The organism is Streptomyces sp. NPDC002787, from assembly GCF_053592095.1.
Genome location: NZ_JBSFVC010000005.1, coordinates 113,805 through 169,615 on the forward strand (window position 1 = coordinate 113,805; position 55,811 = coordinate 169,615).

Annotated in this window: 60 protein-coding genes, 1 tRNA gene and 1 pseudogene (2 of these 62 cut by a window edge); 55 read left to right on the plus strand and 7 right to left on the minus strand. The window is 67.9% G+C overall.

The genetic code is table 11. The features are described 5' to 3' along the window. Together ACWD26_RS08525 and ACWD26_RS08530 are read left to right on the plus strand one after the other, a co-directional pair. Positions 1-117, plus strand: the end of a protein-coding gene (locus ACWD26_RS08525; RefSeq protein ID WP_451267604.1) for an FAS1-like dehydratase domain-containing protein. The gene continues 336 nt to the left of window position 1, outside the view; only the last 117 of its 453 coding nucleotides appear in the window; its start codon lies beyond the left edge, outside the window; it ends in the stop codon at positions 115-117. Positions 118-124: 7 nt separating this feature from the next. Next, complete coding sequence (locus tag ACWD26_RS08530) at positions 125-553, plus strand: MaoC family dehydratase (protein ID WP_451267606.1); 429 nt, start codon at positions 125-127, stop codon at positions 551-553. Positions 554-688: 135 nt separating this feature from the next. Here ACWD26_RS08530 and ACWD26_RS08535 read toward each other — a convergent pair whose 3' ends face one another. Further along, the gene (locus ACWD26_RS08535) at positions 689-1,522 is read right to left on the minus strand and encodes an NAD(P)H-binding protein (RefSeq protein WP_451267608.1); all 834 of its coding nucleotides are present in this window, start codon (positions 1,520-1,522) and stop codon (positions 689-691) included. Between the two features lie 207 nt (positions 1,523-1,729). Here ACWD26_RS08535 and ACWD26_RS08540 point away from each other — a divergent pair, with 207 nt between their 5' ends. Further along, a complete protein-coding gene (locus tag ACWD26_RS08540) occupies positions 1,730-2,785 on the plus strand; it encodes a UDP-N-acetylmuramate dehydrogenase (protein WP_451267610.1) in 1,056 nt (351 codons plus the stop codon). Between the two features lie 54 nt (positions 2,786-2,839). Here the strand turns inward: ACWD26_RS08540 and ACWD26_RS08545 are convergent, their stop codons facing one another. Together ACWD26_RS08545 and ACWD26_RS08550 are read right to left on the minus strand one after the other, a co-directional pair. Then, positions 2,840-3,871: an adenosine deaminase gene (locus ACWD26_RS08545; RefSeq protein WP_451267612.1), complete on the minus strand. Its 1,032-nt coding sequence runs from the start codon at positions 3,869-3,871 to the stop codon at positions 2,840-2,842. A 135-nt stretch (positions 3,872-4,006) separates the two neighbouring features. Further along, positions 4,007-5,233 carry a pyridoxal phosphate-dependent aminotransferase gene (locus ACWD26_RS08550; protein WP_451267614.1) on the minus strand — a complete coding sequence of 409 codons (1,227 nt, stop codon included), beginning with the start codon at positions 5,231-5,233 and terminating at the stop codon, positions 4,007-4,009. 252 nt (positions 5,234-5,485) lie between these two features. Here ACWD26_RS08550 and ACWD26_RS08555 point away from each other — a divergent pair. The 12 genes from ACWD26_RS08555 (at position 5,486) to ACWD26_RS08610 (ending at position 20,978) form a co-directional block, all read left to right on the plus strand. Then, positions 5,486-5,558, plus strand: a tRNA-Trp gene (locus tag ACWD26_RS08555). A 114-nt stretch (positions 5,559-5,672) separates the two neighbouring features. Then, positions 5,673-5,960, plus strand: a complete 288-nt coding sequence (secE, locus tag ACWD26_RS08560; protein ID WP_033528314.1) for a preprotein translocase subunit SecE — start codon at positions 5,673-5,675, stop codon at positions 5,958-5,960. Positions 5,961-6,037: 77 nt separating this feature from the next. After that, entirely contained in the window at positions 6,038-6,880 is an 843-nt protein-coding gene (nusG, locus tag ACWD26_RS08565) for a transcription termination/antitermination protein NusG (protein ID WP_451267616.1), read from the plus strand. Between the two features lie 168 nt (positions 6,881-7,048). Beyond that, entirely contained in the window at positions 7,049-7,483 is a 435-nt protein-coding gene (rplK, locus tag ACWD26_RS08570) for a 50S ribosomal protein L11 (RefSeq protein ID WP_033528316.1), read from the plus strand. An 81-nt stretch (positions 7,484-7,564) separates the two neighbouring features. Beyond that, the gene (gene rplA, locus ACWD26_RS08575) at positions 7,565-8,290 is read left to right on the plus strand and encodes a 50S ribosomal protein L1 (protein ID WP_451267619.1); all 726 of its coding nucleotides are present in this window, start codon (positions 7,565-7,567) and stop codon (positions 8,288-8,290) included. 195 nt (positions 8,291-8,485) lie between these two features. Then, on the plus strand, positions 8,486-9,355 hold the full coding sequence (locus ACWD26_RS08580) for a hypothetical protein (protein WP_451267621.1): 870 nt from the start codon (positions 8,486-8,488) through the stop codon (positions 9,353-9,355). Between the two features lie 81 nt (positions 9,356-9,436). Further along, positions 9,437-10,330 (plus strand): hypothetical protein, encoded by an 894-nt coding sequence (locus ACWD26_RS08585; protein ID WP_451267623.1) that lies wholly within the window; start codon positions 9,437-9,439, stop codon positions 10,328-10,330. 307 nt (positions 10,331-10,637) lie between these two features. Continuing rightward, positions 10,638-11,168: a 50S ribosomal protein L10 gene (gene rplJ, locus ACWD26_RS08590; RefSeq protein ID WP_451267625.1), complete on the plus strand. Its 531-nt coding sequence runs from the start codon at positions 10,638-10,640 to the stop codon at positions 11,166-11,168. A gap of 120 nt (positions 11,169-11,288) precedes the next feature. After that, positions 11,289-11,672 carry a 50S ribosomal protein L7/L12 gene (gene rplL / locus ACWD26_RS08595; protein ID WP_451268024.1) on the plus strand — a complete coding sequence of 128 codons (384 nt, stop codon included), beginning with the start codon at positions 11,289-11,291 and terminating at the stop codon, positions 11,670-11,672. A gap of 657 nt (positions 11,673-12,329) precedes the next feature. Then, positions 12,330-15,815, plus strand: a complete 3,486-nt coding sequence (gene rpoB, locus ACWD26_RS08600) for a DNA-directed RNA polymerase subunit beta (protein WP_451267627.1) — start codon at positions 12,330-12,332, stop codon at positions 15,813-15,815. 94 nt (positions 15,816-15,909) lie between these two features. Further along, a complete protein-coding gene (locus ACWD26_RS08605; RefSeq protein ID WP_451267629.1) occupies positions 15,910-19,809 on the plus strand; it encodes a DNA-directed RNA polymerase subunit beta' in 3,900 nt (1,299 codons plus the stop codon). A 362-nt stretch (positions 19,810-20,171) separates the two neighbouring features. Further along, the gene (locus tag ACWD26_RS08610; protein WP_451267631.1) at positions 20,172-20,978 is read left to right on the plus strand and encodes an SGNH/GDSL hydrolase family protein; all 807 of its coding nucleotides are present in this window, start codon (positions 20,172-20,174) and stop codon (positions 20,976-20,978) included. Positions 20,979-21,217: 239 nt separating this feature from the next. Here the strand turns inward: ACWD26_RS08610 and ACWD26_RS08615 are convergent, their stop codons facing one another. Continuing rightward, positions 21,218-21,793: a PadR family transcriptional regulator gene (locus ACWD26_RS08615; RefSeq protein WP_451267633.1), complete on the minus strand. Its 576-nt coding sequence runs from the start codon at positions 21,791-21,793 to the stop codon at positions 21,218-21,220. A 124-nt stretch (positions 21,794-21,917) separates the two neighbouring features. On the opposite strand from ACWD26_RS08615, the gene ACWD26_RS08620 reads away from it, so the two are divergent. After that, positions 21,918-22,310 (plus strand): nuclear transport factor 2 family protein, encoded by a 393-nt coding sequence (locus ACWD26_RS08620; protein WP_451267635.1) that lies wholly within the window; start codon positions 21,918-21,920, stop codon positions 22,308-22,310. Between the two features lie 43 nt (positions 22,311-22,353). On the opposite strand, the pseudogene ACWD26_RS08625 reads toward ACWD26_RS08620, so the two are convergent. After that, positions 22,354-22,498: pseudogene (locus ACWD26_RS08625) on the minus strand (Crp/Fnr family transcriptional regulator); the annotation flags it as partial. Positions 22,499-22,880: 382 nt separating this feature from the next. Here ACWD26_RS08625 and ACWD26_RS08630 point away from each other — a divergent pair. The 8 genes from ACWD26_RS08630 to ACWD26_RS08665 all read left to right on the plus strand — a co-directional run bounded on the left by ACWD26_RS08630 (position 22,881) and on the right by ACWD26_RS08665 (position 33,503). Continuing rightward, on the plus strand, positions 22,881-23,351 hold the full coding sequence (locus tag ACWD26_RS08630) for a DUF1707 and DUF4190 domain-containing protein (RefSeq protein WP_451268026.1): 471 nt from the start codon (positions 22,881-22,883) through the stop codon (positions 23,349-23,351). Positions 23,352-23,651: 300 nt separating this feature from the next. Further along, positions 23,652-24,023, plus strand: coding sequence for a 30S ribosomal protein S12 (rpsL, locus tag ACWD26_RS08635; protein ID WP_003948652.1), 372 nt, complete (start codon positions 23,652-23,654; stop codon positions 24,021-24,023). A gap of 2 nt (positions 24,024-24,025) precedes the next feature. Next, complete coding sequence (rpsG, locus tag ACWD26_RS08640; RefSeq protein ID WP_003992340.1) at positions 24,026-24,496, plus strand: 30S ribosomal protein S7; 471 nt, start codon at positions 24,026-24,028, stop codon at positions 24,494-24,496. A 39-nt stretch (positions 24,497-24,535) separates the two neighbouring features. Further along, positions 24,536-26,662 carry an elongation factor G gene (gene fusA, locus ACWD26_RS08645; RefSeq protein ID WP_451267637.1) on the plus strand — a complete coding sequence of 709 codons (2,127 nt, stop codon included), beginning with the start codon at positions 24,536-24,538 and terminating at the stop codon, positions 26,660-26,662. Between the two features lie 156 nt (positions 26,663-26,818). Next, positions 26,819-28,012, plus strand: a complete 1,194-nt coding sequence (gene tuf, locus ACWD26_RS08650) for an elongation factor Tu (protein ID WP_033528329.1) — start codon at positions 26,819-26,821, stop codon at positions 28,010-28,012. 207 nt (positions 28,013-28,219) lie between these two features. Beyond that, positions 28,220-31,393: a glycosyl hydrolase 115 family protein gene (locus ACWD26_RS08655; RefSeq protein WP_451267640.1), complete on the plus strand. Its 3,174-nt coding sequence runs from the start codon at positions 28,220-28,222 to the stop codon at positions 31,391-31,393. Between the two features lie 14 nt (positions 31,394-31,407). Continuing rightward, complete coding sequence (locus ACWD26_RS08660) at positions 31,408-32,484, plus strand: endo-1,4-beta-xylanase (RefSeq protein WP_451267642.1); 1,077 nt, start codon at positions 31,408-31,410, stop codon at positions 32,482-32,484. A 191-nt stretch (positions 32,485-32,675) separates the two neighbouring features. Further along, positions 32,676-33,503: a hypothetical protein gene (locus tag ACWD26_RS08665; protein WP_451267644.1), complete on the plus strand. Its 828-nt coding sequence runs from the start codon at positions 32,676-32,678 to the stop codon at positions 33,501-33,503. Between the two features lie 5 nt (positions 33,504-33,508). On the opposite strand, the gene ACWD26_RS08670 is transcribed toward ACWD26_RS08665, so the two are convergent. Both ACWD26_RS08670 and ACWD26_RS08675 read right to left on the minus strand, forming a co-directional pair. Then, complete coding sequence (locus ACWD26_RS08670; RefSeq protein WP_451267646.1) at positions 33,509-36,292, minus strand: poly(A) polymerase; 2,784 nt, start codon at positions 36,290-36,292, stop codon at positions 33,509-33,511. A gap of 6 nt (positions 36,293-36,298) precedes the next feature. Continuing rightward, positions 36,299-37,972, minus strand: a complete 1,674-nt coding sequence (locus ACWD26_RS08675) for an RNA ligase family protein (RefSeq protein ID WP_451267648.1) — start codon at positions 37,970-37,972, stop codon at positions 36,299-36,301. 545 nt (positions 37,973-38,517) lie between these two features. Here ACWD26_RS08675 and rpsJ point away from each other — a divergent pair. From rpsJ to truA, 31 genes are all read left to right on the plus strand, one after another. Then, positions 38,518-38,826 (plus strand): 30S ribosomal protein S10, encoded by a 309-nt coding sequence (gene rpsJ / locus ACWD26_RS08680; RefSeq protein ID WP_003948644.1) that lies wholly within the window; start codon positions 38,518-38,520, stop codon positions 38,824-38,826. Positions 38,827-38,843: 17 nt separating this feature from the next. Continuing rightward, the gene (gene rplC, locus ACWD26_RS08685) at positions 38,844-39,488 is read left to right on the plus strand and encodes a 50S ribosomal protein L3 (protein ID WP_005481233.1); all 645 of its coding nucleotides are present in this window, start codon (positions 38,844-38,846) and stop codon (positions 39,486-39,488) included. 7 nt (positions 39,489-39,495) lie between these two features. Then, the gene (gene rplD, locus ACWD26_RS08690; RefSeq protein ID WP_184904643.1) at positions 39,496-40,152 is read left to right on the plus strand and encodes a 50S ribosomal protein L4; all 657 of its coding nucleotides are present in this window, start codon (positions 39,496-39,498) and stop codon (positions 40,150-40,152) included. Further along, positions 40,152-40,571 carry a 50S ribosomal protein L23 gene (gene rplW, locus ACWD26_RS08695; protein ID WP_451267650.1) on the plus strand — a complete coding sequence of 140 codons (420 nt, stop codon included), beginning with the start codon at positions 40,152-40,154 and terminating at the stop codon, positions 40,569-40,571. The genes rplD and rplW overlap by 1 nt, the downstream gene beginning before the upstream one ends. Positions 40,572-40,609: 38 nt before the next feature. Then, entirely contained in the window at positions 40,610-41,446 is an 837-nt protein-coding gene (rplB, locus tag ACWD26_RS08700; protein ID WP_451267652.1) for a 50S ribosomal protein L2, read from the plus strand. A 12-nt stretch (positions 41,447-41,458) separates the two neighbouring features. Then, entirely contained in the window at positions 41,459-41,740 is a 282-nt protein-coding gene (rpsS, locus tag ACWD26_RS08705; RefSeq protein WP_033528345.1) for a 30S ribosomal protein S19, read from the plus strand. Between the two features lie 41 nt (positions 41,741-41,781). Further along, on the plus strand, positions 41,782-42,129 hold the full coding sequence (rplV, locus tag ACWD26_RS08710; protein ID WP_184904641.1) for a 50S ribosomal protein L22: 348 nt from the start codon (positions 41,782-41,784) through the stop codon (positions 42,127-42,129). After that, complete coding sequence (gene rpsC / locus ACWD26_RS08715) at positions 42,129-42,953, plus strand: 30S ribosomal protein S3 (protein ID WP_094215512.1); 825 nt, start codon at positions 42,129-42,131, stop codon at positions 42,951-42,953. The genes rplV and rpsC overlap by 1 nt, the downstream gene beginning before the upstream one ends. A gap of 5 nt (positions 42,954-42,958) precedes the next feature. Next, positions 42,959-43,378, plus strand: coding sequence for a 50S ribosomal protein L16 (rplP, locus tag ACWD26_RS08720; RefSeq protein ID WP_004927269.1), 420 nt, complete (start codon positions 42,959-42,961; stop codon positions 43,376-43,378). Then, positions 43,378-43,602 (plus strand): 50S ribosomal protein L29, encoded by a 225-nt coding sequence (gene rpmC, locus ACWD26_RS08725; protein WP_003998824.1) that lies wholly within the window; start codon positions 43,378-43,380, stop codon positions 43,600-43,602. Before rplP ends, rpmC begins: the two co-directional genes overlap by 1 nt. Continuing rightward, positions 43,602-43,889 carry a 30S ribosomal protein S17 gene (rpsQ, locus tag ACWD26_RS08730; protein WP_037694127.1) on the plus strand — a complete coding sequence of 96 codons (288 nt, stop codon included), beginning with the start codon at positions 43,602-43,604 and terminating at the stop codon, positions 43,887-43,889. The genes rpmC and rpsQ overlap by 1 nt, the downstream gene beginning before the upstream one ends. A 95-nt stretch (positions 43,890-43,984) precedes the next feature. Beyond that, positions 43,985-44,353, plus strand: coding sequence for a 50S ribosomal protein L14 (rplN, locus tag ACWD26_RS08735; RefSeq protein ID WP_003998823.1), 369 nt, complete (start codon positions 43,985-43,987; stop codon positions 44,351-44,353). A gap of 2 nt (positions 44,354-44,355) precedes the next feature. Beyond that, complete coding sequence (gene rplX, locus ACWD26_RS08740) at positions 44,356-44,679, plus strand: 50S ribosomal protein L24 (protein ID WP_045559456.1); 324 nt, start codon at positions 44,356-44,358, stop codon at positions 44,677-44,679. Next, complete coding sequence (gene rplE, locus ACWD26_RS08745; RefSeq protein ID WP_020135807.1) at positions 44,679-45,236, plus strand: 50S ribosomal protein L5; 558 nt, start codon at positions 44,679-44,681, stop codon at positions 45,234-45,236. Before rplX ends, rplE begins: the two co-directional genes overlap by 1 nt. Positions 45,237-45,241: 5 nt before the next feature. Next, the gene (locus ACWD26_RS08750; protein ID WP_049567381.1) at positions 45,242-45,427 is read left to right on the plus strand and encodes a type Z 30S ribosomal protein S14; all 186 of its coding nucleotides are present in this window, start codon (positions 45,242-45,244) and stop codon (positions 45,425-45,427) included. A 214-nt stretch (positions 45,428-45,641) separates the two neighbouring features. After that, the gene (gene rpsH, locus ACWD26_RS08755; protein ID WP_007384075.1) at positions 45,642-46,040 is read left to right on the plus strand and encodes a 30S ribosomal protein S8; all 399 of its coding nucleotides are present in this window, start codon (positions 45,642-45,644) and stop codon (positions 46,038-46,040) included. A 24-nt stretch (positions 46,041-46,064) separates the two neighbouring features. After that, positions 46,065-46,604: a 50S ribosomal protein L6 gene (gene rplF / locus ACWD26_RS08760; RefSeq protein WP_451267656.1), complete on the plus strand. Its 540-nt coding sequence runs from the start codon at positions 46,065-46,067 to the stop codon at positions 46,602-46,604. A gap of 3 nt (positions 46,605-46,607) precedes the next feature. Continuing rightward, entirely contained in the window at positions 46,608-46,991 is a 384-nt protein-coding gene (rplR, locus tag ACWD26_RS08765) for a 50S ribosomal protein L18 (RefSeq protein WP_055517271.1), read from the plus strand. 39 nt (positions 46,992-47,030) lie between these two features. Further along, positions 47,031-47,636: a 30S ribosomal protein S5 gene (gene rpsE / locus ACWD26_RS08770; protein WP_003992370.1), complete on the plus strand. Its 606-nt coding sequence runs from the start codon at positions 47,031-47,033 to the stop codon at positions 47,634-47,636. 2 nt (positions 47,637-47,638) lie between these two features. Then, on the plus strand, positions 47,639-47,821 hold the full coding sequence (gene rpmD, locus ACWD26_RS08775; protein ID WP_003974250.1) for a 50S ribosomal protein L30: 183 nt from the start codon (positions 47,639-47,641) through the stop codon (positions 47,819-47,821). Between the two features lie 2 nt (positions 47,822-47,823). Then, positions 47,824-48,279, plus strand: coding sequence for a 50S ribosomal protein L15 (gene rplO, locus ACWD26_RS08780; protein ID WP_059079051.1), 456 nt, complete (start codon positions 47,824-47,826; stop codon positions 48,277-48,279). Between the two features lie 242 nt (positions 48,280-48,521). After that, on the plus strand, positions 48,522-49,835 hold the full coding sequence (gene secY / locus ACWD26_RS08785; protein ID WP_451267659.1) for a preprotein translocase subunit SecY: 1,314 nt from the start codon (positions 48,522-48,524) through the stop codon (positions 49,833-49,835). Then, a complete protein-coding gene (locus ACWD26_RS08790) occupies positions 49,835-50,497 on the plus strand; it encodes an adenylate kinase (RefSeq protein ID WP_451267661.1) in 663 nt (220 codons plus the stop codon). The genes secY and ACWD26_RS08790 overlap by 1 nt, the downstream gene beginning before the upstream one ends. Positions 50,498-50,609: 112 nt before the next feature. Continuing rightward, positions 50,610-51,446: a type I methionyl aminopeptidase gene (gene map, locus ACWD26_RS08795; protein ID WP_451267663.1), complete on the plus strand. Its 837-nt coding sequence runs from the start codon at positions 50,610-50,612 to the stop codon at positions 51,444-51,446. Positions 51,447-51,657: 211 nt separating this feature from the next. Then, a complete protein-coding gene (gene infA, locus ACWD26_RS08800; protein ID WP_003948620.1) occupies positions 51,658-51,879 on the plus strand; it encodes a translation initiation factor IF-1 in 222 nt (73 codons plus the stop codon). 73 nt (positions 51,880-51,952) lie between these two features. Further along, on the plus strand, positions 51,953-52,066 hold the full coding sequence (gene rpmJ / locus ACWD26_RS08805; protein WP_003998809.1) for a 50S ribosomal protein L36: 114 nt from the start codon (positions 51,953-51,955) through the stop codon (positions 52,064-52,066). A gap of 196 nt (positions 52,067-52,262) precedes the next feature. Further along, positions 52,263-52,643 (plus strand): 30S ribosomal protein S13, encoded by a 381-nt coding sequence (gene rpsM, locus ACWD26_RS08810; protein ID WP_030788235.1) that lies wholly within the window; start codon positions 52,263-52,265, stop codon positions 52,641-52,643. 70 nt (positions 52,644-52,713) lie between these two features. Further along, positions 52,714-53,118: a 30S ribosomal protein S11 gene (gene rpsK / locus ACWD26_RS08815; protein ID WP_003956432.1), complete on the plus strand. Its 405-nt coding sequence runs from the start codon at positions 52,714-52,716 to the stop codon at positions 53,116-53,118. A 135-nt stretch (positions 53,119-53,253) separates the two neighbouring features. Continuing rightward, positions 53,254-54,276 carry a DNA-directed RNA polymerase subunit alpha gene (locus ACWD26_RS08820; protein WP_003966937.1) on the plus strand — a complete coding sequence of 341 codons (1,023 nt, stop codon included), beginning with the start codon at positions 53,254-53,256 and terminating at the stop codon, positions 54,274-54,276. A gap of 181 nt (positions 54,277-54,457) precedes the next feature. Further along, positions 54,458-54,964 carry a 50S ribosomal protein L17 gene (gene rplQ / locus ACWD26_RS08825; RefSeq protein WP_230219591.1) on the plus strand — a complete coding sequence of 169 codons (507 nt, stop codon included), beginning with the start codon at positions 54,458-54,460 and terminating at the stop codon, positions 54,962-54,964. A gap of 153 nt (positions 54,965-55,117) precedes the next feature. After that, positions 55,118-55,811, plus strand: the 5' portion of a protein-coding gene (gene truA / locus ACWD26_RS08830; RefSeq protein WP_451267666.1) for a tRNA pseudouridine(38-40) synthase TruA. The gene runs 170 nt beyond the window's last position; 694 of the gene's 864 nt are visible here — the first part of the coding sequence; it begins with the start codon at positions 55,118-55,120; the stop codon falls past the right edge of the window.

The window sequence follows — 55,811 nt, forward strand, 5'->3', positions numbered from 1 at the left end:
AAGTCGCTGGCGGGCAACGACATCCTGGACATCCGGGGCGAGGTCCACGACGAGGCCGGCGAGCACGTGGTGACCGCCTGGACCAAGCTCGTGGCCCGCGCGGCCGAGAAGGCGTGAGGATCCGATGACCGCGAAGATCTCCTACGACGACGTCGAGGTCGGCACCGAACTGCCCGCCCAGACCTTCGGCGTGACCCGCGCCACCCTCGTGCAGTACGCGGGTGCCTCCGGCGACTTCAATCCGATCCACTGGAACGAGAAGTTCGCCAAGGAGGTCGGCCTCCCCGACGTCATCGCGCACGGCATGTTCACCATGGCCGAGGCGATCCGCGTCGTCACCGACTGGACCGGCGACCCGGGCTCCGTCGTCGAGTACGGCGTCCGCTTCACCAAGCCCGTCGTCGTCCCCAACGACGACCAGGGCGCCGCCATCGAGGTCACCGCCAAGATCGGCGCCAAGCTCGACGACAACACCGTCCGCGTGGACCTCACGGCGATGAGCGCCGGCCAGAAGGTCCTCGGCATGTCCCGGGCGGTCGTACGACTGGCCTGAGAGCCCGCGAGACGACCGAGTCGCGATGCGGCGAAGTAAGGGGCGTCCTCCATCGCGGGGCGTCCCTTACCGTTGCGTCCAGCTCAGTGGAATACCCGATGCGTCCGGCGCAATGGACTACCGATGCGTCCCGGCTCAACGGAAGGCGGCCTGGTTCTCCGCCGCCCACTGCCGGAACGACCTGGCCGGGCGGCCCGTGACGCGCGACACCCCGTCACGCACCTTCAGCAACTCGTCGTTGACGTCCCCGCCCATCAGATCGAGTACGGCCGCCGCGATGTCGTCCCCCAGCAAGGAGACCATCCGCCGGTGGGCGGCCGCCCGGTCGATCTCCACCAAGGTCACCTCACGGCCCAGCGCCGCGGAGATGGCCGCGACCTGCTGGCGGACCGTGACGCGCTCCGGCCCGGTCAGCGCGTAGGCCGCCCCCTGGTGGCCCGGCCCGGTCAGCGCCCCGCACGCCACCGCCGCGATGTCCGAGGGATGGATGGTGGGCAGCCCGATGTCCGCGTAGGGGGCCCGGACCACGCCCTCCTCACGGATCGATCCGGCCCACCACAGGGTGTTCGAGGCGAACTGCGTCGGCCGCAGGATCGTCCAGGCCATGCCGCTGTCCTTGAGCCAGCGTTCGACGGCCAGGTTCTCGGCGGCCGGGGCGAGGTGCGGATGCGTCAGTACCGTGATCGACGACACGAGCACCACATGCTCCACACCCGCCTGCCGCGCGGCCGCGAGGACTTCCGCCTCCGCCCCCATGCCCGACAGCAGGAACAGTGCGCGAACCCCTTCCAGCGCGGCCTTCAGCGAGACCGGCCGAGTGAGATCGCCCTCGACCGCGTCGGTGCCCTCCGGGAACGAGGCCCGCACGGGATCGCGGCTCAGCGCGCGTACAGCGGTGACACCGCTCATGCGTAACTGCGCCAACAGTGCGCTCCCGATGTTTCCGGTCGCGCCGGTCACGAGGATCATCGTCGTCTCTTCCTGCCGTCAGTCGGTGCACGTCCCCGGCACGCTAGGACCTCAACTCCGCTTGAGGTCAATGAGGTGAAGAAGAGGCTCGGACCTGAGCCAACGGGCTCGCCGTCGCTTTGTCGGGCAGTTTCCCGCGCCCCTTATGGGCCCCACGGGCCGCACGCCCATCAGAAGGCGTGGGGCCCGTCTCGTACTCTTGAGCCCGTGCAGGAACTCCACGACGCCCCCCTCGCCCCGCTGACCACCTTCCGCCTGGGCGGGCCCGCGCGACGGCTGATCACCGCCACCAGCGACGACGAGGTGATCGCCTGCGTCCGCGAGGCCGACGACGCCGGTACGCCGCTGCTGCTCATCGGCGGCGGGTCCAACCTGGTCATCGGCGACAAGGGCTTCGCCGGAACCGCGCTGGTCATCGCGACGAAGGGCTTCGTGCTCGACGGGACGCGGCTGGAGCTGGCCGCCGGCGAGGTGTGGACCGACGCGGTCGCCCGGACCGTCGAGGCCGGGCTCGCCGGGATCGAGTGCCTCGCCGGTATCCCGGGCTCCGCGGGTGCGACACCGATCCAGAACGTGGGCGCGTACGGGCAGGAGGTGGCCTCCACCATCACCGAGGTCGTCGCCTACGACCGCCTCACCCGCGAGACGGTCACCGTCCCGAACGCCGAGTGCGCCTTCTCGTACCGGCACAGCCGCTTCAAGGAGGAGCCCGAGCGGTACGTCGTCCTGCGCGTCCGGTTCGAACTGGAGGACGCGGACGGACTGTCGGGGCCGATCAAGTACGCCGAGACGGCACGGGTGCTGGGCGTCGAGCCCGGTGACCGGGTGCCGCTGGCCCAGGCCCGCGAGACCGTGCTGAAGCTGCGGGCCGGGAAGGGCATGGTGCTCGACCCCGAGGACCACGACACCTGGTCCGCCGGGTCGTTCTTCACCAACCCGATCCTCACGGACGAGGAGTTCGCCGCATTCCACGCGCGCGTGCGGGAGCGCCTCGGGGACGACGTCACCCCGCCCGCGTACGCCGCGGGCCACGGCCACACCAAGACCTCCGCGGCCTGGCTGATCGACAAGGCGGGCTTCACCAAGGGGTACGGCACCGGCCCCGCCCGGATCTCCACCAAGCACACCCTCGCCCTCACCAACCGGGGCGCGGCCACCACCGAGGACCTGCTCACGCTGGCCCGCGAGGTCGTCGCCGGAGTCCGGGACGCCTTCGGGATCACCCTGGTCAACGAGCCGGTCACGGTGGGCGTCAGCCTCTGAGAGCAGTCCTCGTGGAGGAGCGCCGGGCCCCCGCCGGGCCACGCGACGGCGGCCTCAGGCGGTGATCCAGTCGTCGACCCCCGCCAGCAGCTTCCGCTTCACATCCTCCGGGGCCGCCGAGCCACGTACCGACTGGCGCGCCAGCTCGGCGAGTTCGGCGTCCGTGAAACCGTGCTGGTGGCGGGCGATCTCGTACTGTGCCGCGAGGCGGGAGCCGAACAGCAGAGGGTCGTCCGCGCCGAGCGCCATCGGGACACCGGCCTCGAACAGCGTCCTCAGAGGGACGTCCTCGGGCTTCTCGTAGACACCGAGCGCGACGTTGGAGGCCGGGCACACCTCGCAGGTGATCTGCCGGTCCGCGAGCCGCTTCAGCAGCCTCGAATCCTCCGCCGCGCGCACCCCGTGCCCGATCCGGGAGGCGTGCAGGTCGTCCAGACAGTCCCGTACCGACGACGGACCGGTCAGCTCACCGCCGTGCGGCGCCGCCAGCAGACCGCCCTCACGCGCGATGGCGAAGGCCCGGTCGAAATCCCTCGCCATGCCCCGGCGTTCGTCGTTGGAGAGCCCGAAGCCGACCACGCCCCGGTCCGCGTACCGCACCGCCAGCCGGGCCAGCGTGCGCGCGTCCAGCGGGTGCTTCATCCGGTTCGCGGCCACCAGCACCCGCATCCCGAGCCCGGTCTCCCGCGCGGTCGTGTCCACCGCGTCCAGGATGATCTCCAGCGCCGGGATCAGCCCGCCCAGCCGGGGTGCGTACGACGTCGGGTCCACCTGGATCTCCAGCCAGCCCGATCCGTCCCGCACATCCTCCTCCGCGGCCTCCCGCACCAGCCGCTGGATGTCCTCCGGCTCCCGCAGACACGAGCGCGCCGCGTCGTACAGCCGCTGGAAGCGGAACCACCCGCGCTCGTCGGTCGCCCGCAGCTTCGGCGGTTCCCCGCTGGTCAGCGCCTCCGTCAGCGCGTCGGGCAGCCGCACCCCGTGCTTGTCGGCCAGTTCCAGCACGGTGGCGGGCCGCATCGACCCGGTGAAGTGCAGATGCAGATGGGCCTTGGGCAGTTCAGAGAGATCACGTACACGCTCCATTGCAGGATCCTGCCGCACGTCCGTGCCGTCCCGGTAGCGGAATCCCCGAACGTGGTCTTGCTCGCACATATGAAGGGGGCGGGCGCCTCCGAAATTTCGGAGGCGCCCGCCCCCTTGGAGCGGACGCTCAGGCCCTCAGTCCGTCGCCTCCGCCAGCAGCTTCTGGATGCGGGAGACACCCTCGACGAGATCCTCGTCACCCAGGGCGTACGACAGGCGCAGATAGCCGGGTGTGCCGAACGCCTCTCCGGGTACGACCGCGACCTCGGCCTCCTCCAGGATCAGCGCGGCCAGCTCGACCGTGTCCTGCGGGCGCTTGCCGCGGATCTCCTTGCCGATGAGGTCCTTCACCGACGGGTAGGCGTAGAACGCGCCCTCCGGCTCCGGGCAGAACACGCCCTCGATCTCGTTGAGCATCCGCACGATCGTCTTGCGGCGGCGGTCGAAGGCCTCGCGCATCTCGGCGACGGCGGTGAGATCGCCGGAGACGGCGGCGAGGGCGGCGACCTGCGCCACGTTCGACACGTTCGACGTGGCGTGCGACTGGAGGTTCGTCGCGGCCTTGACCACGTCCTTGGGGCCGATGATCCACCCGACGCGCCAGCCGGTCATCGCGTACGTCTTCGCGACACCGTTGACCACGACGCACTTGTCGCGCAGCTCGGGCAGGATCGCCGGCAGCGAGGTGAACTTCGCGTCCCCGTAGACCAGGTGCTCGTAGATCTCGTCCGTCAGAACCCACAGGCCGTGCTCGACGGCCCAGCGGCCGATCGCCTCGGCGTCCTCGGCGCTGTAGACCGCGCCGGTCGGGTTGGACGGGGAGACGAACAGGACGACCTTCGTCTTCTCCGTGCGGGCCGCCTCCAGCTGCTCGACGGAGACGCGGTAGCCGGTGGTCTCGTCGGCGACGACCTCGACCGGGACACCGCCGGCGAGACGGATCGACTCCGGGTAGGTCGTCCAGTACGGCGCCGGGACGATCACCTCGTCGCCCGGGTCGAGGATCGCGGCGAACGCCTCGTAGATGGCCTGCTTGCCGCCGTTGGTGACGAGGACCTGCGACGGGTCGACCTCGTACCCGGAGTCGCGCAGGGTCTTCGCGGCGATCGCGGCCTTCAGCTCGGGCAGACCACCGGCCGGCGTGTAGCGGTGGTACTTCGGGTTCTTGCAGGCCTCGACGGCCGCCTCGACGATGTAGTCCGGGGTCGGGAAGTCGGGCTCACCGGCGCCGAAGCCGATCACCGGACGCCCGGCGGCCTTGAGGGCCTTGGCCTTGGCGTCCACGGCGAGGGTGGCGGACTCGGAGATCGCGCCGACTCGGGCGGAGACCCGGCGCTCGGTGGGAGGGGTTGCAGCGCTCATGGGGCCCATCGTTCCAGACCCGAAACGCGCCCGGCACGCGGGTTTCACCCAGTGAACAGCCCGGGAACAACCGTCCGTATCCGGGCTCGGGGAACGGTCGATCTTCGGCGGCCAACGCCCCTACGGACGCTTTCTGTTCGACGGCAGGCCTCGGACCACGTATGCTCTCTCCTCGTTGGCCTTCACCGGCCGCGCCCACCAGGTGCACACCGAGCACTCGGTCGGATGCGGTACGTTGGGGGAGAACCGCAAAGGGTCGTAGCTCAATTGGTAGAGCACTGGTCTCCAAAACCAGCGGTTGGGGGTTCAAGTCCCTCCGGCCCTGCTACACACTCCTCACGCCAGGATGTGTGCGCATGTACGTACAGCAATGTTCCGCCGTGCGGCTCAGACCGGGCGCGGCACGGCCACGACCCGGACCGGAATCAGGTGAGGATGAATGACGGACGCCGTGGGCTCCATCGACACGCCTGATGCCCAGGACGAGGTGCCCGAGGACAAGAAGAAGACCCGCAAGGGCGGCAAGCGCGCCAAGAAGGGCCCGCTGAAGCGCCTCGCGCTCTTCTACCGCCAGATCGTCGCGGAGCTGCGGAAGGTCGTCTGGCCGACCCGCTCCCAGCTGACGACCTACACCACGGTGGTCATCGTCTTCGTTGTGATCATGATCGGTCTTGTTACTGTGATTGACTTCGGACTCGACAAGGCCGCCAAGTACGTCTTCGGCTGAGCCGAGAGCGAAGGGCGCCGTAACCTGGCGCCCCTTTCGCGTGTTCCACCCCCATGTATCCAGGAAGAAGCAGCCACGTGTCTGACCCGAACCTGAACGACGCCATCGAGCCGGACGAGTCCGTGGATGATGAGCTCGACATCGTCGAGGGAGCGGACGAGGTCGACGAGTTCGAGGCTGCCGAAGCCGAGGCGGGGGAACCGGCCGAGGAAGCGGCCGTTCACGTCGAGGACGGCGAGGACGCCGACGACTCCGAGGACGCGGACGCGGCCGAAGAGGCCGTCGAGGAGGAGACCGAGCCGGTCGACCCCGTCGAGGCCCTGCGTGAGGAACTGCGGACCCTGCCCGGCGAGTGGTACGTCATCCACACGTACGCCGGTTACGAGAACCGCGTGAAGACCAACCTCGAACAGCGTGCCGTCTCGCTGAACGTCGAGGACTTCATCTTCCAGGCCGAGGTGCCGCAGGAAGAGGTCGCGCAGATCAAGAACGGCGAGCGCAAGACCATCCGCCAGAACAAGCTCCCCGGCTACGTCCTGGTGCGCATGGACCTGACGAACGAGTCCTGGGGCGTCGTCCGTAACACGCCCGGTGTCACCGGCTTCGTGGGCAACGCCTACGACCCGTACCCGCTGACCCTGGACGAGATCGTCAAGATGCTCGCGCCGGAGGCCGAGGAGAAGGCGGCCCGTGAGGCGGCCGAGGCCGAGGGCAAGCCGGCGCCCGCCCGCAAGGTCGAGGTCCAGGTGCTGGACTTCGAGGTCGGCGACTCGGTCACCGTCACCGATGGCCCGTTCGCCACCCTGCAGGCGACGATCAACGAGATCAACGCGGACTCGAAGAAGGTCAAGGGTCTCGTGGAGATCTTCGGCCGCGAGACACCGGTCGAGCTGTCGTTCGACCAGATCCAGAAGAACTGAGTTTCTTCGGACCGTACGCTTCCGACCAGGTCAGGCAAGCTCTCATCGCTTGTCTGACCTGCTCGGTTTTTGGCCGCGCATCTATACCCGTTATCGTTGTGCGGTATGCCTTCATCCGGGACGCGACCTGGGTGGGGGCGCACTCGAATCGAAAGGACCCGGAGAGCTATGCCTCCCAAGAAGAAGAAGGTCACGGGGCTCATCAAGCTCCAGATCCAGGCCGGTGCGGCCAACCCGGCTCCGCCGGTCGGCCCGGCGCTGGGTCAGCACGGCGTCAACATCATGGAGTTCTGCAAGGCCTACAACGCCGCGACCGAGTCGCAGCGCGGTTGGGTCATCCCGGTGGAGATCACGGTCTACGAGGACCGCTCCTTCACCTTCGTCACCAAGACGCCCCCGGCCGCCAAGATGATCCTCAAGGCCGCGGGTATCGAGAAGGGCTCCGGCGAGCCGCACAAGACCAAGGTCGCCAAGATCACCGAGGCGCAGGTCCGCGAGATCGCCACGACCAAGATGCCCGACCTCAACGCCAACGACCTGGACGCCGCCGCGAAGATCATCGCCGGTACCGCGCGTTCCATGGGCGTCACGGTCGAGGGCTGAACCCCACCTTCGTAGAACCACCGTGGTAGGGCCTGCTCGGCCCGTACACCACGACTCCTTTCAGAACACACAGGAGCAGTTGTGAGCAAGCGCAGCAAGGCTCTCCGCGCTGCGGACGCCAAGATCGACCGGGACAAGCTGTACGCCCCGCTCGAGGCCGTCCGTCTCGCCAAGGAGACCTCCACGACCAAGTTCGACGGCACCGTCGAGGTCGCCTTCCGTCTGGGTGTCGACCCGCGCAAGGCCGACCAGATGGTCCGTGGCACCGTGAACCTCCCGCACGGCACCGGTAAGACCGCCCGGGTCCTGGTCTTCGCGACCGGTGACCGTGCCGAGGCCGCACTCGCCGCGGGCGCCGACATCGTCGGCTCCGACGAGCTGATCGACGAGGTGTCGAAGGGCCGTCTGGACTTCGACGCCGTCGTCGCCACCCCGGACCTCATGGGCAAGGTCGGCCGCCTCGGCCGCGTGCTCGGTCCCCGTGGTCTCATGCCGAACCCCAAGACCGGCACCGTGACCCCGGACGTCGTGAAGGCCGTCAACGACATCAAGGGCGGCAAGATCGAGTTCCGCGTCGACAAGCACTCGAACCTGCACTTCATCATCGGCAAGACGTCGTTCGACGACACCAAGCTGGTGGAGAACTACGCCGCGGCGCTGGAGGAGATCCTCCGTCTGAAGCCGTCGGCCGCCAAGGGTCGCTACATCAAGAAGGCCGCGATCAGCACCACGATCGGCCCCGGCATCCCGGTCGACTCCAACCGCACCCGCAACCTCCTCGTCGAGGAGGACCCGGCCGCCGTCTGAGCCTGACGCTCACCGGCAGCCGCGTCGCGGACGCAGAGCCCGAGGACGAGCCCCGCACCTTTCGAGGTGCGGGGCTCGCCCCTTTCCGGCACAGGGGCCTCTTGCGGGTCTCTCCGGCGTACGGGTGGGCATTGACGCGCGAGTGTGCTGCCCTGGTGTGCGGAGCGCGGTGAATCTCCCTGGGGGTGGGGACGGATGACCAGGACGACCACGTGTCGCCGTACGGCTGTGTCGTTCGCGGTGGTGGCCGCGCTGACGGGGGTGGCGGCCTGCGGGTCCTCGGACTCGGGCGAGGGCGGACGGGGCGCTGCGTTCGCGGCGCTGAAGCTCGCGGACAGGTCCACCGGCGACGCCGACTCGGCGAGGATCGAGTCCACCGGGGACATGGGCGATCTGATGTCCATCGAGGCGCACGGCGAGGTCGACTGGGCCGACGGCCTCCAAGGAACCATGACCATCACCTACACCGGCGGCCAGGCGGCCGACCAGATGGGCCGGCTGGGCATCACCTCCACCGAGGCCCGCTATCTCCCCGACGCCTACTACGCGGACATGGGCGACCTGTTCGCCGGGCAGTACGGCGGCAAGCGGTGGATCAGGTACGCGTACCACGACATGGACGAGATGATCGGCGGGGCCTCCGGTGCCTATGTGCGGGAGCACTTCGAGAGCGTCACGCCGAACCAGTCCGTACGGCTCCTGCTGGCCTCCGGCGACATCGAGAAGGTCGGCGAGCAGGATGTGCGCGGTGAGCGGACCACGCACTACGCGGGCACGGTGAACGTCGCCGACATCCAGGAGCGGAACGCGAACCTCGGTGAGGAGACGCGGGCCGAGCTGGAGGAACAGCTCAAGGCGTCCGGTATCACCACCGCGGACATCGACCTCTGGATCAACGACGACAACCTGCTGGTCAAGAAGGTCGAGAAGAGCGACACCGCGAACGGTGCGCTGAACTCCACGGTCCACTACAGCGACTACGGCGTCGAGGTGTCGGTGAAGGAGCCGCCGGCCGCCCGGACCGTCGACTACAAGGACCTGATGAGCAATCTGCCGACCAGCTGAAATCGCGGGACAGTTCGAACTCGGCGCGGTTAGGGTCCCTTCCGGCCCACACAGGTGGGGCATGAGGTTCCAGGGGGACACATGAGGTTTGCCAGGCGCGGTGCGCTGCCCCGTCGTAGAGCCCTCGGTATGGCCGCCACGGCCGTGCTGCTGGCAGGCGGCGCCACCGCCTGCGGCGCCGAGGAGGACCTGACGCCCAGCGAGGCCGTCGCGCGGGCCTCGGTGCAGACCGAGGATGTGGCCTTCCTGCGCTACCGGGTGACCGGGACGCTGCCGGAGCACGGGAAGGTGAGGGCCGAGGCCTCCATGGCGGTGAAGACGTCAGCCATGCGCATGGAGCTGACCGGGCTGGGCGAGACCGAGGACCGGCCACTGGAGATCCGGTTCGTCGACGGGGCCATGTACGTACAGGGCGACACGACGGTCCTCGGCGACACGGCGGGGAAGAGCTGGATCAAGGCCGAGCCGGCCGTGTGGGGCAAGGGTGCCGCCGACAACCAGTCCTACGGTGTCCTGCCCCGCCAACTGCAGGGCAGCCCGCTGCTGCAGTCCACGATCCTGACCGGCGCCGAGGACGTGAAGGAGAGCGGCAGCGAGACCGTGGACGGCACCCCGACCACCCACTACCGGGGCTCGGTCACGACCAAGGGGCTGAGGGCCGCGCAGGGCGCCGCCGAGGACGAGGCGACCCGGGAGCAGCTGATCACCGGGCTCGACCAGCTCACGGGCCTCGGCCTGCGCTTCGGCAGCGCGCTCACCATGGATCTGTGGGTCGACGGGGACGGCCGGGCCAAGCAGTTCCGGCTGAAGGGGGAGACCAGCACGTTGGACGGCGAGGGGCGCACGGTCGACACCGGACCGCTCGACATGACCGTCGCCTTCCTGGACGACGACCCCTCGGTGACCGTCGAGGCCCCGGCGACCGACGACACCGTGGACGTCGGCGGACTGGCGGACGAGGGCGGAGTGAGCTGAGCGGAGTGAGCTGAGAGGCGGCTCCCGGAGCGGATTTGCTTGACACGCCGTGTGTCATCTACGCTCTCGGAGAAGCCAAAGACCGCTGGTCGTTGCCGTGTGCTCGTGAGAGGACTCGGTGGCCGAAGGATCCGCTGAACTGCGGACGACCCGCGTAGGTGACTGTGGAAGTTGCTCCTGGTCCGGTTCCGTGATCGTACGGAATTCGTCCGGTCGAGCCACGCCCCGTGCGCCTGCGCCGGGGCGTTTCGTTTTCCCCCAGCCCCTTCCGAGCGGTCCTCATCACCCGGAAGGAGGCCGACGCTCTATGGCAAGGCCCGACAAGGCTGCCGCGGTGGCCGAGCTCACGGAGCAGTTCCGTAGCTCGAACGCCGCCGTGCTGACCGAGTACCGGGGTCTCACCGTGGCGCAGCTCAAGACGCTGCGTCGTTCGCTCGGTGAGAACGCCCAGTACGCCGTGGTGAAGAACACGCTGACCAAGATTGCGGCCAACGAGGCCGGGATCACGACGCTCGACGACCTGTTCAACGGTCCGACGGCGGTCGCCTTCGTCACCGGTGACCCGGTGGAGTCGGCTAAGGGTCTTCGTGACTTCGCCAAGGACAACCCGAACCTCGTCATCAAGGGCGGTGTCCTTGACGGCAAGGCGCTGTCCGCCGACGAGATCAAGAAGCTCGCGGACCTCGAGTCCCGCGAGGTTCTGCTCTCCAAGCTGGCGGGTGCCTTCAAGGGCAAGCAGTCCCAGGCTGCGCAGCTCTTCCAGGCGCTTCCCTCGAAGCTCGTCCGCACCGTGGACGCGCTTCGTGCCAAGCAAGAAGAGCAGGGCGGTGCCGAGTAACTCGGCTCGCGAAATGACCGCCGCCTGAGGCAGTCCGCCTCCGACAGCGGTCGTAGCGGGCCGTCGTACGCCCGCCAGACATGTACACCCCGGCACCAGCCGAATTAGTGGAAGGAAGCCATCGTGGCTCTCACCCAGGACGAACTGCTCGCCGAGTTCGAGGGCATGACCCTCATCCAGCTCTCCGAGTTCGTGAAGGCGTTCGAGGAGAAGTTCGACGTCACCGCCGCCGCGGCCGTCGCCGTTGCCGGCCCCGCCGTCCCCGGCGCCCCGGCCGAGGCCGTCGAGGAGAAGGACGAGTTCGACGTCGTCCTCACCGGCGCCGGTGACAAGAAGATCCAGGTCATCAAGGTCGTGCGTGAGCTGACCTCCCTTGGCCTGAAGGAGGCCAAGGACCTCGTGGACGGCGCCCCCAAGCCCGTTCTCGAGAAGGTCGCCAAGGACGCCGCCGAGAAGGCCGCCGAGTCCCTCAAGGCCGCCGGCGCCTCCGTCGAGGTCAAGTAAGGCCTCGCTGGTCCGCCAGCACCTCAGGGTCCGCGAGGATCCGTGCGAGACAGTTCTGAACAGTTCTGAGACGCGTGTCGAAATTTTGTTCGAGGCTGTAACGCGAACGCACTGAAGGGCGATCACCCAACTGGGTGGTCGCCCTTCGGCGTTCCGGGACGTCGAGCGACGACTGCCTTGCACTGTCGGTGGCGACGAGTATGGTGATCTTCGTCCTGCCTCCGAACGCCCTAGGTGACGAGCTGCGAGTGACGATCGCGGCACCGGGATCGGGCATGAGGGGCCTTGACGAACCGCACGCAGCGCGCAATTCTCAGGACGCGTCGTCACACCGATCCGAACTCCGAGGCATGGATCGACGACGAAGAGGGCAGTATCAACGTGCATTGAGGGCGTGGGCTTGCGTAGGTGTCGAGAACAACGAGGGTCTCGAGAAACCCGCACTGGACATCAGTGTGCCAAGTGGCTACACTGACCCTTTGCGCTGCCTGTTAGCTGTCCCCTGCCCGTCACCAGGGGCATGCCCTCGCTTGAGCATCGACGAACAGACCATTCCTGATCTGGCCTTCCAGTCCGTTCAGGAACTGCCTGGTCTCTTTGCGCAGGAGAGGGGCCGGTACGCGCGTAGTGAGTCCGAGCCCTCGGAAGGACCCCCTCTTGGCCGCCTCGCGCAACGCCTCGACCGCGAATACGAACAACGGCGCCAGCACCGCCCCGCTGCGCATCTCCTTTGCAAAGATCAAGGAGCCTCTCGAGGTTCCCAACCTGCTCGCGCTGCAGACCGAGAGCTTTGACTGGCTGCTCGGCAACACCGCCTGGCAGAGTCGGGTCGAGGAGGCTCTGGAGAACGGACAGGACGTCCCCACCAAGTCCGGTCTGGAGGAGATCTTCGAGGAGATCTCCCCGATCGAGGACTTCTCCGGGTCGATGTCGCTGACCTTCCGCGACCACCGCTTCGAGCCGCCGAAGAACAGCATCGACGAGTGCAAGGACCGCGACTTCACGTACGCGGCTCCGCTCTTCGTCACGGCCGAGTTCACCAACAACGAGACCGGCGAGATCAAGTCCCAGACGGTCTTCATGGGCGACTTCCCGCTCATGACGCACAAGGGCACCTTCGTGATCAACGGCACCGAGCGTGTCGTGGTGTCCCAGCTGGTCCGCTCGCCCGGTGTCTACTTCGACTCCTCCATCGACAAGACCTCCGACAAGGACATCTTCTCCGCCAAGATCATCCCGTCCCGGGGTGCCTGGCTGGAGATGGAGATCGACAAGCGCGACATGGTCGGTGTGCGTATCGACCGCAAGCGCAAGCAGTCCGTGACCGTCCTCCTCAAGGCCCTCGGCTGGACCACCGAGCAGATCCTGGAGGAGTTCGGCGAGTACGAGTCCATGCGCGCCACCCTGGAGAAGGACCACACCCAGGGCCAGGACGACGCGCTGCTCGACATCTACCGCAAGCTGCGTCCGGGCGAGCCCCCCACGCGTGAGGCCGCGCAGACGCTGCTCGAGAACCTGTACTTCAACCCCAAGCGCTACGACCTCGCGAAGGTCGGCCGCTACAAGGTCAACAAGAAGCTGGGTGCGGAGGCTCCGCTCGACGCGGGCGTCCTGACCGTCGAGGACGTCATCTCGACGATCAAGTACCTGGTGAAGCTGCACGCGGGCGAGACCGAGACGGCCGCCGACAACGGCCAGACGATCGTCGTCGAGACCGACGACATCGACCACTTCGGCAACCGTCGTCTGCGCAGCGTCGGCGAGCTCATCCAGAACCAGGTCCGTACGGGTCTGGCGCGTATGGAGCGTGTCGTCCGCGAGCGGATGACGACCCAGGACGTCGAGGCGATCACGCCCCAGACCCTGATCAACATCCGGCCGGTCGTCGCCTCCATCAAGGAGTTCTTCGGCACCAGCCAGCTGTCGCAGTTCATGGACCAGAACAACCCGCTGTCGGGTCTGACGCACAAGCGTCGTCTCTCGGCGCTGGGTCCCGGTGGTCTGTCCCGTGAGCGGGCCGGCTTCGAGGTCCGTGACGTGCACCCGTCCCACTACGGCCGTATGTGCCCGATCGAGACGCCCGAAGGCCCGAACATCGGTCTGATCGGTTCGCTCGCCTCCTACGGCCGCGTCAACGCGTTCGGTTTCGTGGAGACGCCCTACCGCCGGGTCACCGACGGTGTCGTCACCGACGAGGTCGACTACCTGACGGCCGACGAAGAGGACCGGTTCGTCATCGCGCAGGCCAACGCCACGCTCGACGACGGCATGCGGTTCGCCGAGAACCGGGTCCTGGTCCGCCGTCGTGGCGGCGAGGTCGACTACGTCGCCGGTGACGACGTGGACTACATGGACGTCTCGCCGCGCCAGATGGTGTCGGTCGCGACCGCCATGATTCCGTTCCTGGAGCACGACGACGCCAACCGTGCCCTCATGGGCGCGAACATGATGCGGCAGGCCGTCCCGCTCATCAAGAGCGAGTCCCCGCTCGTCGGCACCGGCATGGAGTACCGCTCCGCCGTCGACGCCGGCGACGTGGTCAAGGCCGAGAAGGCGGGTGTGGTCCAGGAGGTCTCCGCGGACTACATCACCACCGCCAACGACGACGGCACGTACATCACGTACCGCCTGGCCAAGTTCGCCCGCTCCAACCAGGGCACCTCGGTCAACCAGAAGGTCATCGTCAACGAGGGCGACCGGATCATCGAGGGCCAGGTCCTCGCCGACGGTCCGGCCACCCAGAACGGCGAGATGGCGCTCGGCAAGAACCTGCTGGTCGCGTTCATGCCGTGGGAGGGTCACAACTACGAGGACGCGATCATCCTGTCGCAGCGCCTCGTGCAGGACGACGTCCTCTCCTCGATCCACATCGAGGAGCACGAGGTCGACGCCCGTGACACCAAGCTCGGCCCCGAGGAGATCACCCGGGACATCCCGAACGTCTCCGAGGAGGTCCTCGCCGACCTCGACGAGCGCGGCATCATCCGTATCGGTGCCGAGGTCGTCGCCGGTGACATCCTCGTCGGCAAGGTCACGCCCAAGGGTGAGACCGAGCTGACGCCGGAGGAGCGCCTGCTGCGCGCGATCTTCGGTGAGAAGGCCCGTGAGGTCCGTGACACCTCGCTGAAGGTGCCGCACGGCGAGATCGGCAAGGTCATCGGCGTCCGCGTCTTCGACCGCGAGGAGGGCGACGAGCTTCCGCCCGGTGTCAACCAGCTGGTGCGCGTGTACGTGGCGCAGAAGCGCAAGATCACCGACGGTGACAAGCTCGCCGGCCGTCACGGCAACAAGGGTGTCATCTCGAAGATCCTTCCCATCGAGGACATGCCGTTCCTCGAGGACGGAACTCCGGTCGACATCATCCTCAACCCGCTGGGTGTGCCGTCCCGAATGAACCCGGGACAGGTCCTGGAGATCCACCTCGGCTGGCTCGCCAGCCGCGGCTGGGACGTCTCCGGTCTCGCCGACGAGTGGGCCCAGCGTCTGCAGGTCATCGGCGCCGACTCCGTCGCCCCCGGCACCAACGTCGCGACCCCGGTCTTCGACGGTGCCCGCGAGGACGAGCTCGCCGGTCTGCTGGAGCACACGATCCCGAACCGCGACGGCGAGCGCATGGTGCTCCCGTCCGGCAAGGCGCCGCTGTTCGACGGCCGCTCGGGTGAGCCGTTCCCGGAGCCGATCTCGGTCGGCTACATGTACATCCTCAAGCTGCACCACCTGGTCGACGACAAGCTGCACGCCCGGTCGACCGGTCCGTACTCGATGATCACCCAGCAGCCGCTGGGTGGTAAGGCCCAGTTCGGTGGCCAGCGCTTCGGTGAGATGGAGGTGTGGGCGCTGGAGGCTTATGGCGCCGCGTACGCCCTCCAGGAGCTGCTGACCATCAAGTCCGACGACGTCACCGGCCGCGTGAAGGTCTACGAGGCCATCGTCAAGGGCGAGAACATTCCCGAGCCCGGCATCCCCGAGTCCTTCAAGGTTCTCATCAAGGAGATGCAGTCCCTGTGCCTCAACGTGGAGGTGCTGTCCTCGGACGGCATGTCCATCGAGATGCGCGACACCGACGAGGACGTCTTCCGCGCTGCGGAGGAGCTTGGCATCGACCTGTCCCGGCGTGAGCCGAGCAGCGTCGAAGAGGTCTGACGGGAGTTCGGCGGCCTTCGCCATGAAGGCCGCCGGCCCCAGGACCCCCGTATCAGACCCCATGACTTACAACCCTGAGAGGGATTGACGCATAGTGCTCGACGTCAACTTCTTCGACGAGCTCCGGATCGGTCTGGCCACCGCTGACGACATCCGTCAGTGGAGCCACGGCGAGGTCAAGAAGCCCGAGACGATCAACTACCGCACGCTCAAGCCCGAAAAGGACGGACTCTTCTGCGAGAAGATCTTCGGTCCGACCCGGGACTGGGAGTGCTACTGCGGCAAGTACAAGCGCGTCCGCTTCAAGGGCATCATCTGTGAGCGCTGTGGCGTCGAGGTCACGCGCGCCAAGGTGCGCCGTGAGCGGATGGGCCACATCGAACTGGCCGCTCCCGTCACCCACATCTGGTACTTCAAGGGCGTTCCGTCGCGGCTGGGCTACCTGCTCGACCTCGCCCCGAAGGACCTCGAGAAGGTCATCTACTTCGCGGCGTACATGATCACGTACGTCGACGAGGAGCGCCGCACCCGCGACCTGCCCTCCCTGGAGGCGCACGTCTCCGTCGAGCGGCAGCAGATCGAGAACCGCCGGGACGCCGACCTGGAGGCCCGCGCCAAGAAGCTCGAGACCGACCTGGCCGAGCTGGAGGCCGAGGGCGCCAAGGCCGATGTGCGCCGCAAGGTGCGCGAAGGTGCCGAGCGTGAGATGAAGCAGCTGCGCGACCGTACGCAGCGCGAGATCGACCGTCTCGACGAGGTGTGGACCCGGTTCAAGAACCTCAAGGTCCAGGACCTGGAGGGCGACGAGCTCCTCTACCGCGAGCTGCGTGACCGCTTCGGCACGTACTTCGACGGTTCGATGGGTGCCGCGGCGCTGCAGAAGCGCCTGGAGTCCTTCGACCTGGACGAGGAGGCCGAGCGTCTCCGCGAGATCATCCGTACCGGCAAGGGCCAGAAGAAGACCCGTGCGCTCAAGCGCCTCAAGGTCGTCTCCGCGTTCCTGCAGACCAGCAACAGCCCCAAGGGCATGGTGCTCGACTGCGTGCCGGTCATCCCGCCGGACCTCCGCCCGATGGTGCAGCTGGACGGTGGCCGCTTCGCGACCTCCGACCTGAACGACCTGTACCGCCGTGTGATCAACCGGAACAACCGACTGAAGCGGCTTCTCGACCTCGGCGCGCCCGAGATCATCGTGAACAACGAGAAGCGCATGCTCCAGGAGGCCGTCGACGCGCTGTTCGACAACGGTCGTCGTGGCCGTCCGGTCACCGGTCCCGGTAACCGCCCGCTGAAGTCCCTCAGCGACATGCTGAAGGGTAAGCAGGGTCGATTCCGTCAGAACCTGCTCGGTAAGCGTGTGGACTACTCCGCGCGTTCCGTGATCGTCGTCGGTCCGCAGCTGAAGCTGCACCAGTGCGGTCTGCCGAAGGCGATGGCGCTGGAGCTCTTCAAGCCGTTCGTGATGAAGCGGCTCGTCGACCTCAACCACGCGCAGAACATCAAGAGCGCCAAGCGCATGGTGGAGCGCGGCCGCACCGTCGTGTACGACGTCCTCGAAGAGGTCATCGCCGAGCACCCGGTGCTGCTGAACCGTGCTCCCACCCTGCACCGCCTCGGCATCCAGGCCTTCGAGCCGCAGCTGGTCGAGGGCAAGGCCATCCAGATCCACCCGCTCGTCTGCACCGCGTTCAACGCGGACTTCGACGGTGACCAGATGGCCGTCCACCTGCCGCTCTCCGCGGAGGCGCAGGCCGAGGCCCGCATCCTGATGCTGTCCTCGAACAACATCCTCAAGCCCGCCGACGGCCGTCCGGTGACGATGCCGACCCAGGACATGGTCCTCGGTCTGTTCTTCCTCACCACCGACGGCGAGATGCGTGACGTCAAGGGCGAGGACCGCTCGTTCTCGTCGGTCGCCGAGGCGATCATGGCGTTCGACGCCGGCGAGCTCTCGCTGCAGTCGCGCGTGGACATCCGCTTCCCGGTGGGCACCATCCCGCCGCGCGGCTGGACCCCGCCGGCCCGCGAGGAGGGCGAGCCCGAGTGGCAGCAGGGTGACAGCTTCACCCTGAAGACCACGCTGGGCCGCGCGCTCTTCAACGAGCTGCTGCCCGAGGACTACCCGTTCGTCGACTATGAGGTCGGCAAGAAGCAGCTCTCCGAGATCGTCAACGACCTCGCCGAGCGCTACCCCAAGGTCATCGTGGCGGCGACGCTCGACAACCTGAAGGCCGCCGGCTTCTTCTGGGCGACCCGTTCCGGTGTCACCGTGGCCATCTCCGACGTCGTCGTTCCCGAGGCGAAGAAGGAGATCGTCCGCGGGTACGAGGCGCAGGACGAGAAGGTCCAGAAGCAGTACGAGCGCGGTCTGATCACCAAGGACGAGCGCACGCAGGAGCTCATCGCGATCTGGACCAAGGCGACCAACGAGGTCGCCGAGGCGATGAACGACAACTTCCCGAAGACCAACCCGATCTTCATGATGGTGAACTCGGGTGCACGAGGCAACATGATGCAGATGCGTCAGATCGCCGGTATGCGTGGTCTGGTGTCGAACGCGAAGAACGAGACCATCCCGCGTCCGATCAAGGCCTCGTTCCGTGAGGGTCTGTCCGTGCTGGAGTACTTCATCTCCACGCACGGTGCCCGTAAGGGTCTGGCGGACACCGCCCTGCGTACCGCCGACTCGGGTTACCTGACCCGTCGTCTGGTGGACGTCTCGCAGGACGTCATCATCCGCGAGGAGGACTGTGGCACCGAGCGCGGTCTGAAGCTGCGGATCGCCTCGAAGGACGAGACCGGTGTCCTGCGCAAGGCCGAGGACGTCGAGACCAGCGTCTACGCTCGCATGCTCGCCGAGGACGTCGTCATCGACGGCAAGGTGATCGCGCCGGCCAACGTGGACCTGGGCGACGTGCTCATCGACCAGCTCGTGCACCACGGTGTCGAGGAGGTCAAGACCCGCTCGATCCTGACCTGTGAGTCCAAGGTCGGCACGTGCGCCATGTGCTACGGCCGCTCCCTGGCCACCGGCAAGCTGGTCGACATCGGTGAGGCGGTCGGCATCATCGCCGCCCAGTCCATCGGTGAGCCCGGTACCCAGCTGACGATGCGTACCTTCCACACCGGTGGTGTGGCCGGTGACGACATCACCCAGGGTCTGCCGCGTGTCGTCGAGCTCTTCGAGGCCCGTACCCCGAAGGGTGTCGCCCCGATCTCCGAGGCCTCCGGCCGCGTGCGGATCGAGGAGACCGAGAAGACCAAGAAGATCGTCGTCACCCCGGACGACGGCAGCGACGAGATGGCCTACCCCATCTCCAAGCGTGCCCGTCTGATGGTCAGCGAGGGCGAGCACGTCGAGGTGGGCCAGAAGCTCACCGTGGGTGCCACCAACCCGCACGACGTGCTGCGCATCCTGGGCCAGCGTGCCGTCCAGGTCCACCTGGTCGGCGAGGTCCAGAAGGTCTACAACTCGCAGGGTGTGTCGATCCACGACAAGCACATCGAGATCATCATCCGGCAGATGCTCCGCCGCGTGACGATCATCGAGTCCGGCGACGCCGAGCTGCTGCCCGGTGAGCTGGTCGAGCGCTCGAAGTTCGAGACCGAGAACCGTCGTGTGGTCCAGGAGGGCGGTCACCCGGCCTCCGGTCGTCCGCAGCTCATGGGTATCACCAAGGCCTCGCTGGCCACGGAGTCCTGGCTGTCGGCGGCGTCCTTCCAGGAGACGACGAGGGTCCTGACGGACGCGGCGATCAACGCCAAGTCCGACAGCCTCATCGGCCTCAAGGAGAACGTCATCATCGGTAAGCTCATCCCGGCCGGTACGGGTCTGTCCCGCTACCGCAACATCCGGGTCGAGCCGACCGAGGAGGCCAAGGCCGCGATGTACTCGGCCGTCGGCTACGACGACATCGACTACTCGCCGTTCGGCACGGGCTCCGGCCAGGCCGTCCCGCTGGAGGACTACGACTACGGTCCGTACAACCAGTAGGCGAGCGGCTGCAGTCGCTTGAGTTGAGGGGCGGTCACCTTCGGGTGGCCGCCCTTCGGCGTTGCCGGGGTTCCCTCGCCCCGGGGGGCTCAGCGTCCGCGCTCCAGGTGGGCCCGCGAGCCGTGGAGCCGGGTGTGCGGGTCTGGGTGGGAGGCGAGGAGTCGTGCGACTACCCCCTCCTCCTCGGGGCCGAGGCAGTGGACCGCCCTCGACGGCCTCAGCTCGTGCCTGAGCGGCGTTACTTTGCGGGAAGGTGAGCCCGCAGCTATCCTCATATTCAACAATGCGACTAGGTGCCTAGTTGTTTAGCGATGGCCGTGTGCCACTTCCATCAGCAGCGTTGACGAGAGGCGGTCGGCCCCGTGTCTAGCAGTGGGTATCTGCGCTATGTCGCCCTGGGCGACAGTCACACCGAGGGGCTCGGGGACGGCGACGACGTCCGTGGTCTCCGGGGCTGGGCGGACCGGCTCGCCGAGCAGGTCGCCCGCCACAGCCCCGGCCTGCTCTACGCCAACCTCGCGGTGCGCGGCCGTAAGGCCGGTCAGGTGCGCGCCGAGCAACTCGCTCCGGCTCTCGCGATGCGGCCCGACCTCGCCACCGTGGTGGCTGGGGTCAACGACGTGTTGCGCCCGAGCTGCGACCTTGACGAGGTGGCGGGCCACGTCGAGGCGATGTTCGCCGCTCTCACCGCCCAGGGCGCCACCGTCGCGACCCTCATGTTTCCCGACGTCGGGCGTATCACCCCGTTGTCCCGCCCGATCGGGCACCGTGTTCTCGCACTCAACGCACGTATCCGGGAGGCCGCCGACCGCCACGGCGTGGTGGTGGCGGAGACGGCCGCGCACGCGGCGGCGACCGATCCGCGGTTGTGGAGTGCTGACCGGCTGCACGCCGGCCCGCTGGGACACGCGCGCATCGCGGCTGCCGTGGCCCAGGCGCTCGGTCTGCCGGGCAGCGACGACAAGTGGACCCTTCCCCTTCCGGTCGCGGGGGCAGACATCTCTGTCTGGAGGACCGTGGGTGCCGAACTGCGCTGGGCCGGCACCTTCCTCGGCCCTTGGGTCGGCCGCCGCCTGCGTGGCCGCTCCTCCGGCGACGGCCGCCAGGCCAAGCGGCCGGCGCTGCTTCCGGTGGCCGCGTCCGCTGGGGACACCTCCCCAGCGGTGTGATGCTCTGGCTTGCGACGACGCCGGCGGCTCCTCGTGCTGAACTGCTCTTCACCGGGCCGTAGGCGCCGTGGCACTGCAGGCCGACCGCGGAGTGCGGATCGTCCAGTCGATCCGCGACATCGCCATGGCGGTACCGATGTCCGGCGCCGCGGTCCCCCTCCAGGCACTCCCCGGCTTCCACCGCGTCTTCGGCGGGTCCCAGCCCCTGCGTCAGGTCACCGGCGTCGGACCGCCGCAGGTCAGCCGTCGGCCCGGAGCGCGGCCTTGCGCTGTTCGAGCCTGCGCAGCGCCGTGTCCCCCCACTGGAGGTTCTCCCGCTCGAACGACATCCCGCGCAGCAGGGTGAGATACGGGCCGATGCGCTCGGCCTCGGCGAAGTACGCCTCCTCCGAGCGTCCGTCGAGCAGACGCTGCCGGAGCCTCTCGTAGCGGGCCAGCTTGGCGGTGGCCCACTCCATGCGCTCGGCGATGGCGGTCCGGACCGCTTCCATGTCGCCGACGTCCAGGCACTGCACCTTGACAAGCAACTCGTCCCGGATCACCGCCGGTTTGCCCAAGGGCTCGGCGGTGTAGGCGTGGACGGCCTTCCGCCCGGCCTCCGTCAAGGAGAACAGTCGCTTGTTGGGGCGGCGCTCCTGCTCGACGACGCGGGCCGTGACGAGTCCTTCGGCCTCCATGCGCTCCAGCTCCCGGTAGAGCTGCTGGGGCGTCGACATCCAGAAGTTGGCGACCGTCGCGTCGAACGCCTTCGCGAGGTCGTACCCGGACGCCTCGCCCTCCAGCAGCGCGGCCATCACCGCGTTCCGCAAAGCCATGGCTGCACGCTAGCAGATTAATCAACAAAGCGACTAATAGTCACCCTTTCCTGTAGACAAGCCCTAAGGGGCCCTCTAGTCTCCGCCACACCTATTCATATTTCTGACTATCAGAGGTGGGCTCATGCATCCCTTCCGCAAGGCCGTCGAGAGCGGCGACCTGGAGGCCGTGGCCGCTCTGCTGGCCGACGACGTCGTCTTCACCAGCCCCGTCACCTTCAAGCCGTACCCGGGCAAGGCGATCACCGCGGCGATCCTGCGCGGCGTGCTCCGGGTCTTCGAGGACTTCACCTACATCCGTGAGATCGCCAACCCCGACGGCCGCGATCACGCCTTCGTCTTCACCGCCACCGTCGCCGGCAAGCAGCTCCAGGGATGCGACTTCCTGCACTTCGACGACGACGGGAAGATCGACGAGTTCACGGTGATGGTGCGCCCGCTCTCCGCCGCCCAGGCGCTCGGCGAGGCCATGGGTGCCCAGTTCGAGCAGATCGCCCGAGAGGCCGCCGAACAGTAACCACGACGACGGCCTTCGACGCGGTGGTCATCGGCACGGGCAACGTGACCTTGGTCCAGCCGTGTAGGAGGAGCGCCACATGGGTGGACGGCTCGTCCTGGTGCATGATCACGCTGCGGGGCGGTAACGCGGCGGGCGGCCGGCAGCGCGACGCGGTCGTCCTTCTCCAGGCGGGCGAGGAAGGGCACGCGGTCGTCGAAGCCGTCGTCGTCCCACGCGTGTGTACGTCTCCCGGCCGTCCCCCCGGGTCATGCCGGCGCCCCCGCGTTCACCTGTGCCCATGCCTCCGACCCCGCAACCGGTCGACGTACTGGAGATGACCACGGGGGCAACGGGCGGCGACCGGCCAGGCCTGGCCGGAGCCCGTCCCTTGTGGGGCGAGCGCCCTCCGGTGGGCTCGTGAGCGGGGGCGGTGTGGCAGAACCGGGACACAAGTGGGGCGGGGAACCGATGCCGTGGGCCGTACGTTGGAGCATCATGGAGGCACAACCAGTCCGGGGGAGTGTTCTCGTGTCCAACCCTTCGTGGCAGCCGATGCCGTGGCAGCAGGCGCAGGGCGGCAGCCCTTCGATGCTCGCCGCCCATGCCGATCGTGAGCGTGCCGTGGATGTCCTGCGGGCCGGCTTCAGTGAGGGCCGCCTCCAGCAGGAGGAGTACGAGAAGCGCATCGAGAGGGCCTATACGGCGCGCACGGTGGGCGAGCTGACCCTGCTGGTCGCCGACCTGCCCCAGGGGCCCGCGGGGATGCAGCCGACCGCCATGGCGCCCATGGTCCCGAGAACGTTCATGCCGGCGCCCGTCCTGCCCCCGCCCACCAACGGCAAGGCCGTCGGCTCCATGGTCTGCGGTGTGCTGACGACCATGACGATGGGACTGACGGGCATCCCCGCCGTCATTCTCGGCCACACCGCCCGCGCCGAGATGAAGCGCACGGGCGAGGGCGGTGAGGGCTTCGCCCTGGCCGGCCTCATCCTCGGCTGGCTCTCCGTGGCCGGCTGGGCCTTCTTCCTGATGCTCTTCCTGATCGCGGGGGTCGCGTAGAGCAGCGGGAGCTGAGCCCGGCAGTGCCTGTCGGTGCGGATGTGCCCACCCTTAAACCCCCGCCTGCCCATTTGTTTTGACCATAGCGAATGAGGTAGGTACGCTCAGACCTTGTGCCTGGGGTGTGCCCTGGCTCTCGTGCGTGCCTTCAACCGCACAGGGGGAGCCGTAAGCGGCCGCCGTACTCTGCGCCCTTTCTGCCTTGCGGCGGGAGTCTGCAGTTTCGACACACCCGACCGCGTGGGTCGGCGAATGTTCCGGGTTAGCTTCACCATTCGGCACACAGAAACCGGAGAAGTAGTGCCTACGATCCAGCAGCTGGTCCGGAAGGGCCGGCAGGACAAGGTCGAGAAGAACAAGACGCCCGCGCTCGAGGGTTCGCCCCAGCGCCGCGGCGTCTGCACGCGTGTGTTCACGACCACCCCGAAGAAGCCGAACTCGGCCCTGCGTAAGGTCGCGCGTGTGCGTCTGACCAGCGGGATCGAGGTCACCGCTTACATTCCGGGTGAGGGACACAACCTGCAGGAGCACTCCATCGTGCTCGTGCGTGGTGGCCGTGTGAAGGACCTGCCGGGTGTTCGCTACAAGATCATCCGCGGTTCCCTGGACACCCAGGGCGTCAAGAACCGCAAGCAGGCCCGCAGCCGCTACGGCGCCAAGAAGGAGAAGTAAGAATGCCTCGTAAGGGCCCCGCCCCGAAGCGCCCGGTCATCATCGACCCGGTCTACGGTTCTCCTCTTGTCACGTCGCTCATCAACAAGGTGCTGCTGAACGGCAAGCGCTCCACCGCCGAGCGCATCGTCTACGGCGCCATGGAGGGCCTGCGTGAGAAGACGGGCAACGACCCGATCATCACGCTGAAGCGCGCTCTGGAGAACATCAAGCCGACCCTCGAGGTCAAGTCCCGCCGTGTCGGTGGTGCGACGTACCAGGTTCCGATCGAGGTCAAGCCCGGTCGTGCCAACACGCTCGCGCTGCGCTGGCTGGTCGGTTACTCCCGCGCCCGTCGCGAGAAGACCATGACCGAGCGTCTGCTCAACGAGCTTCTCGACGCGTCCAACGGCCTGGGTGCCGCTGTGAAGAAGCGCGAGGACACGCACAAGATGGCCGAGTCCAACAAGGCCTTCGCGCACTACCGCTGGTAGTCGCAGACCCCATCGAGACCGAGAGAAGACTGAAGCCTTATGGCTACCACTTCGCTTGACCTGGCCAGGGTCCGCAACATCGGGATCATGGCCCACATCGACGCGGGCAAGACGACCACCACCGAGCGGATCCTGTTCTACACCGGCGTTTCGTACAAGATCGGTGAGGTCCACGACGGCGCCGCCACCATGGACTGGATGGAGCAGGAGCAGGAGCGTGGCATCACGATCACCTCTGCTGCCACCACCTGTCACTGGCCGCTCGAGGGCGTCGACCACACCATCAACATCATCGACACCCCGGGTCACGTCGACTTCACCGTGGAGGTGGAGCGTTCGCTCCGCGTCCTCGACGGTGCCGTGACGGTGTTCGACGGCGTCGCCGGTGTGGAGCCCCAGTCCGAGACGGTGTGGCGTCAGGCCGACCGTTACGGCGTGCCCCGCATCTGCTTCGTCAACAAGCTGGACCGTACCGGCGCCGAGTTCCACCGCTGTGTGGACATGATCTCGGACCGCCTGGGCGCCCAGCCGCTCGTCATGCAGCTCCCGATCGGCGCCGAGGCCGACTTCAAGGGCGTCGTCGACCTCGTGACGATGAAGGCCCTGGTCTGGTCCGCCGAGGCCGCCAAGGGTGAGATGTACGACGTCGTCGACATCCCGGCCACGCACACCGAGGCTGCCGAGGAGTACCGCGGCAAGCTCGTCGAGGCCGTCGCCGAGAACGACGAAGAGATCATGGAGCTGTACCTGGAGGGCGTCGAGCCCACCGAGGAGCAGCTGTACGCCGCGATCCGTCGCATCACCATCGCGTCCGGCAAGTCCAACGACACCACGGTCACCCCGGTGTTCTGTGGCACCGCGTTCAAGAACAAGGGCGTCCAGCCCCTGCTCGACGCGGTCGTGCGCTACCTGCCGACCCCGCTCGACGTCGAGGCCATCGAGGGCCACGACGTGAAGGACCCCGAGCTGGTCGTCAAGCGCAAGCCGTCCGACGACGAGCCGCTGTCCGCGCTGGCGTTCAAGATCATGAGCGACCCGCACCTCGGCAAGCTCACCTTCGTCCGGGTCTACTCGGGCCGCCTGGAGTCCGGCACCGCCGTGCTGAACTCCGTCAAGGGCAAGAAGGAGCGCATCGGCAAGATCTACCGCATGCACGCGAACAAGCGTGAGGAGATCGAGTCGGTGGGCGCCGGCGACATCATCGCCGTCATGGGTTTGAAGCAGACCACGACCGGTGAGACGCTGTGCGACGACAAGCAGCCGGTGATCCTGGAGTCCATGGACTTCCCGGCGCCGGTCATCCAGGTCGCCATCGAGCCCAAGTCCAAGGGCGACCAGGAGAAGCTGGGTGTCGCCATCCAGCGTCTCGCGGAGGAGGACCCCTCCTTCCAGGTCCACTCGGACGAGGAGACGGGCCAGACCATCATCGGTGGTATGGGCGAGCTGCACCTCGAGGTGCTGGTCGACCGTATGCGCCGTGAGTTCAAGGTCGAGGCCAACGTCGGCAAGCCGCAGGTCGCCTACCGCGAGACGATCCGCAAGGCCGTCGAGCGCGTCGACTACACGCACAAGAAGCAGACTGGTGGTACCGGCCAGTTCGCCAAGGTGCAGATCGCGATCGAGCCGATCGAGGGCGGCGACGCGTCGTACGAGTTCGTGAACAAGGTGACCGGTGGCCGTATCCCGAAGGAGTACATCCCTTCGGTGGACGCCGGTGCGCAGGAGGCCATGCAGTTCGGCATCCTCGCCGGGTACGAGATGACGGGCGTCCGCGTCACGCTTCTCGACGGTGCCTACCACGAGGTCGACTCCTCCGAGCTCGCCTTCAAGATCGCCGGTTCGCAGGCCTTCAAGGAGGCCGCGCGCAAGGCGTCCCCCGTGCTCCTCGAGCCGATGATGGCCGTCGAGGTCACCACGCCCGAGGACTACATGGGCGAGGTCATCGGCGACATCAACTCCCGCCGTGGTCAGATCCAGGCCATGGAGGAGCGGGCCGGTGCCCGCGTCGTGAAGGGCCTCGTGCCCCTCTCGGAGATGTTCGGCTACGTCGGAGACCTCCGCAGCAAGACCTCGGGTCGCGCAAGCTACTCGATGCAGTTCGACTCCTACGCCGAGGTTCCGCGGAACGTCGCCGAGGAGATCATCGCGAAGGCCAAGGGCGAGTAACGCACCGCGTTCACACGCCGTAGGCTTGACTCCGGAGCCTCACGGGGCATTCCGCCGCAAGACGGAAGGAATGCCCCGGGGATCCGGGCCATCCAGCAAAGATCACCTGGCGCCGATGAAGCAAGGCGTTCAGAACCACTCCACAGGAGGACCCCAGTGGCGAAGGCGAAGTTCGAGCGGACTAAGCCGCACGTCAACATCGGCACCATCGGTCACATCGACCACGGTAAGACGACCCTCACGGCCGCCATTACCAAGGTGCTGCACGACGCGTTCCCGGACCTGAACGAGGCCTCGGCGTTCGACCAGATCGACAAGGCTCCCGAGGAGCGCCAGCGCGGTATCACCATCTCCATCGCGCACGTCGAGTACCAGACGGAGACCCGTCACTACGCCCACGTCGACTGCCCCGGTCACGCGGACTACATCAAGAACATGATCACGGGTGCGGCGCAGATGGACGGCGCCATCCTCGTTGTCGCCGCCACGGACGGCCCGATGCCGCAGACCAAGGAGCACGTGCTCCTGGCCCGCCAGGTCGGCGTTCCGTACATCGTCGTCGCCCTTAACAAGGCCGACATGGTGGACGACGAGGAGATCCTGGAGCTCGTCGAGCTCGAGGTCCGTGAGCTGCTCTCCGAGTACGAGTTCCCGGGCGACGACCTGCCGGTCGTCAAGGTCTCGGCGCTCAAGGCCCTTGAGGGCGACAAGGAGTGGGGCCAGTCCGTCCTCGACCTGATGAAGGCCGTCGACGAGAACATCCCGCAGCCCGAGCGTGACGTCGACAAGCCGTTCCTGATGCCGATCGAGGACGTCTTCACGATCACCGGTCGTGGCACCGTCGTCACCGGTCGTATCGAGCGTGGTGTCCTCAAGGTCAACGAGACCGTCGACATCGTCGGTATCAAGCAGGACAAGACCACCACCACGGTCACCGGCATCGAGATGTTCCGCAAGCTGCTCGACGAGGGCCAGGCCGGTGAGAACGTCGGTCTGCTCCTCCGTGGCATCAAGCGCGAGGACGTCGAGCGCGGCCAGGTCATCATCAAGCCCGGTTCGGTCACGCCGCACACCGAGTTCGAGGCCCAGGCCTACATCCTGTCCAAGGACGAGGGTGGCCGCCACACGCCGTTCTTCAACAACTACCGTCCGCAGTTCTACTTCCGTACGACGGACGTGACGGGCGTTGTGACCCTCCCCGAGGGCACCGAGATGGTGATGCCGGGTGACAACACCGAGATGAAGGTGGAGCTCATCCAGCCCATCGCCATGGAAGAGGGCCTGAAGTTCGCCATCCGTGAGGGTGGCCGGACCGTGGGCGCCGGCCAGGTCACCAAGATCAACAAGTAAGTCCTGTTGACTTGACCTGGTAGCTCCAGCATCAGCTGAGCTCCTGGAGGGGCCCGTACGACTTCGGTCGTACGGGCCCTTTCGCTGTTCCCCGGCCGCTGCGCCGGTGCTCCGAAACTATTCGACGCTGACGACCCATTCCCCTCACCGGCCACTCCGTTCACCATTTGTCATGCCGCTGACCAAATTCGGGTGGAGGGGTGCGTCATGGCGTGGAGCGTCAGTCGTAGGGCGTTGCTCGGGGCGAGTGCGGGGGTCGCCGCGCTGCCGGCGCTCTCCGGGGTCGCGCGGGCGGAGGGGGTGGACGCGGCGGTGTCGGACGCGGCGGGGTCGGACCTGGTGGGTTCGGGGGTGCGGGTGACGGATCCCGGGGCCTATGTCTCCTTCACCGGGGGAGCCATGTCGCTGGTGGGGGCCCCGGTCGTCGTCAGCCCCGAGGATCACCCCGGAGTCGTACGGGTCGCAGGGGATCTGCGGGACGACATCGAGCGGGTGACGGGGGTGCGGCCGGGGGGTGCGATGGCGTCCGAGGTCGTCCTGGTGGGGACCATCGGGCGCAGTCCGCTGATCGACGGGCTGATCGCCGCCGGGAAGCTGGATGTCGGCGGGGTGCGGGGCAGGTGGGAGACCTCGCTGCAGATGGTCGTCGAGCGGCCGATGCCGGGGGTGGAGCGGGCCTTCGTCGTCGCGGGGAGCGATCCGCGCGGCACGATCTTCGGGGTGTACGACGTGTCGTACGGGATCGGAGTCTCGCCCTGGCACTGGTGGGACGATGTGCCGCCGGTCCACCGGGACGCGGTGTTCGTGCGGGCGGGGCGGTTCAGTCAGGGGACGCCGGTGGTGAAGTACCGGGGAATCTTCATCAACGACGAGAACCCGGCGCTGGGGACCTGGGCGCCCGCGTACTTCGGGCCGGGCAAGGCGCCCGGGCATCCCGGGGGCTTCAACGCTGACTTCTGGGCCAAGGTCTTCGAGGTGTTGCTGCGGCTGAAGGGGAACTACGTCTGGCCGGCGGTGTGGGGGCGGGCGTTCGCCGAGGACGACGCGGAGAACCACGCGCGGGCGAAGGAATACGGGATTGTCATGGGCACGTCTCATGAGGCGCCCATGATGCGGGGGATCGAGGAGTGGAACCGGCACGCGGTGCCGGCCGTGCGGGACAGCGCGGGCAATGTGGTGACCCCCGGGCGTGACCCCTACGGGGGCACCGGGGAGTGGTCGTACCGCCGGAACGCCGAGGCCATCAGGGCGTACTGGCGGGACGGCATCAAGCGGATGGTGGAGCAGGACTTCGAGGGTGTCGTCACGCTCGGCATGCGCGGGAACGGCGACACCAGCCTGCCGGACGGTGACGGCATCGAGCTGATGCAGGAGATCATCGCGACACAGCGGAGGATCATCGAGGACGTGACGGGGCGGCCGGCGTCCGAGACTCCGCAGGTGTGGACCCTCTACAAGGAGGTCCAGCGGTACTGGGACCGGGGGCTGCGGGCGCCGGACGACGTGACCGTCGTCCTCACGGACGACAACTGGGGGAACATCCGCAAGCACCCCGATCCGGGGGCACCCGTACGACGTGGGGGCTACGGGCTGTACTACCACTTCGACTACGTCGGGGTCGGACGGAACTACAAGTGGGTCGACACGGCGAACCTGGCGAATCTGTGGGAGCAGTTGCACGAGGCGGACGCCTACGGCAATCACGGCCTGTGGGTGGCGAACGTAGGGGATCTGAAGGGGAACGAGCTGCCGACCGAGTTCTTCCTCAACTACGCCTGGAACCCGGGGCGTTGGAGGCTGGAGCGGCTCGAGGAGTGGGAGCGGGGGTTCGCGCGGCAGAACTTCGGGGCGGGTGCCGCCTCGGACGTCGCCGAGGTGCTGAGCGAGTACGGGCAGCTCCAGGCCCGCCGGAAGCCCGAGTTGCTGAACCGGCGGATCACGCTCGATGAGACCAAGGACCCGACGAAGGACGAGCGGGCGATCGTCTACGACGACCAGGAGACGCCCTTCTACTTCGGGCACCGGGAGCTGGAGCGGGTCACGGAGGAGTGGCGGGCGCTGGCGAAACGGGCGGAGCGGGTCGGACGGCGGCTTCCGGCGGGCACGCGGGACGCGTGGTTCGAGCTGGTCGGGTACGCGGTGCTGGCCACGGCGAACTTGTACGGACTGCGGGAGGCCGAGTTCAAGAACCTGCTCTATGCCGGGCAGGGGCGGGCGGCGACGAACGGCCGGGCGTCGGCGGCCGAGGCGGGGCTGGAGCGGGACTTCGCGCTGGCCGACCGCTTCAACTCCGAGGTGGCGGGCGGGAAATGGCGAGGCTTCCAGACGCAGCCGCACATCGGGTACGGGGATGTGGAGCGCTACGGCCCGAACGCCGGGTGGCAGCAGCCGGAGAAGAACAACGTGGCGCTGCCGGACGAGATCTTCCCCAAGGTGCGGCGGATCGAGGTGCCGGAGGCGGCGGAGCTGGGGGTGGCGGTCGACGGTTGCGAGGACTCGGGGGAGTGGTGGCCCGGGGGCGGTGCCTCTGGTGCGGAGGCGGTGCTTCCGGTGTTCAGCCCGTACCAGACCAGGCCCCAGCAGTACGTGGAGATCTTCAACCGGGGGCGTACGCCCTTCTCGTACCGGATCGAGTCGTCGGTGCCGTGGCTGGTGGTGGAGCGGTCGCGGGGGCGGGTCGAGGAGCAGGTGCGGGTGGCGGTGCGGGTGGATTGGGGGCGGGTGCCGGCAGGCGGCGCGGAGGCGTCGTTGACGGTGTCCGGCGCCGGGGCCTCGGTGACCGTGAAGGCCGTCGCGGAGAAGCCGTCGGCTCGGCAGTCGCGAGGGTTGAAGGGCTTCGTGGAGGCGGGCGGGTACGTGGCGATCGACGCGGAGCACCACGCGCGGGCGGTGGGGTCGTCCGACGGGCGGGTGCGGTGGCGGCGGATCGAGCGGATCGGGCGTACGGGGGCGGGGGTCACTCCCTGGCCGGTGACGGCGGCTCGGCAGACGCCCGGTGGGGCGGGGCCGCGCCTGGAGTACGAGGTCAGCGTCTTGTCGGCCGTGGACGAGGTGACGGTCTGGGCGTACGTCTCGCCGCGGAACCCGGCCCTCGCGACGGGCGGCCTGCGGTACGCCGTGTCCTTCGACTCCGGGACTCCGCAGCTCGTCGACATCAACGCCGTCACCGGGGCCGACGACGGGCTCATGAACAAGCAGTGGGCGCGCAACACGTCGGACAACGTGAACGTGACGGCGACCCGGCACGCGATCGCCGGGCCCGGCGTGCACCGGCTGAAGTTCTGGATGGTCGATCCGACGGTGGTGTTGCAGCGCTTGGTGATCGACACGGGTGGGTTGACGCCGACGTATCTGGGGCCGCTGGAGAGCCACCGGATCTGAGAAGGGACCCGTAGATGACGCACATGAACCGCTTTCGCCTGCCCGTGCTCGGGGTGGTCGCCGGAGCTCTGCTGTCCACGGCGGTGGCCGTGCAGCCGGCCTCGGCGCACGGACAGTCCGGCCCGTCGTTGAGGACGCTTGCCGACCGGGCCGGGGTACGTATCGGTACGGCCGTCGACATGGCGGCCCTCGCGGACGACCGGACCTACCGCAGAACGACGGTCCGTGAGTTCAACTCGGTGACCGCCGAGAACGTCATGAAGTGGGAGTCGGTCGAGCCGCAGCGGGGTGTGTACGACTGGAAGGCCGCCGACGACCTGGTTCGCTTCGCGCGCAGGAACGGGCAGGTCGTGCGCGGCCACACCCTGGTCTGGCACAGCCAGCTGCCGGGCTGGCTGACGACCGGGGTGGCGGACGGCTCGATCGACGCGGCGGAGCTGCGCGGGATCCTCCGGAAGCACATCACCACCGAGGTGAAGCGGTACAAGGGGAAGATCCAGCAGTGGGACGTGGTGAACGAGGTCTTCGAGGAGGACGGCAGCCTGCGGAACTCGATCTGGCTGCAGCAGCTGGGCCCCTCCTACATCGCGGACGCCTTCCGCTGGGCCCACGCCGCCGACCCCAGGGCGAAGCTCTTCCTCAACGACTACAACGTCGAGGGCGTCAACGCGAAGTCCACGGCGTACTACGAACTGGCGAAACGGTTGCGGGCGGAGGGCGTGCCGGTCCAGGGCTTCGCTGCGCAGGGGCATCTCGCCATCCAGTACGGCTTCCCGGGGCAGGTCGCGGAGAACCTGGCCCGCTTCGAGGCACTGGGTCTGCAGACGGCGTTCACCGAGGTCGACGTGCGGATGATCCTGCCGGTGGACGAGGAGAAGCAGGCGACCCAGGCGGACTACTACCGGCGGCTGCTGGACGCGTGCCTGGGGGCGCGGAGCTGCAGGTCCTTCACGGTGTGGGGGTTCACGGACCGGTACTCGTGGGTGCCTGGGGTCTTCGACGGCGAGGGCTCGGCGACACCGATGGACGAGGAGTACGGGCGGAAGCCGGCGTATGGGGCGCTGCGAGAGGGGCTGGCCGCGGGGCGGTGAGGCCGGGTGGCAGCGGGGCGGGGCGGCTGTTGCTCGCCCCTCCCCGGCGCGGCTCACCCCTCGGGGAGGCCGACATGCTCTCGCGCCACCTGAGTCGCGGGCCCACTTCGTGAGGTATGCCGCCCGAGAAGCATGATCAAGCCATTTATACTCTGCCGCCTCCCATACAGGCATCCTCCGAAGAGGTGTGAATGAAGACAGGCAGACGGACCGTCGCGGTGGCCACGCTCGTGGGGGCGCTCGGGCTCTCCGTGCTGGCCGCACCGGCGGCCAACGCGGCGGACACCGGTATCACCGTGTCGGACATCGTCATCAACCACGGCAAGCCGATCGTGGTCGGCACGTCGCAGGAGGTGGAGCCGCCCATATCCTTCAGCATCGCTCTGCCGTCCGGGTACAGCACCGCCGATCCCTCCCGTTACGACGCGTACCCGTTCCTCTACCGCGGCACGATGAAGACGGCGGCCGACACCGGCGAGAACTTCATCCAGCCGGGCAGTTACACCTGCTACGAGATCGACTCCAGGCGCGCCCGCTGCGAGGGCAACCTCTACATCGACCCGCACCCGAGCCAGGAGCACGTCGACTCCAACAGCGACGCCACCACCTGGAAGGTCGGCGTCTCGCTGCGCCTGTGGAAGGCCGACGGAGGCCTCAAGACCGAGGAGCTGGAGACGCGCTCCAAGACCGCTCAGCTCAAGCGCGCGGCCAAGGCCACCGCCAACGCTTCGCCGGAGCCGGTCACCAAGGGCAAGACGATCACCGTCACGGGCAAGCTGACCCGGGCGAACTGGAGCACCAAGACGTACGACGCTTACAGCGGCCGTACGGTCAGCCTCCAGTTCCGCGCCAAGGGCACCGACACCTTCAAGACGGTCAAGAAGGCCACCACCAGCAGCACCGGCGGCCTGAAGACCACGGTCACCGCGTCCACCGACGGTTCGTTCCGCTGGGTGTACTACGGCAACTCGACGACCGGCGTCGCCACCAGCGCGGCCGACTACGTCGACGTGCGCTGACCACCTCAGTACAGGGTCGGGATCTCGCCACCCTCGGCCCGCGTGAGCGTGACCCCCGACAGACCGCGTAGCCGGCGTTCCGCCACGGCGGCCAGCTCGTCGGCGGTCGGTGGGGTCGGGCCCAGGCCGATGGCGTAGCGGGCGGGGGCCGTGGTGAAGGGGCGGGGCCAGGCGTGGCAGTCGGGCGCCGCCTCGGCGAGGTCGGTGACCAGGGCCCGCATCCGGCCCCGTACCCGCCCCTCGTCCGCGCCCGCGCCCACCGTCACGACCGCCCAGGCGGCGTGGCGACGGTGAAGCGGGGGAGGGGCGAGGACGTCGGGCCACGGGCGGCCCTCCTCCAGCAACTCCCAGGCCCGGAACAGCTCTTGCGTGATCAGGTCCCGCATACCCGTCGTGACCTGGTCCGTGCAGGGGCGGACCGGGGCCGAGGGGGTCGTGATGGTGAGGGGGAGCGGGCCGGGGGTGCCCCCGGGGTCTCCCACCGGCTCGCGCCAGTCCCACGCCGCCCACGTCGCGAAGAAGTGCCGTAGGAGGTCCGTCGGCGGCAGGTGGCCGGCCTCGCTCGCCGTGCGGGCCGCCAGGACGGACCAGGCCAGGCCGGGCAGACCGCCGAACGGTGCCGAGTCCAGGCCCCGGGCCTTCGCCCATGCCTTGACCTCCCTGGCCAGCCGGGCGAAGGCCGGCCCGTGGGCGCCCGCCGAGGCGAGCACCGCGTCGGCGTCGCTCACCGCGCTGAGCGCGATCGCCGCCGCCTCACCCAGGTCGGTCCGCCGGTCCACCGCCTCCGCCGGGTCCAGCGATCCCGTGGCCACGACGACCAGGTCCACATCCAGCCCGTCGCACCGCAACCGCAGGCCGGGTACGCGTGCTCCGACCACTTCGCGCACGGCAGCGTCCTCATGCAAGGTTTCCGTCAACCGCGCCTGTACCGCGGTGAGTTCGACCGTGCCCGGCAGCGCCGCCACCAGGTCCAGGTCCGCGCCCGGCAGTGCGCAGCCCATCCGCCGGGAGCCGACGACACGCACGACGCCCTCGGGGAACGCGTCCGCGACGAGGCGGGTGATCCGATCGGCCACCTCGTCCCCGCCGGACTCTCCCACCTCGTCCGGCGCCCGCTCCTCCCTCCACCGCACCTCGCCCGTCCCCAGGCTCACCGTCGCCCGTACCCGCATCGGCTCGTCCCCGCGTCGCGACAGCAGGGCCAGTTCGCCGACCCTGGCCGACAGGGGGGTGAGCCGGGCCGCGCAGGAGGCGGCCAGGACGTGCGGGTCCGCGGTGCGGCCCAGGCTCAGGTGCGGGGTGAAGCCCTCGTGGCGGCCGCGGCAGTGCGGGAAGTGGCGTACGAGGGTGCGGTGGAGCTCGGCCCAGGGCTCCTCGCCGTCCGCCGCCGGGTCGAGCCACACCGTCGCGTCGTCCCGGTGGCCGAACCACTGCACGCCCTCCAGCCGGACGTCGAACGGGCTCGTCGTGGCCGTCGTGAGCACCGAGGCCGCCTGCTCGAAGGCGTGTTCCGGTACGAAGCCGAAGAGCACGTTCACGTGCGGGGGCCAGCGGTGGATCTGCGGGTCGTGGTCCCGGCGGATGGTCTGCAGCGGTGGCCACAGCTCCTCGGGCGGCAGCCACGCCAGTGCCGTACGGGCCGTCGGCCGGAGGTCGAGGCGCGCGGGGGTGTCCGTTCCCGGGCGACCGTCCGGCGTCACCTCCGCCCGCACCCCGTAGTGGTCCGAGATGTAGAGCCCCTCCGCCGTGGGCTCCTGCCCGTACAACTCGGCCCGCGCGACCCGCAGCCCCTCCCCGCGCAGCAGCACCCGGTCCAGCCGGGACGCCCGCCCCGACAGGGACGAGATCGCGGCCAGCGGGTTCGCGGCCGGGTCGAAGGTCGGGGTCGCGTCGGCGGCACCGTGCGTCTCGCTCCAGGCGTCCCGCATGCCGAGGGTCACCTGCGGGGTGTCGCCGCCGTCGTTGAAGTCACCGAGGAGCAGCAGGTCGGCGTCCAGGCCCGCCAACCCCTCGGCGATACGGGCCAGTTCGGCGGTCCGGCGACCGGCGCCGTCGGCGGAGTGGTCGCTGCTCAGGTGGGTGGCCGCGACGACGAGGGGGAGCGTGGCCGTCTCCACCACCACCGCCGTCACCGCCTTGTGCGGGCCCAGCTCGTGGAACGCGGCCTCGCGGACCGGCAACCGGCTCAGCAGGAGCAGCCCGCACGCGTCGACGTCCCGCCCGCGCGGGTCCGTACCCAGCGTCCAGTCCGCCCGCACCCAGGGTTCGCGCAGCAGCATGGCCGCGAGGTCCGCCTCGACCTCCTGCAACGCGATCACGTCCACATCCGCGTCACGCAGGGCCCGCAGCAGCAACGGCCGGCGGCCGGCGCTGTCGATGAGATCGGCGTCGTACCGGTCCCAGAGGGTGTTCCAGGTCAGCACCCGTACGCCCCCGGAGCCGGACGCGCTCCCGCGTGGTGGACGCGTCGCGGGCACCCACGCCTCCCCGTCCCACGCGCACGGCGTACGCGCCGTGAAGAACGGCGCCCGGAGCATGCGGGCCTCCCGTACGCGCCCCGCGTCCGTCGCGTCGATCCGGTCCACACCCGTGGCCCGGTCCCAGATCACCTCGCCGTCCGCCTCGAAGAACAGCACCCGGTGCCAGGGGATCTCGCCGCCGGGCACGAACGCGGGCAGCGGCACGCGCTTGGGCGCGGCGCCGCGCTGCAGCACGCCGAGCACGAAGCGGGCCGGGTCGAAGCGCGCGTCCCAGCGCACCCGGTGGTAGATCTCCTCGCTCGTACGCACGATTCCTCAGACCTCTTCCTCTATGGTCCCGCTCGCCCCGACGTACCAGGTGCGGTGCGCGTCGCCCGGATACGGCGGGGCGAAGCGGCGCAGCTGGGCGGTGAGCACCTCCGGCGGCACCGGATGCTCGCGGCGGGTGTTGCGCCGGACCAGCTCGTCCTCGTCGGCCAGGACCACGGCGTGGGTGATCAGGGCGTTGCGGCGGTGGGCGACCGCGTGCACCAGCGAGCGCTGCTGGTGGTTCAGCGAGGTGGCGTCCCACACCACCGTCCCGCCGGCGGCCAGCGCCCCGTCCAGCCGGTCGAGCCCCGCACGCAGCACGTCCGCGTTGGCCCGCTGGTCGGCACGCGCGCCGCGCGCCTCGCGCAGATCGTCCAGCGACACGTACGCGTCCACGCCCGTGAGCCCCCGGCCGAACGTGCTCTTGCCGCTGCCGGCCGGACCGACCAGCTGGATCAGTTTCGGGAAGGCCCCCGACCGCCACCGCCAGGTCGCGGCGACGGCCTCATCGGCACCACTGATCCGCCCCCGCGCGTACGCCTCCCGCGCCTCGGCCCGGCAGCGGACGGCCGCGTCGGCCGACAGCCCGGCGAACGCCTCCCGCAGGGCACCGTCGTCGAGGCCCGCGACCTCCTCGGCGTGCAGCGCCGACCACTCCACCTGCTCGCGCGCCTCGTCCGTCGCCGCTGTGGCGCGGGCGACCGCGTGCAGCAGACCGAGGTCGGCGGCGAGGGACAGCCGCGCCAGGCCCGTCCGGCGGTCCTCGTCCGGATACGGCCGGTGCAGTGCGGGATGCAGCCCCACCAGGTCGGCGACCCGGCGCGCGAGCGGCATGCCCACGGCCCCGGCCAGTCGCGCCGTGATCCGCGCCCGCCGTCCGGCTCCCCCGTGGTCGTGCAGCAGCGCGGCCAGTACGCCCACGAGCCGGTCGTCGCCGGTCCGCCCCGCCGGATCGAAGCGGGCCACGGCCTCCCGATCTCCCTCGCCGGGCAGCCCGACGGCCTCCGCCGGCCCGTCCGCGTCCACGGTCGCCCCGGAACGCACCGCCCAGAGCGGAGCCCCCGCCCCGAGGCCGTTCTCGATGACGGCCGCGTGCATCCAGTGCGTGTCCGTCCGCACATGCCCGGCCCGCACCCACTTGGCCACGCGCGAACCGAACTCCTCCGCGCCGAAGCCGTCCACGACCCGGACGACGTAGCCCTCCTGCCGCCCGAGATCCAGCCGCAGGGCGCGCAACGCCTTCTCGTCGAACACGCCCCGCCACAACACGCGCGGCACGGGAACCCCGAGTCCGCGCAGAAAGGCCACCGTGCGGTCCCAGCCCAGGCAGCGCCCCTCCGCGTCCCACACCGAGAAGCCGTAGAACCAGCTCTCCAGGTCGTCGTACGCGATCGAATGCCGGGCGAACATGTTCTCCCCGCACACCCGCCAGCCCTCCGGGATGGCAGGGCCGATCCGGGCCTGGAGCGCCTTGACCCAGGTACGGGAGGGGTGGTGCGCGGAGTCGAGCGAGCGCGCGTGCAGACCGTCGGCGTACAGCGTGGTGTTCTCGCCGTCGAGCTTCTCGCTCACGACGACCTCGCGTCCCCGCAGCCCCGACAGATCGGTGACCCGGAGATCATCGGCACTCGCGCCGGGCGACCAGGGCAGATGCCTGGTCCGCGGATAGTGCGTACGCATGGTGAACGTCCCCCGTGTCGGCCGCCCTCGCCGCACGTGAGGGCGGTACCTGATCAGCGTAGGAGCGCCGGGTGACAGCGGGCGAACGGATTACGGGCGGCCCGGAACCCCGACCGGGTCCGCGGCCCGGGTTTGACCTGCGTCACTCTCGGGGTAATCTCTCCGGCTCGATTGGCGGAGGTGCTGGGCCGTATGGCAGACTAGCGGGGTTGCTCGGTCGAGTGTTGATGCTGCGCGCCTCCCGCCGGGAGGACCGGAAGCGAGTCCCACAGTACTCGTCGCCCCAACTGCCTGATGGCAGCGCTGGGGCGGACGTACGGGAATCTTTCGGGAAGTGTCAGTGCGGCGCCGGCCAGGCACCCGGTGGGCTTCTGCCCCCGGCTCGCGGTTGCAGGAAGGGCCGTGTTTCCCGGACAGGGGATGTTCGAACAAGGGGCATCTGTGTCAGCGGAAGTGCGACACGCCCGACCGCGTGGGTCGGAGAAGCGGATCAAGGAACACCGGGTTCCAGAGCGTTAAACGAGACAAAGGACTACTGAGTAGCCATGGCGGGACAGAAGATCCGCATCCGGCTCAAGGCCTACGACCACGAGGTCATCGACTCCTCGGCGAAGAAGATCGTCGAGACGGTGACCCGCACTGGTGCGTCGGTCGCGGGCCCGGTGCCGCTGCCCACTGAGAAGAACGTGTACTGCGTCATCAAGTCGCCGCACAAGTACAAGGACTCGCGCGAGCACTTCGAGATGCGCACGCACAAGCGCCTGATCGACATCCTCGACCCCACCCCCAAGACCGTTGACTCTCTGATGCGACTCGACCTCCCGGCCGGTGTCGACATCGAGATCAAGCTCTGAGGGTCGGTGAGCTGAGAATGGCTAAGCAGATCAAGGGCATCCTGGGCGAGAAGCTCGGCATGACGCAGGTGTGGGACGAGAACAACCGCGTTGTTCCCGTCACCGTCGTCAAGGCCGGCCCTAACGTCGTGACCCAGGTCCGTACGAACGATGTCGACGGCTACGAGTCGGTCCAGATCGCCTTCGGCGAGATCGACCCGCGCAAGGTGAACAAGCCCCTCAAGGGCCACTTCGCCAAGGCCGACGTCACCCCCCGCCGCCACCTCGTCGAGATCCGCACCGCGGACGCCTCCGAGTACACGCTGGGCCAGGAGATCTCCGCCGAGGTCTTCGAGGCCGGCGTCAAGGTGGACGTGACCGGCAAGAGCAAGGGCAAGGGCTTCGCCGGTGTCATGAAGCGTCACAACTTCAAGGGCCTCGGCGCCGGACACGGCACCCAGCGCAAGCACCGCTCCCCCGGCTCCATCGGTGGCTGCGCCACCCCCGGCCGTGTGTTCAAGGGCCTCCGCATGGCGGGCCGCATGGGCAACGAGCGGGTCACCACCCAGAACCTGACCGTCCACGCCGTTGACGCGGAGAAGGGTCTGCTGCTCATCAAGGGCGCGGTTCCCGGTCCGAACGGCGGCCTCGTCCTGGTCCGCACCGCGGCCAAGGGGGCCTGAGGTACCGATGAGCACTGTTGACATCCTTTCGCCTGCCGGCGAGAAGACCGGAAGCGTCGAGCTCCCCGCGGAGATCTTCGGCGTCGAGAAGGTCAGCATCCCGCTGATCCACCAGGTCGTCGTCGCGCAGAACGCGGCTGCCCGTCAGGGCACGCACAAGACCAAGACCCGCGGCGAGGTTCGTGGTGGCGGTAAGAAGCCTTACCGTCAGAAGGGCACCGGCCGTGCGCGCCAGGGCTCGACCCGCGCGCCGCAGTTCGCCGGTGGTGGCGTCGTGCACGGTCCCGTGCCGCGTGACTACTCGCAGCGGACCCCGAAGAAGATGAAGGCCGCGGCCCTGCGCCACGCCCTCACCGACCGGGCCCGCCACAACCGCATCCACGTCGTCTCCGGCGTGATCGAGGGCGAGAACCCCTCCACCAAGGCCGCCAAGTCGCTGTTCGGCAAGATCTCGGAGCGCAAGAACCTGCTCCTGGTCGTCGAGCGCGCCGACGAGGCCGCGTGGCTCTCCGCCCGCAACCTGCCCCAGGTCCACATCCTGGAGCCGGGCCAGCTGAACACGTACGACGTGATCGTCTCGGACGACGTGGTCTTCACCCAGGCCGCTCTCGAGTCCTTCGTCGCCGGCCCGAAGGCCAACGACACCGAAGGGAGCGAGGCCTGATGGCTACGCGTCACCCGAGCATTGCCTCCAAGGCGGCCAAGGCCGCCAAGGCCGCGCGCGTCGCCAAGGCGCGTCGTCACGCCGCCGAGGGCAAGAACACCGTCGTCACCGCGCCCAGCAAGGCGTACACGGACCCCCGTGACATCTTGATCAAGCCGGTCGTGTCGGAGAAGAGCTACGCGCTGCTCGACGAGAACAAGTACACGTTCATCGTCGACCCGAGCGCCAACAAGACCCAGATCAAGCAGGCCGTCCAGGCGGTCTTCTCGGTCAAGGTCACCGGGGTCAACACGATCAACCGCCAGGGCAAGCGCAAGCGGACCCGCACGGGCTTCGGCAAGCGTGCCGACAGCAAGCGCGCGATCGTGACCCTTGCCGAGGGCGACCGTATCGACATCTTCGGCGGTCCGACCGCGTAAGCGGGTCGGATCGTCCGATATCGGACGAGGACTGAGAAATGGGAATCCGCAAGTACAAGCCGACTACGCCGGGCCGCCGTGGCTCCAGCGTCGCCGACTTCGTCGAGGTCACGCGGTCCACGCCGGAGAAGTCGCTGGTCCGCCCGCTGCACAGCAAGGGCGGCCGTAACAACGCCGGTCGTGTGACCGTTCGTCACCAGGGTGGCGGACACAAGCGCGCCTACCGCGTGATCGACTTCCGTCGTCACGACAAGGACGGCGTGCCGGCGAAGGTCGCGCACATCGAGTACGACCCCAACCGCACCGCGCGCATCGCGCTGCTGCACTACGCCGACGGCGAGAAGCGCTACATCCTCGCCCCGCGCAACCTGCAGCAGGGTGACCGCGTGGAGAACGGTCCCGGGGCCGACATCAAGCCGGGCAACAACCTGGCGCTCCGCAACATCCCGGTCGGTACCACGATCCACGCGATCGAGCTCCGTCCCGGTGGCGGTGCCAAGTTCGCCCGCTCCGCCGGTGCCTCCGTGCAGCTGCTCGCGAAGGAGGGCGCCTACGCCCACCTCCGCATGCCGTCCGGTGAGATCCGCCTGGTCGACGTGCGCTGCCGCGCCACGGTCGGCGAGGTCGGCAACGCCGAGCAGAGCAACATCAACTGGGGCAAGGCCGGCCGCAAGCGCTGGCTGGGCGTCCGCCCGACCGTCCGCGGTGTGGCGATGAACCCGGTTGACCACCCCCACGGTGGTGGTGAGGGCAAGACCTCCGGTGGTCGCCACCCGGTCAGCCCCTGGGGTCAGAAGGAGGGTCGTACTCGTTCGCCGAAGAAGGCTTCGAACAAGTACATCGTCCGCCGCCGCAAGACGAACAAGAAGCGCTAGGAGCGGGTTTAGATGCCGCGCAGTCTCAAGAAGGGGCCCTTCGTCGACGACCACCTGATCAAGAAGGTGGACGCCCAGAACGAAGCAGGCACCAAGAACGTCATCAAGACCTGGTCCCGTCGCTCGATGATCATCCCGGCCATGCTCGGCCACACGATCGCGGTGCACAACGGCAAGACCCACATTCCGGTGTTCGTCACCGAGTCGATGGTCGGCCACAAGCTCGGCGAGTTCTCGCCGACGCGCACCTTCCGGGGTCACGTCAAGGACGACCGGAAGTCGAAGCGCCGCTAACGCGGGGTGGAATGACCATGACAGACACTGGAAGGACAACCATGGAAGCCAGGGCCCAGGCGCGGTACATCCGCGTCACGCCCATGAAGGCCCGCCGCGTGGTGGACCTCATCCGTGGCCTCGACGCCACGGAGGCTCAGGCGGTCCTGCGTTTCGCCCCGCAGGCCGCGAGCGTGCCGGTCGGCAAGGTGCTGGACAGCGCCATCGCCAACGCCGCGCACAACTACGACCACACGGACGCCTCCTCGCTGTTCATCAGCGAGGCGTACGTCGACGAGGGCCCGACCCTGAAGCGGTTCCGTCCGCGTGCCCAGGGCCGTGCCTACCGGATCCGCAAGCGGACCAGCCACATCACCGTGGTCGTCAGCAGCAAGGAAGGAACCCGGTAATGGGCCAGAAGGTAAACCCGCATGGGTTCCGGCTCGGTGTCACGACCGACTTCAAGTCGCGTTGGTACGCCGACAAGCTGTACAAGGACTACGTCAAGGAAGACGTCGCCATCCGTCGGATGATGACGTCCGGCATGGAGCGCGCCGGCATCTCCAAGGTCGAGATCGAGCGCACCCGTGACCGCGTCCGCGTGGACATCCACACCGCGCGTCCGGGCATCGTCATCGGCCGCCGTGGCGCCGAGGCCGACCGCATCCGCGGTGACCTCGAGAAGCTCACGGGCAAGCAGGTCCAGCTGAACATCCTCGAGGTCAAGAACCCCGAGACGGACGCTCAGCTCGTGGCCCAGGCCGTTGCCGAGCAGCTCTCCTCCCGCGTCTCCTTCCGTCGGGCCATGCGTAAGAGCATGCAGTCCGCCATGAAGGCCGGCGCCAAGGGCATCAAGATCCAGTGCGGTGGCCGCCTCGGTGGCGCCGAGATGTCCCGCTCGGAGTTCTACCGCGAGGGCCGCGTGCCCCTGCACACGCTCCGCGCGAACGTGGACTACGGCTTCTTCGAGGCCAAGACGACCTTCGGCCGCATCGGTGTGAAGGTCTGGATCTACAAGGGCGACGTCAAGAACATCGCCGAGGTCCGCGCCGAGAACGCTGCCGCCCGTGCGGGTAACCGCCCGGCCCGCGGTGGCGGTGCCGACCGCCCGGCCCGTGGTGGCCGTGGTGGCGAGCGGCGCGGTCGCAAGCCGCAGCAGGCCGCAGGCGCCGAGGCCCCCAAGGCCGAGGCTCCCGCGTCCGCTCCGGCTGAGAGCACCGGAACGGAGGCCTGACCGACATGCTGATCCCCCGTAGGGTCAAGCACCGCAAGCAGCACCACCCGAAGCGCCGTGGTCAGGCCAAGGGCGGTACGACGGTCGCGTTCGGCGAGTACGGCATTCAGGCCCTCACGCCGGCGTACGTGACCAACCGCCAGATCGAGGCGGCCCGTATCGCGATGACCCGCCACATCAAGCGTGGTGGCAAGGTCTGGATCAACATCTACCCGGACCGCCCGCTCACGAAGAAGCCCGCCGAGACCCGCATGGGTTCCGGTAAGGGTTCGCCGGAGTGGTGGATCGCGAACGTGCACCCGGGCCGGGTCATGTTCGAGCTGTCCTACCCCAACGAGAAGATCGCCCGTGAGGCCCTGACTCGCGCCGCCCACAAGCTGCCGATGAAGTGCCGGATCGTCAAGCGCGAGGCAGGTGAAGCGTGATGTCGGCCGGTACCAAGGCGTCCGAGCTGCGCGAGCTGGGTGACGAGGAGCTTCTGGCGAAGCTTCGCGAAGCCAAGGAAGAGCTGTTCAACCTCCGCTTCCAGGCGGCGACCGGACAGCTTGAGAACCATGGCCGTCTGAAGGCGGTCCGCAAGGACATCGCGCGGATCTACACCCTGATGCGCGAGCGTGAGCTGGGCATCGAAACGGTGGAGAGCGCCTGATGAGCGAGAACAACGTGACTGAGACGAACACCGAGGCGCGCGGCTTCCGCAAGACTCGTGAGGGCATCGTCGTCAGCGACAAGATGGACAAGACCGTCGTCGTCGCCGTCGAGGACCGCAAGAAGCACGCCCTGTACGGCAAGGTCATCCGTAGCACGAGCAAGCTCAAGGCCCACGACGAGCAGAACGCCGCCGGCATCGGCGACCGCGTCCTCCTGATGGAGACCCGGCCGCTGTCCGCCACGAAGCACTGGCGCGTCGTCGAGATCCTCGAGAAGGCCAAGTAATTTCCTGCGGGCAAACCCGCAGGACAGTTCCGCCAGGCTCCGGGGGCCGTTCCTGAACGGCCCCCGGGGAACCGGCAGACAATCAGGAGATAGACGTGATCCAGCAGGAGTCGCGACTGCGTGTCGCCGACAACACTGGTGCGAAGGAGATCCTTTGCATCCGTGTGCTCGGTGGCTCCGGTCGCCGCTACGCGGGCATCGGTGACGTCATCGTCGCCACCGTCAAGGACGCGATCCCCGGTGGCAACGTGAAGAAGGGTGACGTCGTCAAGGCGGTCATCGTTCGCACCGTCAAGGAGCGCCGCCGTCCGGACGGCTCGTACATCCGCTTCGACGAGAACGCCGCCGTCATTCTGAAGAACGACGGCGACCCTCGCGGCACCCGTATCTTCGGCCCCGTCGGCCGTGAGCTGCGCGAGAAGAAGTTCATGAAGATCATCTCGCTCGCGCCGGAGGTGCTGTAAGCATGAAGATCAAGAAGGGCGACCTGGTCCAGGTCATCACCGGTAAGGACAAGGGCAAGCAGGGCAAGGTCATCGCGGCCTTCCCCCGCGAGGACCGCGTCCTGGTCGAGGGTGTCAACCGGGTCAAGAAGCACACCAAGGCCGGTCCGACCGCCAGCGGTTCGCAGGCCGGCGGCATCGTCACGACCGAGGCGCCGATCCACGTCTCCAACGTCCAGCTGGTCGTGGAGAAGGACGGCAAGAAGGTCGTCACGCGTGTCGGTTACCGCTTCGACGACGAGGGCAACAAGGTTCGCGTTGCCAAGCGGACGGGTGAGGACATCTGATGGCTACCACCACGACTCCGCGTCTCAAGACGAAGTACCGCGAGGAGATCGCGGGCAAGCTGCGTGACGAGTTCAAGTACGAGAACGTCATGCAGATCCCCGGCCTCGTCAAGATCGTGGTCAACATGGGTGTGGGCGACGCCGCCCGCGACTCCAAGCTGATCGAGGGCGCCATCCGCGACCTCACCACGATCACCGGTCAGAAGCCGGCCGTCACCAAGGCCCGTAAGTCCATCGCGCAGTTCAAGCTGCGTGAGGGCCAGCCGATCGGTGCCCACGTCACGCTCCGTGGCGACCGCATGTGGGAGTTCCTGGACCGCACCCTGTCGCTCGCGCTTCCGCGCATCCGCGACTTCCGTGGTCTGTCCCCCAAGCAGTTCGACGGCCGTGGCAACTACACCTTCGGTCTCACCGAGCAGGTCATGTTCCACGAGATCGACCAGGACAAGATCGACCGCACCCGGGGTATGGACATCACCGTGGTGACCACGGCGACCAACGACGCTGAGGGCCGTGCGCTCCTCCGTCACCTCGGCTTCCCCTTCAAGGAGGCGTGAGCGAGATGGCGAAGAAGGCTCTGATCGCAAAGGCTGCTCGCAAGCCCAAGTTCGCTGTGCGTGGCTACACGCGCTGCCAGCGCTGCGGCCGTCCCCACTCCGTGTACCGCAAGTTCGGCCTGTGCCGCGTGTGCCTTCGTGAGATGGCTCACCGTGGCGAGCTGCCGGGCGTGACCAAGAGCTCCTGGTAGTCCCTGCTTTCAGGGATTCCCGAAGCTCTCGGTAAGCACTGGGCGTGTCAGGCGCCCGCCCATCCATGGCTTAGGCTTGGAGGGTTGGGCGCCTGATGGTCGCCCGTACGACTTACTACGCCGTAGGTCCACCGCACCGCACCCGCCTCGTCTCGGATCGAGGAGAGGGATGGCGCACCAGGAAACCCCGGCGAGAGAGGCCGAAGGCCAATTCATGACCATGACTGATCCGATCGCAGACATGCTTACGCGTCTGCGGAACGCGAACTCGGCATACCACGACTCCGTGACGATGCCGGCATCGAAGATCAAGTCTCACATCGCGGAGATCCTCCAGCAGGAGGGCTTCATCACGGGCTGGAAGGTCGAGGACGCCGAGGTCGGCAAGAACCTCGTCCTGGAGCTGAAGTTCGGCCCCAACCGTGAGCGCTCCATCGCGGGCATCAAGCGGATCTCCAAGCCCGGTCTCCGGGTTTACGCGAAGTCCACCAACCTGCCCAAGGTGCTCGGCGGCCTCGGCGTGGCGATCATCTCCACGTCCCACGGGCTCCTCACCGACAAGCAGGCCGGCAAGAAGGGCGTAGGCGGAGAAGTCCTCGCCTACGTCTGGTAGCGGAAGGGAACGGAGGAAACAGCTATGTCGCGCATTGGCAAGCTCCCCATCACGGTTCCCGCCGGCGTGGACGTCACCATCGACGGCCAGACGGTCTCGGTCAAGGGCCCCAAGGGCACGCTGACCCACACCGTCGTGGCGCCGATCGAGATCGCCAAGGGTGAGGACGGCGTCCTGAACGTCACCCGCCCCAACGACGAGCGTCAGAGCAAGGCCCTGCACGGCCTGTCCCGCACGCTGGTGGCGAACATGATCACCGGCGTGACCCAGGGTTACGTGAAGAAGCTCGAGATCAGCGGTGTCGGTTACCGCGTGCAGGCCAAGGGTTCGAACCTCGAGTTCGCGCTCGGCTACAGCCACCCGATCACCGTCGAGGCGCCCGAGGGCATCACCTTCAAGGTGGACTCCCCGACCCGCTTCCAGGTCGAGGGCATCGACAAGCAGAAGGTCGGCGAGGTTGCGGCCAACATCCGCAAGCTGCGCAAGCCCGACCCGTACAAGGCCAAGGGCGTCAAGTACGAGGGCGAAGTCATCCGCCGCAAGGTCGGAAAGGCGGGTAAGTAAGCCATGGCATACGGCACGAAGATCGCTAAGGGCGACGCTTACAAGCGTGCTGCCATCAAGCGGCGCCACATCCGGATCCGTAAGAAGGTCAACGGTACGGCTGAGCGCCCCCGCCTGGTCGTGACCCGCTCGAACCGCCACATCGTGGCCCAGGTGATCGACGACCTCAAGGGTCACACCCTTGCGTCGGCGTCCACCCTGGACTCGTCCATCCGTGGCGGCGACGAGGACAAGTCGGCGCAGGCCGGCAAGGTCGGCGCCCTGGTCGCCGAGCGTGCCAAGGCCGCCGGTGTCGAGTCCGTCGTGTTCGACCGTGGTGGTAACCGGTACGCGGGTCGCATCGCGGCCCTGGCCGACGCCGCCCGCGAGGCCGGGCTCAAGTTCTGAGCTCGCTGCGTAGCTAGCGGAAAGAGAGAGGTAAATCCAATGGCTGGACCCCAGCGCCGCGGTGGCGGTGCCGGTGGCGGCGAGCGGCGGGACCGGAAGGGCCGTGACGGCGGCGCAGCTGCCGCCGAGAAGACCGCGTACGTTGAGCGCGTCGTCGCGATCAACCGCGTCGCCAAGGTTGTGAAGGGTGGTCGTCGCTTCAGCTTCACCGCGCTGGTCGTGGTGGGCGACGGTGACGGCACCGTGGGTGTCGGTTACGGCAAGGCCAAGGAGGTGCCGGCCGCCATCGCCAAGGGTGTTGAGGAGGCCAAGAAGCACTTCTTCAAGGTCCCCCGTATCCAGGGCACCATCCCGCACCCCATCCAGGGTGAGAAGGCTGCCGGCGTCGTACTGCTCAAGCCCGCGTCCCCCGGTACCGGTGTTATCGCCGGTGGTCCGGTGCGTGCCGTGCTCGAGTGCGCCGGTATCCACGACGTGCTGTCGAAGTCGCTCGGCTCCGACAACGCGATCAACATCGTGCACGCGACCGTGGCGGCCCTGAAGGGTCTGCAGCGTCCCGAGGAGATCGCGGCCCGCCGTGGTCTGCCCCTCGAGGACGTCGCCCCCGCGGCTCTGCTCCGTGCGCGTGCCGGGGCGGGTGCGTAATCATGGCGCAGCTCAAGATTACGCAGGTCAAGTCCTACATCGGCAGCAAGCAGAACCACCGTGACACCCTGCGTTCCCTTGGTCTCAAGGGCATCAACACGCAGGTCGTCAAGGAGGACCGCCCCGAGTTCCGCGGCATGGTGCACACCGTCCGCCACCTCGTGACGGTCGAGGAGGTCGACTGATCATGGCGGAGAACAACCCGCTCAAGATCCACAACCTCCGTCCCGCCCCGGGCGCCAAGACCGCGAAGACCCGTGTCGGTCGTGGTGAGGCGTCGAAGGGTAAGACGGCCGGTCGTGGTACCAAGGGTACGAAGGCCCGCTACCAGGTTCCGGAGCGCTTCGAGGGTGGCCAGATGCCCCTCCACATGCGTCTCCCGAAGCTGAAGGGCTTCAAGAACCCCTTCAAGACCGAGTTCCAGGTCGTGAACCTGGACAAGCTCGCCGCCCTCTACCCCGAGGGTGGGGAGGTCACCGTTGCCGACCTGGTCGCCAAGGGTGCCGTCCGCAAGAACAGCCTCGTCAAGGTCCTCGGCCAGGGCGAGATCTCCGTGGCGCTGCAGGTGACGGTCGACGCCGTCTCCGGCTCCGCCAAGGAGAAGATCACCGCCGCCGGCGGTACCGTCACCGAGCTCGTCTGAACACATCAGGTGTCTCGATGACTTGAGCGATCCCGACCGGGGATACCCCACAAATGGGGTATCCCCGGTTGGTCGTTCCAAGGGAAGCAGTCTCGCCGGTAAGGTGACCTGCACTGCCCGTTTTCACAGGGTGCTCCTCACCGGGCACTCGACGCGGCAGTTAAACGTTACGTAAGTCGTCCTCATCAGAATCTCAAAACCGTCACCCTTGACGCAGTAGCGCGGGGGTCGCAGGAGGCACCGTGCTCACCGCGTTCGCCCGGGCGTTCAAGACGCCCGACCTGCGCAAGAAGCTGCTCTTCACGCTCGGCATCATCGTGATCTACCGGGTCGGTACGCATGTGCCGATCCCCGGTGTCGACTACACCGCCGTCCAGTTCTGTATCGACCAGGCCCAGACCAACACGGGTCTGTTCGGTCTGGTCAACATGTTCAGTGGTGGCGCACTGCTCCAGATCACGATCTTCGCGCTCGGCATCATGCCGTACATCACGGCGAGCATCATTCTGCAGCTGCTGACCGTGGTGATCCCGCGTCTGGAAGCCCTGAAGAAGGAGGGGCAGGCCGGCACGGCGAAGATCACGCAGTACACGCGTTATCTGACGGTGGCCCTGGCCATCCTGCAGGGCACCGGTCTCGTCGCCACCGCCCGCAGCGGCTCGCTGTTCAGCGGCTGCTCGCAGGCCGGCCTGATCGTCCCCGACCGCTCGATCTACACCACCGTGGTCATGGTCATCACCATGACCGCCGGTACGGCGCTCGTCATGTGGCTCGGTGAGCTCATCACCGACCGCGGCATCGGCAACGGCATGTCGATCCTGATGTTCATCTCGATCGCCGCCACCTTCCCGTCCGCGCTGTGGGCCATCAAGGAGCAGGGCGACCTGGCGGACGGCTGGATCGAGTTCGGCACCGTCATCGCCGTCGGCCTGGTCATGGTGGCGCTCGTCGTCTTCGTCGAGCAGGCTCAGCGCCGTATTCCGGTCCAGTACGCGAAGCGCATGATCGGCCGCCGTTCCTACGGTGGTACGTCGACCTACATTCCGTTGAAGGTCAACCAGGCGGGCATCATCCCTGTGATTTTCGCCTCGTCGCTGCTCTACATCCCGGCCCTCGTCGTGCAGTTCTCGAACTCCACGGCGGGTTGGGCGAGTTGGATCACAGCCAACCTGGCCGACACGGCCGCGCCGGCGCACATCACGATCTACTTCTTCCTGATCATCTTCTTCGCTTTCTTCTACGTGGCCATCTCGTTCAACCCCGAGGAAGTCGCGGACAACATGAAGAAGTATGGTGGCTTCATCCCGGGAATCCGGGCTGGCCGTCCGACCGCTGAGTACCTGAGTTACGTGCTCAACCGGATCACCTGGCCGGGTTCGCTGTACCTGGGTCTGATCGCTCTTGTGCCGACGATGGCGTTGGCCGGCTTCGGGGCGAACGCGAACTTCCCGTTCGGCGGTACCAGCATCCTCATCATCGTGGGTGTGGGTCTGGAGACGGTGAAGCAGATCGAGAGCCAGCTCCAGCAGCGCAATTACGAAGGGTTCCTCCGCTGATGCGAATCGTCCTCGTCGGGCCGCCGGGTGCGGGTAAGGGAACGCAGGCCGCGTTCCTGGCACAGAACCTGTCGATCCCGCACATCTCCACGGGCGACCTGTTCCGGGCCAACATCAGCAAGCAGACGGAGCTCGGCAAACTCGCGAAGTCCTACATGGACAAGGGCGAGCTGGTCCCGGACGAGGTCACCATCGCGATGGCCAAGGACCGCATGGAGCAGCCGGACGCCGAGCACGGCTTCCTGCTCGACGGCTTCCCGCGCAACGTCTCGCAGGCCGAGGCGCTGGACGTGACGCTCCAGGACGAGTCCATGAACCTGGACGCGGTGCTGGACCTGGAGGTCCCCGAGGAAGAGGTCGTCAAGCGGATCGCCGGCCGGCGCATCTGCCGGAACGACTCCTCCCACGTCTTCCACGTCACGTACAAGAAGCCGAAGCAGGACGGCGTCTGCGATGCCTGCGGCGGCGAGCTGTACCAGCGTGACGACGACTCCGAGGAGACCGTCCGCAAGCGCCTGGAGGTCTACCACACGCAGACCGAGCCGATCATCGACTACTACAAGGCCCAGGGCCTCGTGGTGACGATCTCGGCCCTCGGTCCGGTGGAGGAAGTCACCCAGCGCGCCATGGAGGCGCTCAAGCGCGAGGACGACGACAAGTAGGTCGTCGGTCGGTACGTAGGCCGCGGTGCCCTTGAGGGGTGCCGCGGCCGTACTGTTGTGTAGGCAAAATCCAAGAGTTCACAGTCACGGAAGACGGAGAGCGCAGGCCCCCATGGTGCAGATCAAGAGCCCCGAGCAGATCGCCAAGATGCGCGAGGCGGGGCTGGTCGTCGCCGCCATCCACGCGGCCACCCGGGAGGCCGCCGTGCCGGGCGCCTCCACGAAGGACCTCGACGAGGTCGCCCGCAAGGTGATCGCGGAGCACGGGGCCAAGTCGAACTTCCTCGGGTACGGCGGCTTCCCCGCGACGATCTGCACGTCGGTGAACGAGGTCGTGGTCCATGGCATCCCGAGCGACGAGGTCGTCCTGAAGGACGGCGACATCATCTCCATCGACTGCGGCGCGATCGTGGACGGCTGGCACGGTGACGCGGCCTACACCGCGTTCGTGGGCTCCGGTCACGCTCCGGAGCTGGTCGAGCTGTCGCGGGTGACCGAGGAGTCCATGTGGGCCGGGATCGCCGCGATGAAGGTGGGCAACCGGCTCGTGGACGTCTCCCGGGCCATCGAGACGTACATCCGCCGGCAGCCGAAGCCGGGCGGGGGCAAGTACGGGATCGTCGAGGACTACGGCGGGCACGGCATCGGGACCGAGATGCACATGGACCCGCATCTGCTGAACTACGTCGAGCGGCGGCGGGGGAAGGGACCGAAGCTCGTGCCGGGCTTCTGTCTCGCGATCGAGCCGATGGTGTCCTTGGGCACGCCCAAGACCGAGGTGCTGGCGGACGACTGGACCGTGGTGACGACGGACGGGACGTGGTCCTCGCACTGGGAGCACTCGGTTGCTCTGACCGAGCAGGGTCCTCTCGTGCTGACGGCTCCCGATGGTGGTAAGGCGAAGTTGGCCGAGTACGGGATCACCGCGGCTCCTGATCCGGTGGGCTGAGTGCGTTCGCCGGATGCGGGTGGTTCGTGGTCGCTCGCGCGGTTCCCCGCGCCCCGTCAGGGCGCGTAATGATCTCCCTCGTTGGGCATCCTTACCCGAATTCGTGTTTCCGGGAGCCCTGACGTAGACTGACTCGTCGGCTCTCGTGTTTCCGTATGTCTTCATTCGGTTACGCGGAGTCGATCAAGGTAGTCGATTCGAAGGGCGAAGCGTGGCCAAGAAGCAAGGTGCCATCGAGATCGAGGGCACTGTCGTCGAGTCTCTGCCGAACGCCATGTTCAAGGTCGAGCTCCAGAACGGCCACCAGGTCCTGGCACACATCAGCGGCAAGATGCGTATGCACTACATCCGCATCCTCCCTGACGACCGGGTCGTGGTGGAGCTGTCTCCGTACGACCTGACGCGTGGCCGGATCGTCTACCGCTACAAGTAGATCTTGCCCCCGCTCTCCGTGCCCCGGTCCTCCGGGACGCGGGTGGTGGCACTGACCCGGAGAACCTCACCCCATGAAGGTCAAGCCGAGCGTCAAGAAGATCTGCGACAAGTGCAGGGTGATCCGCCGTCACGGTCGGGTCATGGTCATCTGCGAGAACCCGCGCCACAAGCAGCGCCAGGGCTGACGCACGTTCGACCGTTCCCTCTGCATCGATATCGCAGGGATTCGCGCGACGCGAGCTGAATTTGTTCATACGCAGGACCCAGGCGCCGAAGGTGCCTGACACCCCCGGTCGGAGGCCGGGGACCCGGTTCGTACCTGGTACGGCGGCCGGGAGCCGGTTCTGTGGAAGACCTCCGAAGATCACCAGGAGCCATTGAATGGCACGCGTTTCCGGTGTTGACATCCCGCGCGACAAGCGCGTGGAGGTTGCCCTCACCTACGTGTTCGGCATCGGCCGGACCCTCTCCCAGGAGACGCTGGCTGCGACCGGCGTCGACCCGAACACCCGCGTTCGCGACCTCTCCGAGGAGCAGCTCGTCGCGATCCGCGAGTACGTGGACAACAACATCAAGACCGAGGGTGACCTCCGTCGCGAGATCCAGGCCGACATCCGCCGCAAGGTGGAGATCGGCTGCTACCAGGGTCTCCGTCACCGTCGTGGTCTGCCCGTCCGCGGTCAGCGCACCAGCACCAACGCCCGCACCCGCAAGGGCCCGCGTCGCGCCATCGCCGGTAAGAAGAAGCCGGGCAAGAAGTAGTCCTCAGCGGACAACGCTTCATCAGCGGTCTTCGCTGTAGGACCGACCACCTCCCCGTAGGAGTTAGTAGATGCCCCCCAAGGGTCGTCAGGGCGCTGCCAAGAAGGTGCGCCGCAAGGAAAAGAAGAACGTCGCTCACGGCCACGCGCACATCAAGAGCACGTTCAACAACACGATCGTCTCCATCACGGACCCCTCGGGCAACGTGATCTCCTGGGCCTCCGCCGGCCACGTCGGCTTCAAGGGCTCCCGGAAGTCCACGCCGTTCGCCGCGCAGATGGCCGCCGAGTCGGCCGCCCGTCGCGCGCAGGAGCACGGCATGCGCAAGGTCGACGTCTTCGTCAAGGGCCCGGGCTCGGGTCGTGAGACGGCCATCCGTTCGCTGCAGGCGACCGGTCTCGAGGTCGGCTCCATCCAGGACGTCACGCCCACCCCGCACAACGGCTGCCGTCCGCCCAAGCGCCGCCGCGTCTGACCCTTCGGGTCGGGTTGCGCGACTGCTTGGTCTGAGGTTTTCGGGCGGTACGGCTCTTACGGGGCGTACCGCCCGTACCCTTGTAGTACTCAAGGGCATCAAATAGTGGGTGCCCATGACTGAAGGACTCACCACATGCTGATCGCTCAGCGTCCCTCGTTGACCGAAGAGGTCGTCGACGAATTCCGCTCCCGGTTCGTGATCGAGCCGCTGGAGCCGGGCTTCGGCTACACCCTCGGCAACTCCCTGCGTCGTACGCTCCTGTCGTCGATCCCCGGTGCGGCTGTCACCAGCATCCGGATCGACGGTGTCCTGCACGAGTTCACCACCGTGCCGGGCGTCAAGGAGGACGTCACCGACCTGATCCTCAACATCAAGCAGCTGGTCGTCTCCTCGGAGCACGACGAGCCGGTCGTGATGTACCTGCGCAAGCAGGGCCCGGGTCTGGTCACCGCCGCCGACATCGCGCCCCCGGCCGGTGTCGAGGTGCACAACCCCGACCTCGTCCTCGCCACGCTCAACGGCAAGGGCAAGCTGGAGATGGAGCTGACGGTCGAGCGTGGCCGCGGTTACGTCTCCGCCGTGCAGAACAAGCAGGTGGGCCAGGAGATCGGCCGTATCCCGGTCGACTCCATCTACTCGCCGGTTCTGAAGGTCACGTACAAGGTCGAGGCCACGCGTGTCGAGCAGCGCACCGACTTCGACAAGCTGATCGTCGACGTCGAGACCAAGCAGGCGATGCGTCCCCGTGACGCCATGGCCTCCGCCGGTAAGACGCTGGTCGAGCTGTTCGGTCTCGCCCGTGAGCTCAACATCGACGCCGAGGGCATCGACATGGGTCCGTCCCCGACGGACGCCGCCCTTGCCGCCGATCTGGCGCTGCCGATCGAGGAGCTGGAGCTCACCGTTCGGTCGTACAACTGCCTCAAGCGTGAGGGCATCCACTCCGTGGGTGAGCTCGTGGCTCGTTCCGAGGCCGACCTGCTCGACATCCGTAACTTCGGTGCGAAGTCGATCGACGAGGTCAAGGCGAAGCTGGCGGGTATGGGCCTGGCGCTCAAGGACTCGCCTCCCGGATTCGACCCGACCGCTGCCGCGGACGCCTTCGGTGCGGACGACGACGCGGACGCGGGCTTCGTGGAGACCGAGCAGTACTAAGAGCTCGGGCCATACGGTTCGATCTTGGGTGCGGGTGCGCTGTGGCTTGTCGCGCAGTTCTCCGCGCCCCTTCCGGGAGCGCCCCTTCGGGGCTGCTCCCGGATCTCCGACAGGCAACCGTCTGCTCGGATACTGACCCCGGTACCTGATACGGCCGGGGCAGACACCTAGGAGAAACACCATGCCGAAGCCCACCAAGGGTGCCCGTCTGGGCGGCAGTGCCGCGCACGAGAAGCTGCTCCTCGCGAACCTCGCGAAGTCGCTCTTCGAGCACGGCCGGATCACCACCACCGAGGCGAAGGCCCGCCGTCTGCGGCCGTACGCCGAGCGTCTGGTCACCAAGGCGAAGAAGGGCGACCTTCACAACCGCCGCCAGGTGCTCCAGGTCATCACGGACAAGAGTGTCGTGCACACGCTCTTCACCGAGATCGGCCCGCGGTACGAGAACCGTCCGGGTGGCTACACCCGTATCACCAAGATCGGTAACCGTCGTGGCGACAACGCGCCCATGGCTGTCATCGAGCTGGTCGAGGCGCTGACGGTCGCGCAGGAGGCCACGGGCGAGGCCGAGGCCGCGACGAAGCGTGCCGCCAAGGACGCGGAGACGCCGGCCGCTGAGGCCAAGGTGGACACCACCAAGGCCGACGACAGCGCGGACGAGGCTGCCGAGGAGTCCAAGGACGCGTAAGCGTTCTGCGGGGAGCTGCTCGATCGGCGGCTGCGGCTTCGCCGTGGTTGTTCGCGCAGTTCCCCGCGCCCCTGGAAGAGGGGGCGCGTCTGAGTGGGTCCGTTCCTGTCATAGGAGCGGGCCCGCTTTTTTTGTACCTGAGAGGATCCAGGGGTGAGTGACGAAGTACAGCCCGGTCATGTCCGTGTCCGGCTGGACCTGTCGTACGACGGGAGTGAGTTCTCCGGCTGGGCCAAGCAGGCAGGGGGGCGGCGGACCGTGCAGGGGGAGATCGAGGACGCTCTGCGGACGGTCACGCGGTCCCAGGAGACGTACGAGCTGACTGTGGCCGGACGGACCGATGCCGGGGTGCATGCGCGGGGGCAGGTGGCGCATGTGGATCTGCCGGAGGCGGTCTGGCGTGAGCACCACGAGAAGCTGCTCAAACGGCTCGCGGGGCGGCTGTCGAGGGATGTGCGGGTCTGGGCGCTCAGGGAGGCGCCGAGCGGCTTCAACGCGCGGTTCTCGGCCGTCTGGCGGCGGTATGCCTATCGGGTCACGGACAACCCCGGGGGTGTCGACCCGTTGCTGCGCGGTCACGTGCTGTGGCACGACTGGCCGCTGGACGTGGACGCCATGAACGAGGCGGCGGGGGCCCTGCTGGGCGAACACGACTTCGCGGCGTACTGCAAGCGGCGGGAGGGGGCGACCACCATTCGTACGCTGCAGGAGCTGAGCCTCGTGCGGGGCGACGACGGGATCATCACCGCGACCGTGCGGGCCGATGCCTTCTGCCACAACATGGTGCGGTCGCTGATCGGGGCGCTGCTGTTCGTGGGGGACGGTCACCGGGGGACCGAGTGGCCCG

Coding starts and splice junctions, on each gene's coding strand:
- ACWD26_RS08530 (WP_451267606.1), top strand. CDS start 125: ATGACCGCGAAGATCTCCTACGACGACGTCGAGGTCGGCACCGAACTG.
- ACWD26_RS08535 (WP_451267608.1), bottom strand. CDS start 1,522: ATGATCCTCGTGACCGGCGCGACCGGAAACATCGGGAGCGCACTGTTG.
- ACWD26_RS08545 (WP_451267612.1), bottom strand. CDS start 3,871: ATGGAGCGTGTACGTGATCTCTCTGAACTGCCCAAGGCCCATCTGCAT.
- ACWD26_RS08550 (WP_451267614.1), bottom strand. CDS start 5,233: ATGAGCGCTGCAACCCCTCCCACCGAGCGCCGGGTCTCCGCCCGAGTC.
- secE (WP_033528314.1), top strand. CDS start 5,673: ATGACGGACGCCGTGGGCTCCATCGACACGCCTGATGCCCAGGACGAG.
- rplK (WP_033528316.1), top strand. CDS start 7,049: ATGCCTCCCAAGAAGAAGAAGGTCACGGGGCTCATCAAGCTCCAGATC.
- ACWD26_RS08580 (WP_451267621.1), top strand. CDS start 8,486: ATGACCAGGACGACCACGTGTCGCCGTACGGCTGTGTCGTTCGCGGTG.
- ACWD26_RS08585 (WP_451267623.1), top strand. CDS start 9,437: ATGAGGTTTGCCAGGCGCGGTGCGCTGCCCCGTCGTAGAGCCCTCGGT.
- rplJ (WP_451267625.1), top strand. CDS start 10,638: ATGGCAAGGCCCGACAAGGCTGCCGCGGTGGCCGAGCTCACGGAGCAG.
- ACWD26_RS08615 (WP_451267633.1), bottom strand. CDS start 21,793: ATGGCTTTGCGGAACGCGGTGATGGCCGCGCTGCTGGAGGGCGAGGCG.
- ACWD26_RS08620 (WP_451267635.1), top strand. CDS start 21,918: ATGCATCCCTTCCGCAAGGCCGTCGAGAGCGGCGACCTGGAGGCCGTG.
- ACWD26_RS08630 (WP_451268026.1), top strand. CDS start 22,881: ATGCTCGCCGCCCATGCCGATCGTGAGCGTGCCGTGGATGTCCTGCGG.
- rpsG (WP_003992340.1), top strand. CDS start 24,026: ATGCCTCGTAAGGGCCCCGCCCCGAAGCGCCCGGTCATCATCGACCCG.
- fusA (WP_451267637.1), top strand. CDS start 24,536: ATGGCTACCACTTCGCTTGACCTGGCCAGGGTCCGCAACATCGGGATC.
- ACWD26_RS08655 (WP_451267640.1), top strand. CDS start 28,220: ATGGCGTGGAGCGTCAGTCGTAGGGCGTTGCTCGGGGCGAGTGCGGGG.
- ACWD26_RS08660 (WP_451267642.1), top strand. CDS start 31,408: ATGACGCACATGAACCGCTTTCGCCTGCCCGTGCTCGGGGTGGTCGCC.
- ACWD26_RS08665 (WP_451267644.1), top strand. CDS start 32,676: ATGAAGACAGGCAGACGGACCGTCGCGGTGGCCACGCTCGTGGGGGCG.
- ACWD26_RS08675 (WP_451267648.1), bottom strand. CDS start 37,972: ATGCGTACGCACTATCCGCGGACCAGGCATCTGCCCTGGTCGCCCGGC.
- rpsJ (WP_003948644.1), top strand. CDS start 38,518: ATGGCGGGACAGAAGATCCGCATCCGGCTCAAGGCCTACGACCACGAG.
- rplC (WP_005481233.1), top strand. CDS start 38,844: ATGGCTAAGCAGATCAAGGGCATCCTGGGCGAGAAGCTCGGCATGACG.
- rplD (WP_184904643.1), top strand. CDS start 39,496: ATGAGCACTGTTGACATCCTTTCGCCTGCCGGCGAGAAGACCGGAAGC.
- rplW (WP_451267650.1), top strand. CDS start 40,152: ATGGCTACGCGTCACCCGAGCATTGCCTCCAAGGCGGCCAAGGCCGCC.
- rplB (WP_451267652.1), top strand. CDS start 40,610: ATGGGAATCCGCAAGTACAAGCCGACTACGCCGGGCCGCCGTGGCTCC.
- rpsS (WP_033528345.1), top strand. CDS start 41,459: ATGCCGCGCAGTCTCAAGAAGGGGCCCTTCGTCGACGACCACCTGATC.
- rplV (WP_184904641.1), top strand. CDS start 41,782: ATGGAAGCCAGGGCCCAGGCGCGGTACATCCGCGTCACGCCCATGAAG.
- rpsC (WP_094215512.1), top strand. CDS start 42,129: ATGGGCCAGAAGGTAAACCCGCATGGGTTCCGGCTCGGTGTCACGACC.
- rplP (WP_004927269.1), top strand. CDS start 42,959: ATGCTGATCCCCCGTAGGGTCAAGCACCGCAAGCAGCACCACCCGAAG.
- rpmC (WP_003998824.1), top strand. CDS start 43,378: ATGTCGGCCGGTACCAAGGCGTCCGAGCTGCGCGAGCTGGGTGACGAG.
- rpsQ (WP_037694127.1), top strand. CDS start 43,602: ATGAGCGAGAACAACGTGACTGAGACGAACACCGAGGCGCGCGGCTTC.
- rplX (WP_045559456.1), top strand. CDS start 44,356: ATGAAGATCAAGAAGGGCGACCTGGTCCAGGTCATCACCGGTAAGGAC.
- rplE (WP_020135807.1), top strand. CDS start 44,679: ATGGCTACCACCACGACTCCGCGTCTCAAGACGAAGTACCGCGAGGAG.
- ACWD26_RS08750 (WP_049567381.1), top strand. CDS start 45,242: ATGGCGAAGAAGGCTCTGATCGCAAAGGCTGCTCGCAAGCCCAAGTTC.
- rpsH (WP_007384075.1), top strand. CDS start 45,642: ATGACCATGACTGATCCGATCGCAGACATGCTTACGCGTCTGCGGAAC.
- rplF (WP_451267656.1), top strand. CDS start 46,065: ATGTCGCGCATTGGCAAGCTCCCCATCACGGTTCCCGCCGGCGTGGAC.
- rplR (WP_055517271.1), top strand. CDS start 46,608: ATGGCATACGGCACGAAGATCGCTAAGGGCGACGCTTACAAGCGTGCT.
- rpsE (WP_003992370.1), top strand. CDS start 47,031: ATGGCTGGACCCCAGCGCCGCGGTGGCGGTGCCGGTGGCGGCGAGCGG.
- rpmD (WP_003974250.1), top strand. CDS start 47,639: ATGGCGCAGCTCAAGATTACGCAGGTCAAGTCCTACATCGGCAGCAAG.
- rplO (WP_059079051.1), top strand. CDS start 47,824: ATGGCGGAGAACAACCCGCTCAAGATCCACAACCTCCGTCCCGCCCCG.
- ACWD26_RS08790 (WP_451267661.1), top strand. CDS start 49,835: ATGCGAATCGTCCTCGTCGGGCCGCCGGGTGCGGGTAAGGGAACGCAG.
- map (WP_451267663.1), top strand. CDS start 50,610: ATGGTGCAGATCAAGAGCCCCGAGCAGATCGCCAAGATGCGCGAGGCG.
- rpmJ (WP_003998809.1), top strand. CDS start 51,953: ATGAAGGTCAAGCCGAGCGTCAAGAAGATCTGCGACAAGTGCAGGGTG.
- rpsM (WP_030788235.1), top strand. CDS start 52,263: ATGGCACGCGTTTCCGGTGTTGACATCCCGCGCGACAAGCGCGTGGAG.
- rpsK (WP_003956432.1), top strand. CDS start 52,714: ATGCCCCCCAAGGGTCGTCAGGGCGCTGCCAAGAAGGTGCGCCGCAAG.
- ACWD26_RS08820 (WP_003966937.1), top strand. CDS start 53,254: ATGCTGATCGCTCAGCGTCCCTCGTTGACCGAAGAGGTCGTCGACGAA.
- rplQ (WP_230219591.1), top strand. CDS start 54,458: ATGCCGAAGCCCACCAAGGGTGCCCGTCTGGGCGGCAGTGCCGCGCAC.